At 73.7% G+C, this 55,633-nt stretch carries 50 protein-coding genes and 1 pseudogene (2 of these 51 only partly in view); 25 read left to right on the top strand and 26 right to left on the bottom strand.

Annotated elements, in window-relative coordinates:
- Both AB0D48_RS20285 and AB0D48_RS20290 read left to right on the top strand, forming a co-directional pair.
- Positions 1–631 carry the 3' portion of a S1 family peptidase gene (locus tag AB0D48_RS20285; RefSeq protein WP_362398378.1) on the top strand. It extends 254 nt beyond the left edge of the window, so only the last 631 of its 885 coding nucleotides appear in the window; its start codon lies beyond the left edge, outside the window; the stop codon is at positions 629–631.
- A gap of 349 nt (positions 632–980) precedes the next feature.
- On the top strand, positions 981–1,388 hold the full coding sequence (locus tag AB0D48_RS20290) for a hypothetical protein (RefSeq protein ID WP_362398380.1): 408 nt from the start codon (positions 981–983) through the stop codon (positions 1,386–1,388).
- Positions 1,389–1,435: 47 nt separating this feature from the next.
- On the opposite strand, the gene AB0D48_RS20295 is transcribed toward AB0D48_RS20290, so the two are convergent.
- The gene (locus tag AB0D48_RS20295) at positions 1,436–2,554 is read right to left on the bottom strand and encodes a DUF3533 domain-containing protein (protein WP_362398383.1); all 1,119 of its coding nucleotides are present in this window, start codon (positions 2,552–2,554) and stop codon (positions 1,436–1,438) included.
- Between the two features lie 229 nt (positions 2,555–2,783).
- Here AB0D48_RS20295 and AB0D48_RS20300 point away from each other — a divergent pair, with 229 nt between their 5' ends.
- The 3 genes from AB0D48_RS20300 to AB0D48_RS20310 all read left to right on the top strand — a co-directional run bounded on the left by AB0D48_RS20300 (position 2,784) and on the right by AB0D48_RS20310 (position 8,352).
- On the top strand, positions 2,784–6,308 hold the full coding sequence (locus tag AB0D48_RS20300; protein WP_362398386.1) for a DNA polymerase III subunit alpha: 3,525 nt from the start codon (positions 2,784–2,786) through the stop codon (positions 6,306–6,308).
- Positions 6,305–7,312 carry a hypothetical protein gene (locus AB0D48_RS20305; RefSeq protein WP_362398389.1) on the top strand — a complete coding sequence of 336 codons (1,008 nt, stop codon included), beginning with the start codon at positions 6,305–6,307 and terminating at the stop codon, positions 7,310–7,312. Before AB0D48_RS20300 ends, AB0D48_RS20305 begins: the two co-directional genes overlap by 4 nt.
- A 179-nt stretch (positions 7,313–7,491) precedes the next feature.
- Positions 7,492–8,352 (top strand): alpha/beta fold hydrolase, encoded by an 861-nt coding sequence (locus AB0D48_RS20310; RefSeq protein ID WP_362398392.1) that lies wholly within the window; start codon positions 7,492–7,494, stop codon positions 8,350–8,352.
- Between the two features lie 127 nt (positions 8,353–8,479).
- Here AB0D48_RS20310 and AB0D48_RS20315 read toward each other — a convergent pair whose 3' ends face one another.
- The 4 genes from AB0D48_RS20315 to AB0D48_RS20330 all read right to left on the bottom strand — a co-directional run bounded on the left by AB0D48_RS20315 (position 8,480) and on the right by AB0D48_RS20330 (position 12,378).
- Positions 8,480–9,535, bottom strand: a complete 1,056-nt coding sequence (locus AB0D48_RS20315) for a lytic polysaccharide monooxygenase (RefSeq protein ID WP_362398395.1) — start codon at positions 9,533–9,535, stop codon at positions 8,480–8,482.
- 240 nt (positions 9,536–9,775) lie between these two features.
- Positions 9,776–10,747: a hypothetical protein gene (locus tag AB0D48_RS20320; RefSeq protein WP_362398398.1), complete on the bottom strand. Its 972-nt coding sequence runs from the start codon at positions 10,745–10,747 to the stop codon at positions 9,776–9,778.
- Between the two features lie 201 nt (positions 10,748–10,948).
- Positions 10,949–11,431 (bottom strand): DUF402 domain-containing protein, encoded by a 483-nt coding sequence (locus tag AB0D48_RS20325; protein ID WP_362398401.1) that lies wholly within the window; start codon positions 11,429–11,431, stop codon positions 10,949–10,951.
- The gene (locus AB0D48_RS20330; RefSeq protein ID WP_362398404.1) at positions 11,428–12,378 is read right to left on the bottom strand and encodes a GNAT family N-acetyltransferase; all 951 of its coding nucleotides are present in this window, start codon (positions 12,376–12,378) and stop codon (positions 11,428–11,430) included. Before AB0D48_RS20330 ends, AB0D48_RS20325 begins: the two co-directional genes overlap by 4 nt.
- A gap of 71 nt (positions 12,379–12,449) precedes the next feature.
- Between AB0D48_RS20330 and AB0D48_RS20335 the strand changes: the two genes are divergently transcribed.
- Positions 12,450–12,836, top strand: coding sequence for a GntR family transcriptional regulator (locus tag AB0D48_RS20335; RefSeq protein WP_362398407.1), 387 nt, complete (start codon positions 12,450–12,452; stop codon positions 12,834–12,836).
- 280 nt (positions 12,837–13,116) lie between these two features.
- On the opposite strand, the gene AB0D48_RS20340 is transcribed toward AB0D48_RS20335, so the two are convergent.
- Entirely contained in the window at positions 13,117–14,214 is a 1,098-nt protein-coding gene (locus AB0D48_RS20340; RefSeq protein WP_362398410.1) for a DUF5925 domain-containing protein, read from the bottom strand.
- Between the two features lie 206 nt (positions 14,215–14,420).
- Here AB0D48_RS20340 and AB0D48_RS20345 point away from each other — a divergent pair, with 206 nt between their 5' ends.
- A complete protein-coding gene (locus AB0D48_RS20345) occupies positions 14,421–15,227 on the top strand; it encodes an SGNH/GDSL hydrolase family protein (protein ID WP_362398591.1) in 807 nt (268 codons plus the stop codon).
- A gap of 4 nt (positions 15,228–15,231) precedes the next feature.
- Here the strand turns inward: AB0D48_RS20345 and AB0D48_RS20350 are convergent, their stop codons facing one another.
- The gene (locus AB0D48_RS20350) at positions 15,232–16,875 is read right to left on the bottom strand and encodes a protein kinase (protein WP_362398413.1); all 1,644 of its coding nucleotides are present in this window, start codon (positions 16,873–16,875) and stop codon (positions 15,232–15,234) included.
- 280 nt (positions 16,876–17,155) lie between these two features.
- On the opposite strand from AB0D48_RS20350, the gene AB0D48_RS20355 reads away from it, so the two are divergent.
- On the top strand, positions 17,156–17,425 hold the full coding sequence (locus AB0D48_RS20355) for a hypothetical protein (RefSeq protein WP_362398416.1): 270 nt from the start codon (positions 17,156–17,158) through the stop codon (positions 17,423–17,425).
- Between the two features lie 49 nt (positions 17,426–17,474).
- On the opposite strand, the gene AB0D48_RS20360 is transcribed toward AB0D48_RS20355, so the two are convergent.
- Genes AB0D48_RS20360 through AB0D48_RS20370 form a run of 3 tightly spaced genes read right to left on the bottom strand, consistent with a single transcriptional unit; the run spans position 17,475 to position 20,518 of the window.
- Positions 17,475–18,686 carry a CaiB/BaiF CoA-transferase family protein gene (locus tag AB0D48_RS20360; protein ID WP_362398418.1) on the bottom strand — a complete coding sequence of 404 codons (1,212 nt, stop codon included), beginning with the start codon at positions 18,684–18,686 and terminating at the stop codon, positions 17,475–17,477.
- A 60-nt stretch (positions 18,687–18,746) separates the two neighbouring features.
- Positions 18,747–19,547, bottom strand: a complete 801-nt coding sequence (locus tag AB0D48_RS20365) for an ABC transporter permease (protein ID WP_362398421.1) — start codon at positions 19,545–19,547, stop codon at positions 18,747–18,749.
- Positions 19,544–20,518: an ATP-binding cassette domain-containing protein gene (locus AB0D48_RS20370; protein WP_362398424.1), complete on the bottom strand. Its 975-nt coding sequence runs from the start codon at positions 20,516–20,518 to the stop codon at positions 19,544–19,546. The genes AB0D48_RS20365 and AB0D48_RS20370 overlap by 4 nt, the downstream gene beginning before the upstream one ends.
- 73 nt (positions 20,519–20,591) lie before the next feature.
- On the opposite strand from AB0D48_RS20370, the gene AB0D48_RS20375 reads away from it, so the two are divergent.
- A complete protein-coding gene (locus tag AB0D48_RS20375) occupies positions 20,592–21,320 on the top strand; it encodes a TetR/AcrR family transcriptional regulator C-terminal domain-containing protein (RefSeq protein WP_362398427.1) in 729 nt (242 codons plus the stop codon).
- 230 nt (positions 21,321–21,550) lie between these two features.
- On the opposite strand, the gene AB0D48_RS20380 is transcribed toward AB0D48_RS20375, so the two are convergent.
- A complete protein-coding gene (locus AB0D48_RS20380) occupies positions 21,551–22,672 on the bottom strand; it encodes a type ISP restriction/modification enzyme (protein WP_362398594.1) in 1,122 nt (373 codons plus the stop codon).
- Positions 22,673–22,817: 145 nt separating this feature from the next.
- Here AB0D48_RS20380 and AB0D48_RS20385 point away from each other — a divergent pair, with 145 nt between their 5' ends.
- Positions 22,818–22,982, top strand: a complete 165-nt coding sequence (locus AB0D48_RS20385) for a hypothetical protein (RefSeq protein ID WP_362398430.1) — start codon at positions 22,818–22,820, stop codon at positions 22,980–22,982.
- A gap of 32 nt (positions 22,983–23,014) precedes the next feature.
- On the opposite strand, the gene AB0D48_RS20390 is transcribed toward AB0D48_RS20385, so the two are convergent.
- Both AB0D48_RS20390 and hmgA read right to left on the bottom strand, forming a co-directional pair.
- Positions 23,015–23,764, bottom strand: coding sequence for a GntR family transcriptional regulator (locus AB0D48_RS20390; RefSeq protein ID WP_362398433.1), 750 nt, complete (start codon positions 23,762–23,764; stop codon positions 23,015–23,017).
- Positions 23,765–23,831: 67 nt separating this feature from the next.
- Positions 23,832–25,166: a homogentisate 1,2-dioxygenase gene (hmgA, locus tag AB0D48_RS20395; protein ID WP_362398436.1), complete on the bottom strand. Its 1,335-nt coding sequence runs from the start codon at positions 25,164–25,166 to the stop codon at positions 23,832–23,834.
- Positions 25,167–25,385: 219 nt separating this feature from the next.
- Between hmgA and AB0D48_RS20400 the strand changes: the two genes are divergently transcribed.
- The 8 genes from AB0D48_RS20400 (at position 25,386) to AB0D48_RS20435 (ending at position 39,043) form a co-directional block, all read left to right on the top strand.
- Positions 25,386–27,890, top strand: a complete 2,505-nt coding sequence (locus tag AB0D48_RS20400; protein ID WP_362398438.1) for a right-handed parallel beta-helix repeat-containing protein — start codon at positions 25,386–25,388, stop codon at positions 27,888–27,890.
- Between the two features lie 270 nt (positions 27,891–28,160).
- Positions 28,161–28,961 carry a hypothetical protein gene (locus AB0D48_RS20405; protein ID WP_362398597.1) on the top strand — a complete coding sequence of 267 codons (801 nt, stop codon included), beginning with the start codon at positions 28,161–28,163 and terminating at the stop codon, positions 28,959–28,961.
- 1,153 nt (positions 28,962–30,114) lie between these two features.
- Entirely contained in the window at positions 30,115–31,416 is a 1,302-nt protein-coding gene (locus AB0D48_RS20410) for a hypothetical protein (protein WP_362398441.1), read from the top strand.
- 35 nt (positions 31,417–31,451) lie between these two features.
- The gene (locus AB0D48_RS20415; RefSeq protein WP_362398599.1) at positions 31,452–32,072 is read left to right on the top strand and encodes a TetR/AcrR family transcriptional regulator; all 621 of its coding nucleotides are present in this window, start codon (positions 31,452–31,454) and stop codon (positions 32,070–32,072) included.
- A 416-nt stretch (positions 32,073–32,488) separates the two neighbouring features.
- Positions 32,489–34,816, top strand: a complete 2,328-nt coding sequence (locus tag AB0D48_RS20420; protein WP_362398444.1) for a molybdopterin oxidoreductase family protein — start codon at positions 32,489–32,491, stop codon at positions 34,814–34,816.
- A gap of 73 nt (positions 34,817–34,889) precedes the next feature.
- Positions 34,890–36,398 (top strand): citrate:proton symporter, encoded by a 1,509-nt coding sequence (locus AB0D48_RS20425; RefSeq protein WP_362398447.1) that lies wholly within the window; start codon positions 34,890–34,892, stop codon positions 36,396–36,398.
- A 98-nt stretch (positions 36,399–36,496) separates the two neighbouring features.
- Positions 36,497–37,909 (top strand): aldehyde dehydrogenase family protein, encoded by a 1,413-nt coding sequence (locus tag AB0D48_RS20430; RefSeq protein ID WP_362398449.1) that lies wholly within the window; start codon positions 36,497–36,499, stop codon positions 37,907–37,909.
- A 54-nt stretch (positions 37,910–37,963) separates the two neighbouring features.
- The gene (locus tag AB0D48_RS20435) at positions 37,964–39,043 is read left to right on the top strand and encodes a Zn-dependent alcohol dehydrogenase (RefSeq protein ID WP_362398451.1); all 1,080 of its coding nucleotides are present in this window, start codon (positions 37,964–37,966) and stop codon (positions 39,041–39,043) included.
- 321 nt (positions 39,044–39,364) lie between these two features.
- On the opposite strand, the gene AB0D48_RS20440 is transcribed toward AB0D48_RS20435, so the two are convergent.
- Positions 39,365–40,015, bottom strand: a complete 651-nt coding sequence (locus AB0D48_RS20440; RefSeq protein ID WP_362398454.1) for a TetR/AcrR family transcriptional regulator — start codon at positions 40,013–40,015, stop codon at positions 39,365–39,367.
- Positions 40,016–40,092: 77 nt separating this feature from the next.
- Here AB0D48_RS20440 and AB0D48_RS20445 point away from each other — a divergent pair, with 77 nt between their 5' ends.
- The 3 genes from AB0D48_RS20445 to AB0D48_RS20455 all read left to right on the top strand — a co-directional run bounded on the left by AB0D48_RS20445 (position 40,093) and on the right by AB0D48_RS20455 (position 42,321).
- The gene (locus tag AB0D48_RS20445) at positions 40,093–41,244 is read left to right on the top strand and encodes an acyl-CoA dehydrogenase family protein (protein ID WP_362398457.1); all 1,152 of its coding nucleotides are present in this window, start codon (positions 40,093–40,095) and stop codon (positions 41,242–41,244) included.
- 60 nt (positions 41,245–41,304) lie between these two features.
- A complete protein-coding gene (locus tag AB0D48_RS20450) occupies positions 41,305–41,595 on the top strand; it encodes a YiaA/YiaB family inner membrane protein (RefSeq protein ID WP_362398460.1) in 291 nt (96 codons plus the stop codon).
- Positions 41,596–41,667: 72 nt separating this feature from the next.
- The gene (locus tag AB0D48_RS20455; protein WP_362398463.1) at positions 41,668–42,321 is read left to right on the top strand and encodes a TetR/AcrR family transcriptional regulator; all 654 of its coding nucleotides are present in this window, start codon (positions 41,668–41,670) and stop codon (positions 42,319–42,321) included.
- Position 42,322: 1 nt separating this feature from the next.
- On the opposite strand, the gene AB0D48_RS20460 is transcribed toward AB0D48_RS20455, so the two are convergent.
- Positions 42,323–42,784, bottom strand: a complete 462-nt coding sequence (locus AB0D48_RS20460; RefSeq protein WP_362398466.1) for a MaoC family dehydratase — start codon at positions 42,782–42,784, stop codon at positions 42,323–42,325.
- A gap of 117 nt (positions 42,785–42,901) precedes the next feature.
- Between AB0D48_RS20460 and soxR the strand changes: the two genes are divergently transcribed.
- On the top strand, positions 42,902–43,345 hold the full coding sequence (gene soxR / locus AB0D48_RS20465) for a redox-sensitive transcriptional activator SoxR (RefSeq protein WP_362398469.1): 444 nt from the start codon (positions 42,902–42,904) through the stop codon (positions 43,343–43,345).
- On the opposite strand, the gene AB0D48_RS20470 is transcribed toward soxR, so the two are convergent.
- From AB0D48_RS20470 to AB0D48_RS20485, 4 genes are all read right to left on the bottom strand, one after another.
- Positions 43,326–44,075, bottom strand: coding sequence for a 3-keto-5-aminohexanoate cleavage protein (locus AB0D48_RS20470; protein ID WP_362398472.1), 750 nt, complete (start codon positions 44,073–44,075; stop codon positions 43,326–43,328). The two genes, soxR and AB0D48_RS20470, sit on opposite strands and share 20 nt — an antisense overlap.
- Positions 44,072–44,653, bottom strand: a complete 582-nt coding sequence (locus tag AB0D48_RS20475; protein WP_362398474.1) for a hypothetical protein — start codon at positions 44,651–44,653, stop codon at positions 44,072–44,074. The genes AB0D48_RS20470 and AB0D48_RS20475 overlap by 4 nt, the downstream gene beginning before the upstream one ends.
- Positions 44,654–44,748: 95 nt before the next feature.
- Positions 44,749–46,050, bottom strand: coding sequence for a serine-threonine protein kinase (locus AB0D48_RS20480; RefSeq protein ID WP_362398602.1), 1,302 nt, complete (start codon positions 46,048–46,050; stop codon positions 44,749–44,751).
- A gap of 98 nt (positions 46,051–46,148) precedes the next feature.
- On the bottom strand, positions 46,149–47,399 hold the full coding sequence (locus tag AB0D48_RS20485; RefSeq protein ID WP_362398477.1) for a DUF1343 domain-containing protein: 1,251 nt from the start codon (positions 47,397–47,399) through the stop codon (positions 46,149–46,151).
- Positions 47,400–47,498: 99 nt separating this feature from the next.
- Between AB0D48_RS20485 and AB0D48_RS20490 the strand changes: the two genes are divergently transcribed.
- The 3 genes from AB0D48_RS20490 to AB0D48_RS20500 are packed head-to-tail and all read left to right on the top strand — an operon-like array spanning position 47,499 to position 50,624.
- Positions 47,499–48,272, top strand: a complete 774-nt coding sequence (locus AB0D48_RS20490) for an SDR family oxidoreductase (RefSeq protein WP_362398480.1) — start codon at positions 47,499–47,501, stop codon at positions 48,270–48,272.
- A complete protein-coding gene (locus tag AB0D48_RS20495) occupies positions 48,269–49,969 on the top strand; it encodes an AMP-binding protein (protein WP_362398483.1) in 1,701 nt (566 codons plus the stop codon). The genes AB0D48_RS20490 and AB0D48_RS20495 overlap by 4 nt, the downstream gene beginning before the upstream one ends.
- Before the next feature lie 49 nt (positions 49,970–50,018).
- Positions 50,019–50,624 carry a TetR/AcrR family transcriptional regulator gene (locus AB0D48_RS20500; RefSeq protein ID WP_362398486.1) on the top strand — a complete coding sequence of 202 codons (606 nt, stop codon included), beginning with the start codon at positions 50,019–50,021 and terminating at the stop codon, positions 50,622–50,624.
- Here the strand turns inward: AB0D48_RS20500 and AB0D48_RS20505 are convergent.
- The 7 genes and pseudogenes from AB0D48_RS20505 to AB0D48_RS20535 all read right to left on the bottom strand — a co-directional run.
- Positions 50,602–51,138 (bottom strand): annotated as a pseudogene (locus tag AB0D48_RS20505) (alkene reductase); the annotation flags it as partial. The gene AB0D48_RS20500 and the pseudogene AB0D48_RS20505 overlap by 23 nt on opposite strands.
- Positions 51,139–51,264: 126 nt before the next feature.
- Complete coding sequence (locus AB0D48_RS20510; RefSeq protein WP_362398489.1) at positions 51,265–52,479, bottom strand: acyl-CoA dehydrogenase family protein; 1,215 nt, start codon at positions 52,477–52,479, stop codon at positions 51,265–51,267.
- Between the two features lie 12 nt (positions 52,480–52,491).
- Positions 52,492–53,532, bottom strand: coding sequence for a phosphotransferase family protein (locus tag AB0D48_RS20515; protein WP_362398492.1), 1,041 nt, complete (start codon positions 53,530–53,532; stop codon positions 52,492–52,494).
- Positions 53,533–53,687: 155 nt separating this feature from the next.
- On the bottom strand, positions 53,688–54,599 hold the full coding sequence (locus AB0D48_RS20520) for an MBL fold metallo-hydrolase (protein WP_362398495.1): 912 nt from the start codon (positions 54,597–54,599) through the stop codon (positions 53,688–53,690).
- A gap of 113 nt (positions 54,600–54,712) precedes the next feature.
- Positions 54,713–55,009: a hypothetical protein gene (locus AB0D48_RS20525; protein WP_362398498.1), complete on the bottom strand. Its 297-nt coding sequence runs from the start codon at positions 55,007–55,009 to the stop codon at positions 54,713–54,715.
- 82 nt (positions 55,010–55,091) lie between these two features.
- Entirely contained in the window at positions 55,092–55,409 is a 318-nt protein-coding gene (locus tag AB0D48_RS20530) for a DUF202 domain-containing protein (protein ID WP_362398501.1), read from the bottom strand.
- Positions 55,406–55,633 carry the 3' portion of a DUF202 domain-containing protein gene (locus AB0D48_RS20535; RefSeq protein ID WP_362398504.1) on the bottom strand. It continues 171 nt past the right edge of the window, so only the last 228 of its 399 coding nucleotides appear in the window; the start codon falls outside the window, past its right edge; its stop codon occupies positions 55,406–55,408. Before AB0D48_RS20535 ends, AB0D48_RS20530 begins: the two co-directional genes overlap by 4 nt.

A 55,633-nucleotide genomic window follows, 5' to 3' on the forward strand; every position in this document is an offset into this window, starting at 1 on the left:
AATCAAGCGCGAGGCCGGAGCCGACGCCGGGGCCCTGCGCATCGAGCGCACCCCGGGCAAGCTGACCAAGCTGATCTCCGGCGGCGACGCGATCTACGCGTCGAGCTGGCGCTGCTCGCTCGGCTTCAACGTGCGCAGCGGTAGCACCTATTACATCCTCACCGCCGGGCACTGCACCGACGGCGCGGGCACCTGGTGGACCAACTCCTCCCACACCACCACGATCGGCGCGACCGTGGGCTCCAGCTTCCCCACCAACGACTACGGCCTCATCCGCTACGACAACACCTCGCTCGCCCACCCCGGCACCGTCGGCAGCCAGGACATCACCAGCGCCGTCAACGCCACGAACGGCATGTCCGTGACCCGGCGAGGCTCCACCACCGGCACCCACAGCGGCTCGGTGACCGGACTCAACGCCACCGTCAACTACGGCGGGGGCGACGTCGTCTACGGCATGATCAAGACCAACGTCTGCGCCGAACCCGGCGACAGCGGCGGCCCCCTCTACTCGGGCACCCGTGCGGTCGGCCTCACCTCCGGCGGCAGCGGCAACTGCTCCTCGGGCGGGACCACCTACTTCCAGCCGGTGGTCGAGGCCCTCAACGCGTACGGGGTCAGCGTGTACTGATCCCGAGGCCGGTGGGGAGACCCGTCCGGTTTGTTTTCGGCACGATCGTGAGCCCCTGCCCGACTCGTGGGCGGGGGCTCGCCCTCGGGGGAACGGGGCGGCGCACGCGGCAAGCGCGGCTTCCAAACGGGAAGCCCCCGTGCGAGGCGGCGGCCGCGCCGGTCGAAGAGGCGCCGCAGGTGACAAAAGCCGGGCCGGCAGGCCGGTTGCGGAAGCGGGGACCGCCCGGTGCGGCGAGCGCCGGGCGGGCCCTCGCGCTACGTGCGGGGGACGAGCAGGGCCGCCGCCGAGCGGGCCCGCTCCAGGGCGCGGGCGCGGTCCGCGCCACCGGGCACTGCGCGAACTGGGCGTGCCGTGGGCCTCGCCGGACCGGCAGTACGGACGGCTCGCGAAGAGCCTCGACGACGCGATCGGCTTCGGCATCACCACGGTGGTGGAGCCGCAGAACTCCCTCGACGACCTGGAGCTCTACGAACGGGCCCGGACGGAGGGGCGGCTGCGCTCGCGGATCGTCGCGGCGCTGTTCCACCCGCGCGGCACGGGCGGGGCCGACCTGGACGCGTTCGCCGAAACCGCCCGCAGGTACGCGGGGGACCGGCTGCGGGTGGGCCCCCTCAAGTGGCGGTGGGGGGCGAGGTCGTCCACCGCGCCTGATCGCTGTGGGGAGCCTCCCCGGGCGCAACCCTGCCCCGGCCTCAACGCCGGCGGCTCAAGACCTGGGGCTTCCCCCCGGCCCCCGCGCCCCGATCGCGGCTGAAAGATGCCGACGCGCCTCGAAGGGGTGGACTCGGAAGCCCGGGGTCTTCACCGGGCGTCAGTGGCCCCGTCCGCGAAGCGGGGTACGGAGGGCGCGTCGTCCGGGAGTCCGCTGCCCACGGCGGCGCCCGGGCGGCCCCTGCGGAAAACGGCGCAGGCCAGTGTGACCGCCGAGCCGGCCACCGCCCAGCCGGCCAGCACCAGCATCGGGCCGCCCGCGCCGTTGCCCCTGAAGTACGCGACGGAGCGCGCGGCGTACGTACCGGCGCCCGGCGGCAGGGCCGGGCCGATGGTCCTCCAGAACGGCGGCAGCAGCGGGTACGGGTAGGCGCCGCCCGCGCTCGGGTTGCCGAGCACCACGACCAGCAGGATCGCGAGACCGATGCCGATCACGCCCGCCAGCCCCTGGAAGGCCAGCGTGATCGCGCCGACCGCGAAGACGACCAGGGTCCCCAGCCCCCACAGGCCCATGAGGGAGCCGGGCAGCGCGTCCAGGACCGGGCCGGCGATGACCGCGCCGAGCAGTCCGGCGGTGATCGCGTACACGAGCAGCGCGCCGAGCCGGATGACGGCGCGGGCGGAGTTCGCGGGCCTGGCGCCCGCGCTGATCGCGAGGATCGCGGCGCACAGGTAGCCGCCCACGCACCAGCCGACGACCAGGTAGAAGGCGCTCAGGCCGCGGCTGTCGCCCTGGTAGGCCGGGGCCACGTCGGTGACCTGGACGGTCCGCCCCTGGGCCTTCTCGGCCGCGCCGACCACCGCTTCGAGGGCCTGGGAGAGGGCGGCTCCGCCACCGGAGGCCACCAGCAGTCTGTCGGTCCGGCCGGCCGGGTCGATGATCAGCGCGCCGTCCACGTCCCGGTTCCTGATCAGACGGACCGCGGCGGCCTCGTCCTCGGCCGTACGGGGGTCGAGCGGCTTGCCGGGCAGGGCGGCGAGCTGCTCCGCGGACCGTTCGGCGACCTGCGCGAGGGGGGCGGTCACGGCGATCGGGATCTCGCTGGGCTTCGGGTGGTGGAAGGCGCCGATGTACGAGGTGATGAAGGCGAGCTGGAGCGCCAGCACCCCCAGGACCAGCAACGCTGCCCGGGTGGTCACGGCGTCCTTGAACTCGGCGAGGAAACCGCCGGACGGACCTGGGCCGGTGCTCTGGGTGGGCTGGGTCATGTCTCACACGCTCGGCGTGCCGGGGGCGGGACGCAGCAGGGGTGGGCCGAACGGATGACCGGCGGCGGATGGACGGCGATGGCCACGGGGCCCGGTGGCGTATGACCAGGACGGACGCGACCGGCCAGACGCCGTTTCGGCTGATCGAACAAGCGTTTCGCACGGATATTCGAATTGCTCTATGGTGGAAGACGGGGGGAGGTTCATCGAGCGAAGCAGGAGGCCGCGGGTGCCTGGTTTTACGCATCTGCACACCGTTTCGGGGTTCTCCATGCGCTACGGAGGCTCGCACCCGGAACGACTGGCGGAGCGTGCCGCCGAGCGGGGCATGGACGCCCTCGCCCTGACCGACCGCGACACCCTGGCGGGTGCGGTCCGGTTCGCGAAGGCGTCCGCGAAGGCCGGCATCCGGCCGCTGTTCGGGGTGGACCTGGCCGTTTCTCCTGCCGTGTCGCTCGCCGGGCCGCCCGCCGCGGGCTCGGCCGGGTCGGGGGGCCCGGCCGGGTCCCGGGCGGCGGGGCCGACGGGCTCGACGGGGCCCACCGAGGCCTCGTACCGGCGGCGCAACCCCGTCAAGGGCGGGGCCTTCATCGACGAGTCCGCTCCCCGCGCGGTGTTCCTCGCTCGCGACGGGGCCGCCGGATGGGCCGAACTGTGCCGGATGGTCACCGCCGCCCATGCGAGGGACGGGGACGCGGGACGGCAGCCGGTGCTGCCCTGGAGCGCCCTGCGCGGCGAGGGCGTCTTCGTGCTGCTCGGGCCCGGCTCCGAGACGGGGCGGGCGCTCGCCGCGGGCCGCCCCGACCGGGCCGCCCGGCTGCTCGCGCCCTGGCGGGAGGTCTTCGGCGACTCCCTGCGCCTGGAGGCCGTCCACCACGGCCGCACCGGCACCGGACCCGGCTCGCTCCGGCTGGCCGCCCGTACCGTCGGCTTCGCCGCCGAGCAGGGCGTCCCGGCCGTGCTGACCAACGCCGTCCGCTACGCCGACCCCGGCCAGGGCCCGGTCGCCGACATCCTCGACGCGGCCCGCCGCCTGGTCCCCATCGACCCCCGCGCCTCCCTCGACGGCGGCGAACGCTGGCTCAAGGACCCCGGTGCCATGGCCGAGGCCGCCGACCGGATCGCCCAGGCCGCCGGCCTGCGCCCCGCCGACGCGCGGCGCCTCCTCGCCGAGACCCGGCGTACCGCCGAGGCCTGCGCGGTGGACCCCGAGGACGACCTCGGCATGGGATCCGTGCACTTCCCCGAGGCCCGCCTCGTCGGCGCGGCCCACCGCAGCGCCCAGCGGGTCCTCGCCTCCCGCGCCTCGGCGGGCATGGTGCTGCGCGGCTACGCGGACGACCCCGCGTACTGGGAGCGGATGCACCACGAGCTCGACATCATCGCCTACCACGGCTACGCCTCGTACTTCCTGACGGTCGCTCAAGTGGTGGACGACGTACGGGCGATGGGTATCCGCGTGGCCGCACGCGGCTCCGGCGCCGGCTCCCTCGTCAACCACCTGCTCGGCATCGCGCACGCCGACCCCGTCGCGCACGGCCTGCTGATGGAGCGCTTCCTGTCCAAGCGCCGGCGCGTCCTGCCCGACATCGACATCGACGTGGAGTCCGCCCGACGGCTGGAGGTCTACCGGCGGATCATCGGCCGGTTCGGCGCCGAACGCGTCGCCACCGTCTCCATGCCCGAGACCTACCGGGTCCGGCACGCCATCCGCGACGTCGGCGCCGCCCTGTCCATGGCCCCGGCCGTCACCGACCGGCTCGCCAAGGCCTTCCCGCACATCCGGGCCCGCGACGCACGCGCCGCGCTGGAGGAACTCCCGGAACTGCGCGGCGTACGGGGGGAGTCGTACGGCAGGCTGTGGGAGCTCGTCGAATCTCTCGACGCGCTGCCGCGCGGGATCGCCATGCACCCGTGCGGGGTGCTGCTCTCCGACGCCTCGCTGCTCGCCCGCACCCCCGTGGTGCCCACCAGCGGCGAGGGCTTCCCGATGTCCCAGTTCGACAAGGACGACGTGGAGGATCTCGGGCTGCTCAAACTCGACGTGCTGGGCGTACGGATGCAGTCCGCGATGGCGCACGCCGTCGCGGAGATCCGGCGCGGCACGGGGGAGGAGCTCGACCTGGACGACCCGGCGCAGGTGCCGCCGGGCGACCGGGCCACGTACGAGCTGATCCGCTCGGCGGAGACGCTGGGCTGCTTCCAGATCGAGTCCCCGGGCCAGCGCGACCTGGTGGGGCGGCTCCAGCCGGCCACCTTCCACGACCTGGTCGTCGACATCTCCCTCTTCCGGCCGGGGCCGGTGGCCGCCGACATGGTGCGGCCGTTCATCGAGGCCCGGCACGGGCGGGCCCCGGTGCGCTTCCCGCACCCGGACCTGGCCGACGCGCTGCGCGAGACGTACGGGGTGGTGGTCTTCCACGAGCAGATCATCGAGATCGTGAACGTCATGACCGGCTGCGGGCGGGACGAGGCGGACCGGGTGCGGCGCGGGCTGTCCGACCCGCAGTCGCAGGGGCGGATCAAGGTCTGGTTCGCGGCGAAGGCGGGCGAGCGGGGCTATCCGGTGGAGGTGATCGGCCGGACCTGGGAGATCGTGGAGGCCTTCGGCAGTTACGGCTTCTGCAAGGCGCACGCCGTGGCCTTCGCGGTGCCCACCTACCAGTCCGCGTGGCTGAAGGCGCACCACCCGGCAGCCTTCTACGCCGGGCTGCTGACCCACGATCCGGGGATGTACCCGAAGCGGCTGCTGCTGGCGGACGCGCGGCGTCGGGGCGTGCCGGTGCTGCCGCTGGACGTGAACCGGTCGGCGGCCGCCCACCGTATCGAACTGGTGTCCGGTACGTCCGGGGTGTGGGGGCTGCGGCTCGGGCTGTCCGACGTCCACGGCATCAGCGAGGCCGAAGCGGGCCGGATCGAGGCCGGACAGCCGTACGCCTCCCTGCGCGACTTCTGGGACCGGGCGCATCCGGGCCGCCCGGTGGCCGAACGCCTCGCGCAGGTCGGGGCGTTGGACGCCTTCGGCGCCAACCGGCGCGACCTCTTGCTGCACTTGACCGAACTGCACGGCGCGCAGCGGGCAGCAGGCGTACGCGGTCCTCAACTCCCCCTGGAAGGCGGCATGTTCACCGCCTCTGTCGGGCTGCCCGACCTGACCGACGCGGAACGGCTCAGCGCCGAGCTGGGCGTCCTCGGTATGGACGCCTCGCGGCACCTGATGGCGGACCACCACGCCTTCCTGGCCGAGCTCGGGGTGATCGCGGCGCGGCGGCTGCGGGACGCCGGACACGGGCAGACGGTCCTGGTCGCCGGGGCCAAGGCGGCCACCCAGACCCCGCCGATCCGGTCCGGGAGGCGGGTCATCTTCACCACGCTGGACGACGGGACGGGCCTGGTCGACCTGGCCTTCTTCGACGACAGCCACGAGGCCTGCGCGCACACCGTCTTCCACTCCTTCCTGCTGCTGGTGCGGGGCGTCGTGCAGCGACGGGGCCCGCGGAGCCTGAGCGTGGTCGGGACGGCGGCCTGGAACCTGGCCGAGCTGGTGGAACTGCGGGCGGCCGGAGGGCTGGACGCGGTCGCCGCCCGGCTGGCGGAGCCGCTGCCCACCACGCCCGGCCCCCCGGACTCCGGCCGTCGCATCCAGCTGTCCACGGGGTACGAGATGAACCCCTGGGCCGACCTCCAGCCGCCGGGCACCGGCGCCGCGACCGGACGCAAGCTGTGGCACTCCAGCCCGGGGAGCGCGGGATGAGCACCGTGATGTGCCTGCGGCTGCACCCCGCCGACGGCGGTCCGCTCGGGGCGGACGCGTACGCCGGGGTGCTCGCGCTGCTCGGCGGGATCACCCCGGCCGTGCAGGCCCTGCCGCCCGACGCGGCCCTCGCCGACGTCCGGGCCGCGCTGCGGTACTTCGGCTGCGACGCCGCCGGGCTGGCCGCCGTGATCCGGGTCCGGTCCCTCGCCCTGCACGGCGTGGACGCCGCCGTCGGCGTGGCCGGCAACCCCATGCTGGCCCGCGCGGCGGCCCGCGAGGCCCGGCCCGGGGCGACCCTGGTGATCCCCGACGAGCCCGTAGCCGTACGGGAATTCCTGGCCGGCAAGCCCGTCACCGCCCTCGACGGGGTCGGCCCCAAGGCCGCCCGCACCCTGTGCTCCTACGGCCTCGACTCCGTCGGCCGGGTCGCCGCCGCACCGCCCGCCGCCCTGCGGCGGATCCTCGGCGCCCGGCTCGGCCGCGAGGTGCAGGAGCGCGCCCTCGGGATCGACCGGACCCCCGTCCGGCCGGGCGCGGCCGCCCGCGCCATCGCCGCCGAGCGGACCTTCGAACGGGACGAGCTGGATCCCGTACGGCACCGGCGGGCTCTGCTCTCGCTGACGGAGGAGCTCGGCGCGAAGCTCCGTACCCTTCGTACACAAGAACAGGGCGCGGGGCAGGTCTGCCGCACGCTCTCGCTCACCGTCCGCTGCGCCGACCGCACCACGCTCACCCGGACCCGCACCCTGGCCGAACCCACCGCGCACTCCGCCACCTTGACCGCCACGGCCTACGCCTTGTACGCCGGGCTGGGCCTGCAGCGGGCCCGGGTCCGCACGCTGTCCCTGCGTGCCGAGGACCTGACCCCGGCCGAACGGGCCACGCGGCAGCTCAGTCTGGACCCCGAGGACGACAAGGCCCGCCGCCTGGAAGCCGTCACGGACCGCGTCCGTGCCCGCTTCGGGCCGCACGCCATCGCCCGCGGCACGCTCGCGGCGTGACGGGGTTCCGGCGGCATACCGGCTGAGGACCGGACGACACGCGAGTTTTTACCGACGCGTAACTTCCCTGTGTTGCTACTCACCCGTAATTTAGCGGCAGCAGCTCCCCTTGTGATCCGGATCACGGGACGAACCCCCACGCTCCATCCCCTTGAGTCGAGCCGCAAGGAGATCACACGATGCTGCCCTGGAGACGCCTGCTCCGCCCGCTGGCCGTCCTCACCCTCACCGCCGCCGCGCTCGTCGCCCCCACCGGCGCAGCGCAGGCCGCGTCCGCACCCAGCAGCGGATGGAACAACTGGTCCTGCAAGCCGTCCGCCGCGCACCCGCGCCCCGTCGTGCTCGTGCACGGCACCTTCGGAAACTCCGTCGACAACTGGCTCGGCCTCGCGCCGTACCTCGTGCACCGCGGGTACTGCGTCTACTCGCTCGACTACGGGCAACTGCCCGGCGTGCCCTTCTTCAACGGGCTCGGACCCATCGACAAGTCCGCCAGCCAGCTCGACGTCTTCGTCGACAAGGTGCTCGCCGCCACCGGCTCCGCCAAGACGGACATCGTCGGACACTCACAGGGCGGCATGATGCCGCGCTACTACCTGAAGTTCCTCGGCGGCGCCGCCAAGGTCAACGCGCTCGTCGGGCTCGCCCCCGACAACCACGGCACCACACTGCTCGGCCTCACCCAACTGCTCCCGTACTTCCCCGGGGCCGAGGACCTGATCAGCGGCACGACCCCGGGCCTCGCCGACCAGATCGCCGGATCCGCCTTCCAGAACAAGCTGAACGAGGGCGGGGACACCGTGCCCGGGGTGAAGTACACGGTGATCGCGACCAAGTACGACGAGGTGGTGACCCCGTACCGGAGCGCGTTCCTGGACGGGCCGAACGTGAAGAACGTCGTGCTCCAGGACCTGTGCCTCCTGGACCTCTCGGAGCACGTAGCCATCGGTCTCACGGACCGGATCGCCTGGCACGAGGCGCTGAACGCCCTCGACCCGGCACACGCCGAACGGACCACGTGCGCGTCGGTCTTCGACTGACGCGCACGGGGCCGCGCAGGTGTGAACCAGGGAGTGTCGTCGAAGTAGCGTCGGCCGCCCGCCAGCCGGACGGGCTTTGACGACACGACCCAGCTGTGTCGTCCGGGCGGCCCGACGTCTCCCCCGGCTACCGCTGGGAGGTGCCCCCGGTCGCACGACGGCGGGCCAGCCCGAACAGCACGGCCGCACCGACGGCCAGGACGCCGGCCCCGGCGATCGCGAGCGTCGGGGTGGCGCTGCTGCCGCCCGTCTCCGCGAGGTGGGGATCCGGCGCGGACGGCGTCGAGGAGACCGGGGCGGCGGCCGCGTTCCCGTTCGTCTTCGGGTCGTTGTCGCCGTGGCCGTTGTGCTCCACGGTGGACTTGTCGGCGCCGGCGGCGATCTGCTGGTCCGTCGGGGCCGAGGGCGCGTCGGACGGCTTTGCGTCGCCGGGTTCGGCACTCGGCTCGGCACTCGGCTCGGCACTCGGCTCGGCACTCGGCTTGGTGCTGGGCTTGGTGCTCGGCTTGGTGCTCGGCTTCGGGTCCGAACCGCCGCTGCCGCCGTTGTCCTTCCCGAAGACGACGTCCGAGCAGGTGTAGAAGGCCTCCGGGCTGTCCGAGCGCTGCCAGATGCTGTAGATCAGGTGGCGGCCGGACTTGTTCGGAACCGTGCCGGAGAACACGTAGTCCCCGTTCTGCATCCCCGGGTCGGTGGCCTTGGCGAACGGCGCGGGCTCCAGGTCGGACCACTTCAGCGGCTTCGCCGGGTCGTACCCGTCCTTCGTCACGTACAGCTCGAAGGAACCCTTGTGGGGTGCGGTCCCCTTGTAGCGGAAGGTGTGCGCGCCCGCCGTCATCGGGCTCGCGGGCCAGTCGGCGCGCGCCAGGTCCAGGCCCTGGTACTTGTCGTTGCCGGCCGAGCACAGCTGGCCGTTCGGGATCAACGCCCGGTGGTTCCCGGCCGCGTTGGCGATGTTCACCGCGTTCCAGTCGTAGAACGCCTGCGCCCCGCCGGCCGCGACCGCGGCCTTGCACGCCGCGGACCGTGGGGACTCAGGCCCCTCCGCGTAGCAGGCCGCCACCCGGCTGACCGGGTCCGTCATCGAGCCGTGGGCGGCCGCGGGAGCGGCGGCGTACGCGGCCACCGCGAGCGGGGCGAATCCGACAGCGGCGATACGGACGGCGGTGCGGCGTGCGGGCATGGGTGGATCTCCTTCGGGCGCAAGGCAGGGGTGCGCCAGCGGAATCGGAATCGGCCCGTGGCGTGGCGCCGCCCCCCGGCGGCGCCACATCGGGCCCTTCCTGTCCTGGCTCAGCCAAGCTAGCCCCCCGAACCGCGGGTTCCGCCGGGTTCGGGCCCCGGCAGCGGATCCTTAGGGTCCGCTTAAGGCAGGGGTAAGAAGCCGCTCAGGAAACGGGGAAGTGCGCGAAGGTACGGCAGGTCAGCCCGTGCATCCGGTGACGCTGCCGGGCGGGGCGCAGTTGTCCGGGTGGTTGTCGCGCACCGTGGAGCTGTCCAGCGTCACGGTGCCGCCGTTGTTGCGGATGCCGCCGCCGCTGCCGGTGCCGCCGTTCGCGGTGTTGCGGCGCACCTCGGACTCGGTCAGGTTCACGGTGCCGCCGTCGGTGCGGATGCCGCCGCCCTGTTCGGAGGCCGTGTTGCGGGTCACCGTGGCGTGGTTCAGCGTCAGCGCGTCGGCGTTGCTGATGCCGGCGCCGTTGTCAGCCCAGTTGTCGCGCACCTTGGAGCGGGACAGCGTCGCGGAGCCGAAGTTGGCGAGGCCACCGCCGTTGGCAGCGCTGTTGTCGTTCAGCGTGGATTCGGAGAGCGACAACGTGCCCTGGTTGAGGATGCCGCCGCCGCTGTCCGTCGCGGTGTTGTGGGCCACCACCGAGCGGATCAGGTTCAACGTGGCGCCGGCCTCGTTGAGGATGCCGCCGCCGTTGTTGGCCTGGTTGCCGGCCACCGTGGACTTGGTCAGCGTCAGCGTGCCCCGGTTGAGGATGCCGCCGCCGAGGGGTCCGGGGATGGCGGCGGCGGGCTCGGTGACGGTACCGGTGCCGTTGACGACGGTCAGGTGGGACAGCTGCAACCGGACGCCCGGCTCGACGGTGACGGTCGAGCCGGCCCGGTTGCCGTTCAGGGTCGCGTACTTCTGACCGGTCACGGTCAGGTTCTTGTCGACGGAGAAGGTGAAGGGGCCGACACAGGTCCCGTTCACCAGCAGCGTATCCCCGGTGGCGGCGCCGTCGATCGCGGGCTGCAGGGCCAGCGGGTTCTGGAAGCAGTTCACTGGGGTGGGATGGTCGTCGCCGGTGTCCGTGCCGGCGGCCGTGGCCGGGATCGCCCCGACCAGGCCGACCGCCCCCGCCACCGTCGCCGCCGTCGCCCACCGACGTGCTTGCTCGAGCATCCGTCTTCTCCTGTCTCAGTGCAGCGCGGAACGCCCGACGGCCTTTCCCGCTGTTGTCTCCGGCGGAGGCCACCTGAGCGCCCGCGCCGGAACAACGGATCCCCCTTCGGGCGGGGACAGCCCCGAAGACGGCCCCACGTCCCCCGAACGGCCCGGGACGATGACCGGTGTGGCCCACAAAGCGGGTTGCGCGGGGCCGGCCTACGCCAGGAGTGCGGGCAGGCCCGCCGTGGTCCGGGCCTGGTCGTCCAGGGTGTCGAGGGCCCGTACGGCCTGGGCGGCCGCCTCGGGGTCGCTCGTGGTGAGCCCGCTCTCCGCGAACTCGTCCTCGTCCAGGCGCAGCACCGAGGACCCGTCAGCCGAGACCCACAGGTCGAGGTCCAGGTCCTCCACGTGGATCTCCCCGCTGCGCACCACGGCCGGGCGGGTGACGTCGCAGTACCAGCCCTTGAGGACCCCGTCGCCGGTCCACACCTCCTTGACCGCGTACCAGCGGGTCCGCCAGAAGTGCTCGACGAACACGTCGCCCGGCTCGAAGCGGACGAAGCCGAAGTCCCGTACGCCCTCGGCCGCCCACGGGGCGCGTACGGAGATGCGGTCGCCGTCGTCGGCGACCCGCGCCGCCGGGTAGCGGATCTTGACGCGCCCCGCCTTGGTCAGGACGACGGTAAGCTGCTCGGTCACTCGGTCTCCAGCCTCTTCGTGTAGCGCGTCTCGGTCGCGCAGATCTCGTATCCGAACCAGGTGTTGATGGCGAGCATCGGGCCGTTGCCGGCGTCGTTGCCCGTGAAGGCCTCCGTGTACCCGGCCGCGCGGGCCCGGTGCAGGGACGCCGTCTTGGCGAGCTTGGCCAGGCCGCGGCCGCGGAAGGCGCGCAGGGTGCCGGTCATCGCCGAGCCGTAGCGGGTGGCGCCGTCGGTCCGAGCGGCGCTGAAGGCGGCCACCGCGCCGTCGAGGAGGACGACGGTGGTCAGCTCCTTGTCCAGGGACGGGTCGTTCCAGGTGTGGCTCAGCCAGTCCTCGTAGTCGTCCAACTCGATGCCCACGTCGCCCGGTTCGTCTGCGGTCGTCTCCGCGTCGGCCTCGAAGAGCGGACGCGGGTCGGCGGCGAAGGCGGAGCCGGGACGCAGCTCGACCCCGGCCGGGAGGGTGTCCGGGAGCGGGGGCAGCGTGGCCGCCGCCAGGTCCAGGCGCAGGAAGTGCGCGGACCGGCTGGGCCGGTAGCCGCGCCGCTCGGCGAAGGCGCGGTGGGCGGGCTCGTCGAGGACCCAGGCGTACGTGTCCACCGCGCCGTGGGCGGCGAGGTGCTCCTCGGCCGCGGCGAGCAGCAGGCGGCCGGCGCCGAGGCCGCGGTGCGCGGGGTCGACGTACGCGTTGACGTACGAGTGACCGGGCTCGGGGCTGTCGTAGGCGATGCCGACCTGGGCGGTGCCGATGACGCGTCCCTCCTCGGTCTGGGCGACGAGGAGGCGGTAGTGCGCGTCCGGGTGGGCGCAGGACAGCTCGAAGGCCACGCCCTCGGTCGTGGTGATGAGGAAGGGCAGGGCCGAGCGGCGCACCCGGACGACGGACTCCGCGTCATCTGCTCGGCCGGGCCCGCTCGATCGGAGATCACGGATGAGGACGGTCATGCGGCCGACGGTACGGGCGGACTCCGGTCGGGCGCCTCCCAATTATCCGACGATGGGGGACAATCGGCCGCGTGACCTCGACAAACCTGAAGATCACCATCGACGGCTCGACGGGCTCGCCCGCCCCGTACGAACAGCTGCGCGCGCAGATCGCCGACCGGGCCCGGTCGGGGAAGCTGCCGGCGGGCTTCAAGCTGCCGACGGTGCGCGGGCTGGCGGAGGAGCTGGGGCTCGCCGCCAATACCGTCGCGAAGGCGTACCGGGCGCTGGAGGCGGACGGGGTGATCGAGACGCGGGGCCGGAACGGTACGTTCGTCGCGGCGGCGGAGGGTGCCTCCCGCGAGGCCGCGGCCGCCGCGCAGGCGTTCGCCGACCGGGCCCGTCGCCTGGGCCTGACCGAAGCCGAAGCTCTGTCGGCCGCCGCCGAAGCCCTCCGGGCCCGGTACGCCGCCCCCTAGCCGCCCGCAGCCCGTCTGCTGGGGCTCTGCCCCGGAACCCGCGCCTCGAGCGCCGGCGTGGCTGGGGGACCGGGGATCCGCCTAGCGCCCCGCGCCTCAAGCGCCGGCGAGGCTGAAAGGTCGCCTCAAGCGCCGGCGCGCTGGAATGGGCTGATGCCGTCTGCCGGTGTGACGGTGCCCGCAGGGCGATGCCGGGCCGGCGGGACACCACCCGGCTCGTCGGCGCTTGAGGTGCGGGTCTGGGGCGGAGCGCCGGGAGGCCCGGCCGCAGGCGACGCCGTTACAGGTAGAGCCCGGCCTCGGACGAGTGCGGCTGCGGCGGGAGCACGGCCGCCGGCCCCGTGCCCCGGCGGAGGGCGAAGAGTTCGGCCAGGCTGGCTCCCTCGCGGGAGACGCCCTCGTCCGTGCCCAGCCAGTCCACCGCCTCCCGGTGGGTCAGCCGGCCCACCTCGATGCGGGCCAGGCACCGTCCGGGGCGGACCACGGCGGGGTGGAGGCGTTCGAGGTCCTCGTTGGTCGTGACACCGACCAGGACGTTGCGGCCCTGGCCCAGCAGACCGTCCGTCAGGTTGAGGAGCCGGGACAGCGCCTGCCCGGCGGTGTGCCGGGCCTCGCCGCGGATCAGCTCGTCGCAGTCCTCCAGCAGCAGCAGCCGCCACCGGCCCTTCGCCGTGCCCTCCTCCTCGCCGATCGCGATGTCCATCAGGTAACCCACGTCGTTGAACAGCCGCTCCGGGTCCAGGACGCAGTCCACCTGGCACCAGTCCCGCCACGACCGGGCCAGCGTGCGCAGCGCCGAGGTCTTGCCCGTCCCCGGCGGGCCGTGCAGCAGGAGCAGCCGGCCCGCGATGTCGTCGGGGGTCACCTTCATCAGCCGGTCCATCGCTGCGGCCACCGGAGCCGTGTAATTGGGCCGCACTTCGGCCCAGGTGCCGGCCGCGATCTGGCGGGTCGTCCGGTACGGGCCGCGGCGCGGGGAGACGTACCAGAAGCCCATCGTGACGTTCTCCGGCTGCGGCTCGGGGTCGTCCTGCGCCCCCTCCGTGGCCCTGCCCAGCACACCGGCGGCGAGTTCGTCGCTGACCGCCGTCACGGTGACGTCCGCGCCCCGGCTCCAGCGGGAGATGAGCATGGTCCAGCCCTCGCCCTCGGCGAGCATGGCGCTGCGGTCGCTGTCCCGCGCCGAGCGCAACACACTGGCCCCGGGCGGCAGCAGGGTGACCCCCTGCCTGACCCGGTCGATCGACACGCTGTGCGAGAACGGCTGCTCGCCGGACGCGAACCGGCCGAGGAACAGCGCGTCGACGACATCCGACGGCGAGTCGCTGTCGTCGACGTTGAGCCGGATCGGCAGCGCGTCATGCGGGTTGGCTGGCATGGCGCCCATGATCCGGCACGAGTTGCCCTCATGCACCCGTGTTTCGCCGGATCGGGTGGCCGGGTTCCCTCTTCAAACGCATCGGGAGTGAAGATTCGGGCCGCAACTCCGCTCCGAATATTCTTGGCATGAACACTTCCAGCCAGGCCCGGCTCCTTGTACCACGGACTCAGGAGTAACCCCCACAAGGAGCCGCACACATGAGCATGAGACTCCCGCGCCTCGGCGCCCTCGCCTCGTCCCTCTTACTCGCCGCGGGCGCCGCCCTGTTCGGCGCGGGCCAGGCAGCCGCCGCCGCCCAGGCCGACTTCGGCTACGTCGCCCTCGGCGACTCGTACTCCTCCGGCGTCGGCGCCGGAAACTACGACGGCGCCAGCGGCGCCTGCAAGCGCACCACCCGCGCCTATCCGGCCCTGTGGGCCGCCGCCCACTCCCCGCAGACCTTCTCCTTCGCCGCCTGCTCGGGCGCCCGTACGGGTGATGTCCTCTCCGGCCAGCTCGGCCCGCTGAACTCCGGCACCGACCTGGTCAGCATCACCATCGGCGGCAACGACGCCGGATTCTCGGACGTCATGACGACCTGTGTGCTCCAGTCCGAGTCCACCTGCGTCAGCCGCGTCAACCAGGCCAAGGCCTACGTGGACTCCACCCTCCCCGGCCAGCTCGACCAGGTCTACAACGCCATCGACAGCCGTTCGCCGAACGCCCACGTCGTCGTGGTCGGCTACCCCCGCTTCTACAAGCTGAACGGCACCTGCGCCACCGGCCTGACCGAGGGCGAACGTTCCGCCATCAACGGCGCGGCCGATCACCTCAACGCCGCCATCGCCAAACGCGCCGCCGACCACGGCTTCACCTTCGCCTCGGTCGCCGGCGCCTTCACGGGCCACGAGATCTGCTCCGGCGACGCGTGGCTGCACAGTGTCAACTGGCTGAACATCGGCGAGTCGTACCACCCGACCGCGGCCGGACAGTCCGGCGGCTACCTGCCGGTCTTCACCAACGCCGCCTGAGGGACTAGGAACTGACCGAGGGCTCCGCCGTCGGCGGAGTCGGTGACGTACTGGCGCCAGGGGAGGGGGCCCCGCTCGTCGGGGACTCCTCCTCGCAGGTCACGGAGGTGGCCACCCACTGGGTCGCCACCTCCGCGGGCCCCCGTACCTCCAGTCGGACCGCGTCCTGGAACGTCGCGTCCGGCACGTGCGAGAGTTCGGTGTGCTCCAGCCGCCGGCTCCTCGGCCCGCCCTCCTCGTACGTGACGGCCTGCCAGCCCGGGCCGGAGGTCTTCCCGCTCCGCGTGGCCCAGCGGTATTCCAGCCGAGCCGGAGTGCGCTCCACCTCGACGGTGGCGGTGAAGGCGGGCGCGCGCTCCGGCGGCGGCGGGCAACTGCCGCTGTACGAGGCGCGCACGGTGTCGACGTACACGGACACGTGCTGCCCGGGGGCCGGCGATGCCGACGCCGATGCGGACGGGCCCGCCGATGCGGGAGTGGTGACCGCCTGGGCGCTCGTCGGAGGGCCGGTCGGGCCGACGCCTCCGCTGTCGCCGTCCCCGCCCTCCCGCTCCTTCAGCAGCAACCACCCCAGCGCGGCCAGCGCCAGCAGCAGCACGACGATCCCGGCCGTGAGCAGCACCCCGGCCCGGCCGTCGCGCGGCGCCGCCGCGGGAGCCGGCACCGTCGTGGGAGCCGGCACCGTCGGCGCGGGTTCGCCGTACGGCGACCGCCGCGGCTCCTGCCGGTGGTCGTGGTGCCGCACGGCGGCCGTCGGCGAATCAGGCCCCGACACCGGCCCGCCGGATGCCCGTACGGCCCCGCCCGTGCCCACCACCCGCAGCATCCGGGCCGCCTCCGACGCGGGCAGCCTCTCTGCCGGGTCCTTGCGCAGCAGCCCCTCCAGTACGGGCTCCAGCGGCCCGGCCCGGCGCGGCGGCGGCATCTCCTCGTCGACCACGGCCCGCAGCGTGCCCAGCGGAGTCTCCCGCCGGAACGGCGAAACCCCCTCGACGGCCGCGTACAGCATGACCCCGAGCGACCACAGGTCCGACTCGGGACCCGGTTCGCGCCCCAGCGCCCGCTCCGGCGCCAAGTATTCGGGAGAGCCGATCACCTCGCCGGGCATGGTGATGGCCGAGGACCCCTCCAGGCTCGCGATCCCGAAATCGCTCAGCACCACCCGGCCGTCATTGGCGATCAGTACGTTCCCGGGCTTCACGTCCCGGTGCAGCACCCCCGCCTCGTGCGCGGAGCGCAGCGCCGTGAGCACCTGTTCCCCGAGGTGCGCGGCGCGCTGCGGGGTCAGCGGGCCCTCCGCCTCCAGTACGTCGGCCAGCGTGAGCCCGTGCACCAGCTCCATCACGATCCACGGCCGGCCGTCCTCGGAGGCCACGTCGTAGACCGTGACGACCCCGCGGTGCGAGACCCGGGCCGCCGCCCAGGCTTCCCGCTCCAGCCGCCGGTACATCCGCTGCAGTTCGGCGGGCTCGATTCCGGCGGGCGCCCGTACCTCCTTGACGGCGACCTCGCGCGCCAGTACCTCGTCCCGGGCCCGCCACACGATGCCCATCCCGCCGCGGCCGAGGGGCTCCAGGAGCCGGTACCGGCCCGCGATGACACGATCGGGGCTCGATTCCCCGTCCACGCCGGCCACATTCCCACTCACGCGAGCCCCTCATGTGTGTTCGTGCGCGCCCATGTGCCACGAGGTGATCACTCCAAGTTAGCGCAGTGCGCACGATGTGGCCCCTGTCACGGCGCGACTCGCGCGAGGCTCCGCCCGCCCGGCGCGCCTGTGCGGAGAGTGACGGCCGACTCCGCTGAGTAATCGTCAACTCCCCGTAGGAGTAGGGGTAATTCACACCACCGGGATACCCGAGCGCGACGCGGGGACGATAGGGTTAACCTGCCCGGGCCGGGTGCCCTCGTACGGGTGGGGAGAGAACATGGAACAGATAGCAATGCGCAGCAGGCCGCCTCGCGTGCCTGCCATCACCTGCGGCAGCAACGCGACCAGTTCGCGCCTCGACCGCCATCTCGCCGTGCTGGGCGGACCCGCCGTCCCGCACGGGGAGACCGCCGAGGCGACGCTGCTGATGCGCGAGCTCACCTCCCGCGACCACACGCACCGCCTGCGGAGCCGGAGCGCGCGCGTCTCGCTCTTCGCGCCGCTGCGCCGTCTGCGTCGCACGCTCTTCGGCAGCCGCCGCTCGTAACTGTCCTCCCGCACCACAGTCGTTCCGTCCCCGGCCCCGGCCCCCGGTCCTACGCGACCACACCGTCCCGGCGCAGTTCCGAGACCTGCGCGCCCGTCATCCCCAGGGCGCGCAGCAGGGCCTCGGTGTGTTCGCCCAGCGCGGGCACCGCACCCATGTGCGGTCCCGCGCCGCCCGGCAGCCCGATCGGCGGAAGCAGGGCCCGCAGCGGACCGGCCGGTGATCCCACCTCGCGCCAGCGGTCCCGGGCCGCCAGCTGCGGATGCGCGGCCAGCTGGGCCACCGAGTTCAGCCGTGCGCACGCGATGCCCGCCGCCTCCAGCCGGCCGATCGCCTCGTCCGCGCGCAGGCGGCCCAGTGCCTCCGCCACCACCGCGTCGGTCTTCTCCCGGTTGGCGGTGCGTGCCGCGTTCGTCGCGTACGCCGGGTCCTCGGCCAACTCCGGTCGCTCCAGCACCTGTTGCGCGAGCCGCCGCCATTCCCGGTCGTTCTGCACGGACAGCAGCACCCGGTCGCCGTCGGCCGTCGCGTAGGCGTCGTAGGGTGCGATCACGGCGTGCGCGAGGCCGGTGCGCACGGGCTGCTCCCCGCCGTGCATCGTGTGGTGCAGCGGATGCCCCATCCACTCGGCGAGCGCGTCCAGCATGGACACCTCCACCCTGCCCCCGCGCCCGGTGACCCCGCGGCGCAGCAGGGCGGCGAGGACCCCCGAGAAGGCGTACATGGCCGCCGCGATGTCCGCCGCCGGGATCCCCGCCTTCACGGGCTGCTCCGGCGTGCCGGTCACCGAGACCAGGCCCGCCTCGCACTGCACGAGCATGTCGTAGGCCCGCTTGTGGGAGTACGGCCCCTCGGCGCCGTAGCCGGACACGTCCACGGCGACCAGCCGCGGGTAACGCGCGCACAGTGCTGCCGAGTCGAGCCCGAGCCGGGCGGCGGCGCCCTGCGCGAGGTTCTGCACGAACACGTCGGCGCCGGTGAGCAGGCCGTGCAGGACCTCCCGGCCGCGCGGGTCCTTCAGGTCGAGCGCGATCGACTCCTTGCCGCGGTTGGCCCACACGAAATGCGAGGCGAGTCCGTGCGCGGCGGTGTCGTAGGCGCGCGCGAAGTCGCCGCCGTCGGGGCGCTCTACCTTGATCACCCGGGCGCCGAGGTCGGCGAGCTGGCGGGTGGCGAAGGGGGCCGAGACCGCCTGTTCGACGGCGACGACGGTGATGCCGGTCAGGGGGAGCGGTTCGGGTGCGGCGCTTTCGGTGTCCATGGCACCGATGCCTATCCCGTCCGACCCCTGCCTGTCACCCCCCGGGGGCGCCGGCCGATGTCAGCCCGCCGTGCCGCGGGCGAACCGGCGGGTCGCCAGCGGCGCGAACACCAGCAGCAGCAGCGCCGACCAGAGCAGCGCCCCGGCCACCGGATGCGCGGCCGGCCAGGCGGCGCCCGCCGCGGCTCCGGCCGCCTCGCCGCCGACGTTTCCGCACATCTCGCGCACGGCGGTCGCGACGGCGCTGATCGGGTTCCACTCGGCGACCGTACGCAGCCACCCGGGGAGCCCGGCGGTCGGCAGGTACGCGCTGGACAGCATCGGCAGGACGAAGGTGGCGCTGCCGAGCTGGCCCGCCGCCTCCTCGCTCTTGCTCAGCAGGCCGAGGTAGGTCCCCACCCACGCGGTGGCGAAGCGGAACAGCAGCAGCAGGCCCAGGGCCCCGAGTGCGCCCGGCAGGCCGTTCTCGATGCGCCAGCCCATTGCCAGCCCCACCAGCATCAGCGGCACCATGGAGAGGCCGGTGGTGAGCAGGTCCGCGGCGGTCTGTCCGAGCGGGACGGCGCTGCGGCTCATCGGCAGGGTCCGGAAGCGGTCCATCACCCCGCGGTGGGCGTCCTGCGCGGCGGTGAACATGCCCGTCATCAGGCCGTTCGCGGCGGTCGCGGCGAGCAGTCCGGGGACCAGGAACTCGCGGTACTCCGCGCCCGGCATGGCGAGCGCGCTGCCGAAGACGTAGCCGAAGAACAGCAGCATGGTGATCGGCATGGTCTGGGTGAGGATCAGCAGCGCCGGGGCGTGCCGGGCCTTCTGGAGCTGGCGGGTGAGGACGGCTCCGCCGTCGGACAGCAGGGTGCTCATGCCGCGTTCTCCTTCTCGGCCATCGGGGCGGGCGCGGGGGTGCGGGTGAGGCGCAGGAACACCTCGTCGAGGGTGGGCGGGCGCAGGCTCGCGTCGGTGACCGGGACCCCTGCCGTGTCGAGTTCGCGGATGATCCGGGGCAGGGTGAGCGCGGAGTCGAGCACGGTGACGCCGACCGTGAGCCGTTCCTCGTCGAGCGCCGGCCGGCCGCCGGTGAGCTGGTCCAGTACGACGGCGGCGCCGGTGAGGGCCTCGCGCGCGGCGACGGCCACCTCGGCGTAGGCGCCGATCCGGGCCTTCAGTTCCGCCGGGGTGCCGGTGGCGACGGCCCGGCCCCGGTCGACGACCACGATGTCGTCTGCGAGCCGGTCGGCCTCCTCCAGGTACTGGGTGGTCAGCAGCACCGTGGTGCCCCCCGCGGCGAGGTCCCCCACCGCGGTCCAGATCTGCTCGCGGGCCGCCGGATCCAGACCGGTGGTCGGCTCGTCCAGGAAGAGCACGCGGGGGCGGGTGATCAGGCCGGCGGCCAGGTCCAGGCGTCGCTTCATCCCGCCCGACCAGGTGCCCGCCACCCGGTCGGCGGCCTCGCCGAGCCCGAAGCGCTCCAGCAGCCCGTCGGCGCGCTCCCGGCCCGCGGAGCCGCGCAGTCCGGCGAGGCGGGCGAAGAGCCGCAGGTTCTCGCGGCCCGTCAGTTCCCCGTCGACGGAGGCGTACTGGCCGGTGACCCCGATGGCACGGCGGACCGCCCCGGGGTCGCGGGTGACGTCGTGGCCGGCGATGAGGGCGCGGCCGCCGGTGGGTGCGGTGAGGGTGGTGAAGATCCGGACGGCGGTGGTCTTGCCCGCCCCGTTGGGGCCGAGCAGACCGCAGACCGTGCCCTCCGGCACGGCGAGATCGAGGCCGCGCAGGGCACGGACCTCCCCGTAGTTCTTCTCCAGACCTTCACTAAGTACAGCGTACGTAGTTGTCATGGGCGGCACCCTACCGCACTACGTACGGTGTACGTAACTAAGATGATGGCGAGACGACGAGGTGATCTGAGCGATGACTGCCGGCGGGCGACCCGCTGAACCCGAAGTGATCTGGGCCCGCCCACAGCGGGCCGGCCGCGGACCCCGGCCCGCGCACAGCCGCGATTCCATCGCCGCCGAGGCGGTCCGGATCGCCGACGAGGAGGGGATCGACTCCGTCTCCATGCGGCGCGTGGCGGCCGGGATCGGCGCCGGGACGATGTCCCTGTACAACTACGTGCCGCGCAAGGAGGACCTGTACGAGCTGATGGTCGACGCGGTCAGCGGGGAGTACGAGTTCACCGCGCCGACCGGCGACTGGCGGGCCGACCTGCTCGCGCTGGCCCGCCAGACGCGGGCGTTGATGCACCGCCACCCGTGGCTGCCGCGGCTGCTGAGCCCCGTGCACGGCTTCAGCCCCAACGCCCTGCGGTACCTGGAGCACAGCCTGGAGTGCATGGCGCCGCTGGAGGCGGCGGACGGCGAGAAGCTGGAGCTGATCGCCGCCGTCAACGGCATGGTGGCCGCCTATGTGGCGGGCGAGCTGGCACTGGCCGAGCGGGCCCGGGCACTGCCCTGGAGCGAGGCCGAGGAGCAGGGCGCACGGGCGGCGTGGCTCGGCTCGCGGCTGGCCACGGGGCAGTACCCGAGGCTGGCGGCGGCCCTCACGGGCGGCGCGGCGCCGATCACCGAAGCGGGGCCGGAACTGGTCGCGGCCTTCGACCGCTCGATGTCGCGGCTGCTGGGGGCGTGGGGTCCGTAGGGCTGCCGCCCGGTGCGGGTGCCTGCCGCCTGGTACGGATTGCCGGGTGCCGGGTGCCGGGTGCCGGGTTCTGGGCCGGGGTTACGGACCCCGGCTCGGTTCCGGGGTTCTGCCGGTCGGGGTTCCGGTTCCGCTTCCGGGGTTCGGATTCGTTCGGATTCGGGTTCCGGGGTCCGGGTTCCGGTTCCGGTTCCGGGGTTCGAGTTCCGGGGTCGGTTCCGGGGTCCGGGTCAGAGCAGGGCGAACTGGCCGCCCGGGCCCTCCTCCTGGTGGTCCAGGACCGAGGCCGGGCGCCTTGTCCAGCGCGGCGGCGGCAGCACCCCGGCCGCGCGCAGCTCCTCGGCGGACAGCCCGGGACCCGGCTCGAACGCGGCCCGCTCCGTGGCCAGATCGGCCAGCAGCGCCAGGGTCGTGATCAGGGTCAGTAGCTCCGAGGTCCAGGCCTGCGGCCACTCGGCCGGGCCGAGCGCCTCCAGCCCGTCGGCGGCCGGGTCGCGGTGCGCACCGCGGGCGGCGAGCCACGCCTCCAGCACCCGCACGCCCTGCGCCTCGTACTCCCACGCCCCGGCCGGTACGGGGGACACGGTCCCGCCGCCGAGGCTCAGCGTCTCGCTCCCGGGGTCGTACGCGAGCTCGTGCGGCCACGCCGTCAGCGCCGAGCGGACGTACGGACGGCGCCCGCCGGGCAGCCGGGGCGGCTCCCCGCCCCGTGCTCCGCGCAGCTGGACGGTGAGCAGCCGGTGGCCCAGCTCCAGCCCCGCCCGCCAGCGCTCGGGGTCGGCCGCGAGCGGGACCTCGTACCCCCGCGGCCCGGGGCGTCCCGCCGCGAGGATCCAGCACAGCACGTCCTCGGGAGCGGCCCAGCCGCCGTACCGCTCACCCAGCAGCGGCAGGAGGCCGGGCGCGAGATTCGGCTCGGCGCCGCCGGGGCGCCGGTGCAGCGGGCGGATCCGGCCGAGCCGGCCGGCCGGAAGGTGCGCGGTGACCAGCAGGTCCGGGGTCTCCACGGTGAACAGCTGATGCTCGTCCATGACCCGCCAGAGCTCCGGGCGGGCCATGTCGATGAGCCGCTGGTCGGGCAGCAGCCACTGCTCGTCGAAGGGGTCGCGGAGGACCCGTACGGGCTCGGGGCACGGGCCGGGCGCGTCGGCGAAACGGGCGGTCGCCGAGCGCTGGCCGGGCAGCGCGGCGGCCCCGGCCTCGGGCGTACGGCTGCGGCTCGGGCGGAACAGCCGCTCCCGCTCGGCGGCTTCGGCGCCGGTCAGGGCCGCCCAGCGGGCGCGCAGGGCCGCCGGACCGGGCGCGGCCACCCAGTCCCGGCCCAGGCGCAGGCTGCCCACGGCCCAGGGCATCAGGTCGTCCAGCAGCGGAAGGTCGTCGCTCACGCCGCCGATGGTAGCGACGGGATCCGGCGGCCGGGCTGCGTCCAGGCCGAAGCGTTACGCTCCTTATGTAGGCATACGTCGCATGCGTACCGTATCGACCGAGGAGACGGTCATGAGTCAGTACGACGAATACTCGACTCCTTCGCAGGCCGAGGGTGAGCGGCTCGACGAGGACATGGACGAGGCCCAGCGCAAGCAGCGGCACCCCCAGACGATGCGGACGACGCCGTCCCAGGCGGAGGGTGAGCGCACGAAGGACGACGAGGAGAAGAAGTAGCCCGGCCCGGTCGCCGGGTCACCCGTCGACCCTCAGTGGGCGTCGACCGTCACCGTGAAGGAGAACCGGTCGCCGCGGTAGCGGATCCGCGCCACGTCCACGACACGGCCGTCCTCGTCGTAGGTCACGCCCGTGTAGTGCAGGATCGGGCTGAGCAGCGGGACCTGGAGCAGTTCGGCCGTCTCCGGGTCGGCGAGCCGCGCCTCCACCGTGTCCGTGATCCGGCTGATGCGCACCCCGACGACGTCCCGCAGGACCTTCGTCATCGGCCACCGCTCGAGATCGGCCAGATCCACCGCCTCGGCGAACTCTGGAAGGACCGCGTTCTCCACCCAGTTCGTCGGCTCGCCGCTCGCGCGGTCGTGCCGCAGCCGGCGGTAGGTGACCACCTCGGGCGTGTCCGGGAAGTGCGCCAGCAGCTCCCCGGACACGGCGGTGCGGCCGTGGCCGAGAATCGTCGTACGGTCGCCCGACTGCTGCGCCACGATCGCGTCGACCGAGCCCAGCAGCCGCACCGGGGCGCCGCGCAGCGCACCCGCCTCGATGAAGGTGCCGCGCCGCCGGTGCCGGCTGATCAGGCCCTCGCCCTCCAGTTCCTTGAGCGCTTGCCGCATGGTCAGCACGCTCACCCCGTAGTGCTCGGCGAGCTGCTCCTCCGTGGGCAGGCGCAGCGAGGCGTCCGGGGTGCGCCCGAGTATCGAGGCGCGCAGCGACTGCGACACCTGGTACCAGAGAGGCAGTTTCCGGTTCAGCACCAGGGAGTCGGGGGCGAAGGCGGTCACGGGTGGATCTCCGTACGGCTGGACGGTGGCGGCGTGCGGCGGCGCAGGCGAGCGTACGCAGCGGGGGTCAGGCGCGGAAGTGGCGCTGCAGACCCTGCCACACGTCGTCGTAACCGCGCTGGAGGTGATCCGCGCCGGCCGCCTGGGCGGTGGCGGTGATCGGCCAGCGGGTCTCGAACATGAAGGCCAGGCCGTCGTCGATCTTCTGCGGCTTCAGGTCGGCGGCGCTGGCCCGGTCGAAGGTCTCCCGGTCCGGGCCGTGCGCGGACATCATGTTGTGCAGCGAGCCGCCGCCCGGCACGAAGCCCTCGGCCTTGGCGTCGTACGCGCCCTCGATCAGGCCCATGTACTCGCTCATCACGTTGCGGTGGAAGTACGGCGGGCGGAAGGTGTCCTCGCCGACCAGCCAGCGCGGGGCGAAGACCACGAAGTCCACGCCCGCCAGGCCCGGGGTGTCGGAGGGAGAGGTCAGGACCGTGAAGATGGACGGGTCGGGGTGGTCGTAGCTGATCGAGCCCAGGACGTTGAAGCGGCGCAGGTCGTAGACGTACGGGACGTGGGTGCCGTGCCACGCGACGACGTCGAGCGGTGAGTGGTCGTAGGTGGCGGACCAGAGGTTGCCGCAGAACTTGTTGACCACCTCCGTCGGGCGCTCGCTGTCCTCGTACGCGGCGACCGGGGCCCGGAAGTCCCGTGCGGCGGCGAGACCGTTGGCGCCGATGGGGCCCAGGTGCGGCAGCTCGAAGGGCTGGCCGTAGTTCTCGCAGACGTAGCCGCGCGCGTCCGCGTCGAGGAGCTCGACACGGAAGCGGACGCCGCGGGGGATCAGGGCCATCTCGCCCGGCCGGGCGGAGAGCAGGCCGAGTTCGGTGCGCAGGAGCAGACCGCCGCGCTCGGGCACGATCAGCAGCTCGCCGTCGGAGTCGCTGAACACCCGGTCGGTCATGGAGGCGTTGGCGGCGTAGAGGTGGATGGCCATGCCGGCGCGCTGGGCGGCGTCGCCGTTGCCGCCGAGGGTCCACAGGCCGGCCAGGAAGTCGGTGCCGGGGGCCGGGTCGGGCAGCGGGTTCCAGCGGAGCCGGTTGGGGTCCGTCGCGGCCTCGGTGAAGGGCGCGGTGCGCAGGGACCCGTTGTCGATCCGGGTGAAGGGCGGGTGCGCGGCCGAGGGGCGGATCCGGTAGAGCCAGGAGCGACGGTTGTGGGTGCGCGGCTCGGTGAAGGCGGAGCCGCTGAGCTGCTCGGCGTAGAGGCCGAGCGGTGCGCGCTGGGGCGAGTTCCGGCCGAGCGGCAGCGCGCCGGGGACGGCCTCCGAGCTGTGCTCGTTGCCGAAGCCGGTGAGGTACTCCAGCGCCTCCGCCGTCTTCCTGGCCTGCTCGCTGCCGTTGCCGGCCTGCTCGCTCATGTGCTGCTCCCGCTCCGTCGAAGGAATCCTATGGGTGACAGTAGGATTCCGCGGCCCGCCCGTCAACGGTGCCCTTCCTCGTGACGGCCGCCGTCACGCTCCCGGTGACGGCCTCGTGACGGCCCCCGTGACGGGTCCCTCGCCTCAGCGGTCGTCCCTCGTAACGGATTCGCGCAGAGGGGGATCCCAAAAGATGAACATTGCTCTACTCTCACGCGCATGTCGTGGACCCGCAGGTTCCCTGCCGTGCCGGCGGCGCTCCTCGCCGCCCTCCTCGCCTTCCTGTCACTCCTCGCCGCCGCGCCCGCCGCCCGCGCGCACGAGGAGCGCCCCGTCGCCCTCCCCGACGGCTCTGGATCCGTGCCCGAGTACCGCAGGGCCGAGCCCGACCTGGTGGTCTGCAAGACGGGCCGGCCCGAGTTCGAACGCCGGATATCCGCCTTCCCCGAAGAGCTCAGACAGCGGAACCTCGCCCTGTACGAGCGGTGCGAGAAGAGCGGCTTCCGGCACCTCCAGGAGGCCGTCGACGCCGTCGACCGGCCGGGGATGAACATCGCGATCCTCCCCGGCCTGTACGAGGAGGAGCCCTCGCTCGGGGCGCCGGCGGGGGAGTGCGCAGAGCTGAAGGCCCCGAACTCCTCGCTCGGCTACCAGATCCTGACCTACGAGCAGCAGGTGGCCTGCCGCCACAACCAGAACCTCGTCGCCATCCTCGGCAAGACGAACCTGCAGATCGAGGGCACGGGCGCGTCCCGGCTGGACGTGATCGTCGACGCCAAGTACCAGAAGCTGAACGCGATCCGCGCCGACAAGTCCAATGGCGTCTACTTCCGCAACTTCACCGCCCAGCGCACCACCTTCAACTCGCTGTACGTGCTGGCGGGCGACGGGTTCGTCATCGACGACGTGCTGACCCGGTGGAACGATGAGTACGGCTTCCTCACCTTCGCCAGCGACCACGGGGTCTACAAGAACTGCGAGTCGTACGGCAACGGAGACTCCGGCATCTACCCCGGCAGCGCCTCGAACATCAACGACGGCCGGGGCTACGAAGTGCCCCGCTACTCGATCGAGATCACCGGCTGCCACAGCCACCACAACATGGTCGGCTACTCCGGCACCGCCGGTGACTCGGTGTGGGTGCACGACAACGAGTTCGACCAGAACATGGGCGGCGCCTCGATGGACAGCGCCTTCCCCGGCCACCCCGGACTGCCGCAGAACCACGCCAAGTTCGAGCGGAACCTCATCCACGACAACAACCAGGACTACTACGGGTACGTCGCCGACGGCACCTGCGCCAAGCCGCCGGTCGAGCGCGGCTACGAGCGCGGCGTCGTCTGCCCGCAGATATCCATGCCGCCGGGGACCGGCATCATCACCGCGGGCGGCAACTGGAACATCTACGAGAACAACTGGGTGTACGGGCACCAGCGCGCGGGCTTCTTCCTCAGCGCCGTTCCCGCCTTCATCCGGGGCGAGGAGAAGTGGTCGAAGCAGGCCGACACCTCCCACCACAACCGGTACGCGGGCAACACCCTGGGCAAGGACAAGTCCGGAGCGGCCCGACCCAACGGCATGGACGTCTGGTGGGACGGCCAGGGGCGCGCGAACTGCTGGCAGGACGGCCCCGACGGCTCCACCCCCGGCACCGTGCCGCGGTGCGGGGCCGCGCGCGGTGACGTCTCCGGGGCGTCGGGCCGCCTGGTCGGCGAACCGGTGAAGCTGGTCCAGCTGCTCGTCTGCGCGGACTACAGCGTCCAGGCGCGCAGACTCCCGGCCGGCTGCGACTGGTACGGCGCCCGCGGACTGGAACGGGTGGAGACCCAGATCGCGCTCGCCGTGGCGGCGGTCCTGCTCCTGGTAGGCGGGGTGCTGTGGTGGCGCCGCCTGCGCGGCTCCCGCCTGGGCACCGTGGCCTCGCTGCTGGGCCTGGCGGGCCTGGCCCTGGACGTGGCCGGCTCCACGACCGGGCTGGTCGCCACTTTCGTACCGGCACTGGCACTCCTCCTTCTCGGCTCGTGGTGGACGGGCGTGGGCCTGGCCCTGCGGCCCACCCGCCCGTGGCTGGCCCGCCTGACCCTGCTGCTGGCCGGGCTCACCCTGCTGGACGCCTTCGACAAGGCGGTCCTGATGATCCCCTGGACCCCCCTGAGCCCCGCCTGGGTGCGGGCCCTGCTCGCCGTCGTCTGGATCCTGTGGGCAGTCGTCGCCTCGGCCCGCCCCGGCACCCCGGCCCGCCCCTCCGGCCCCGGCGAAGCCCCGGCGGCCGACCTGGCCCCGGCCCCGGCCGCCCCGGCCCCGGCCCCGGCCGCCCCGGCCCCGGCCCCGGCCCCGGCCGCCCCGGCCCCGGCCGCGTCCGATCCGGCCCCGGCCGCCCCGGCCCCGGCCGCCCCGGCTCCGTCCGATCCGGCCCCGGCCCCGTCCGATCCGGTCCCGGCGCCGGCCGCGTCCGATCCGGTCTCGGCCCTGGCCGCGTCCGATCCGGTCTCGGCCCTGGCCGCGTCCGATCCGGTCCCGGCCCCTGCCCCGGCCGCGTCCGATCCGGCCCCGGCCCCGGCCGCGTCCGATCCGGTCCCGGCCCTGGCCCTGGCCGATCCGGTCCCGGCCCCGGCCGAGCCCGCCGCAGCCCGGGCCGAGCCCGCCCCGGCCCTCAGCACGGCCCCCGAACCGCCACCCGCCACGGACCCCACCCCCACGCGCGCCCCGGACCCCAACCCGTGACCGCCCGTCACCCCGTGACCGCCCACGGGTTCGCCCCGCCCCCAGCCCGCCGCCCCGCGTCTCGGCCCGCCCCGTGACCGCCGACCAGGCGCCCCCGACCCCGGGGGGTGGGTCCGTGCCTCGGCCTCGCTCCGTGACCACTCACCCAGCCGTCCCGGCCGCAGGAGGCCAGCCGTGACCGACCGGCCCGACGACCGCATCGGGCGCGACGCCCGCGTTACGCCGTCCGTTCCGACCCGCGGGGCGGGCCGGAACGCCCGCACCGCGGCCCTGCTCGCCCTCTCGCTGCTGCTCGCGTCCGGAGCGGTGACGGGCTGCGGCGGGCGGGCCACCACCCACCACAAGCCCGGAACCACCCACGAACAGGCCTCCGGGAACACGGGCACCCTGCTCACCGCCGACGACGGCTCCGGCCACCGGCTCCGCGAGGTCCCGGCCGAGGGCGCGCCGGAGGTGCGGCTCACCGCCCGCCCGGACTCCGAGGACGGCTGGAACCTCCAACTGGCGGTGGAGAACTTCCGCTTCACCCCCGACAGCACCGGCGGCGCCGCCCTCCCGGGCGCCGGTCATGCCCACCTTGAGCTCGACGGCCGCAAACTGGCCCGGCTGTACGGCCCCTGGTTCCACCTGCCCGCCGCGCAGGTCCCCGAGGGCGCGCACACCCTGACCGTCCGCCTGTACGCGGACGACCACACCGCCTGGGCGGTGTCCGGCAAGCCGGTCGAGGGCATGATGCAGCTCACCGCCGCCGCCTCGGGCAGCCATCCCGGCGGACACAGCCACGGCGCCACCCCGCCGCCGGAGCAGGCCGACCGGACGGTCACCATCACCGTCCGGGACGGCAGGGTCAGCCCCGCCCCCGCCCGCACCGAGTTGCGGCGCGGCGAGCGGGTCGCCCTGCGCGTCACCAGCGATCGCGCGGACACCCTGCACGTGCACGGCTACGACAAGGAACTCGCCCTGCCCGCACGCCAGGAGGCCACCCTGATCCTGACGGCCGACCGAACCGGCCTCTTCGAGGTCGAGACCCACGAGTCCGCCCTGATCCTGACCCAACTCCTCGTCCGATGACCCCGACACCACCCGAGACGACCTCGCCAAAACCGCACCCACTGCCGCCACCATCCGCGCAGCCGCAGCCGCAGCCGCAGCCGCAGCCGCTGCCGCTGACTCCGGCCGTGGCCGACGCCCCGGCCTCGTGGCCGAGGCCCCCCGCGGCCGCCACCCGGCCATCCGGGAGCGGCCCCACCCCCGGACAGCCCGCAGCCGCCGTCAGCCGGACCACCCCCGCCGGGGCAGCGGCCCAAGGTCCCGCACCCTGCGTCGGCTTCGCCCCGCCCGCCGGGGGCAAGCGCGCCCCTGGACAGCCCGCAGCCGCCATCGCCCGGACCGCCCCTGTCGGGGGAGCGGCCCAAGGCGCAGCGCCCGGCGCCGGCTTCGCCCGGCCGTCCGGGGGCGGCCCCACCCCCGGACAGCCCGCAGCCGCCATTGCCCGGACCACCCCCGCCGGGGCAGCGGCCCAAGGCGCAGCGCCCCGTGCCGGCTTCGCCCGGGCCGCTGGGGGCAAGCCCGCGCCAGAATCGTGCGCGGCCGCCGTCCCGCAGACCACCCCTGTTGCCCAAGCTGACGTGCCCGGCGTCGGCGCCGGCTTCGCCCGGCCTGCCGGGGCCGGCCGCACCCCCGGACAGCCCGCGGCCGCCGTCGCGCAGGCCACCCGCGCCGGGGCAGCGGCCCAAGGTGCCGCGTCCCGTGTCGGCTTCGCCCGGCCTGCCGGGGCCGGCCGCACCCCCGGACAGCCTGCGGCCGCCGCAGCGCAGACCACCCCCGCCGGGGCAGCGGCCCAAGGTGCCGCGTCCCGTGTCGGCGTCGCCCGGCCCACCGGGGGCAAGCCCGCCCCAAGACCGTCCGCAGCCGCCATCGCTCTGGCCATCCCGGACCGGGGAGTGGCCCGAGGTGCCGAGGACGGCGCCGGCTTCGCCCGGCCGTCCGGGGGCGGCCCCACCCCCGGACAGCCCGCGGCCGCCATCGCCCGGACCACCCCCGTCGGGGGAGCGGCCCAAGGTGTCGCGCCCCGTGTCGGCTTCGCCCGGATCTCCGGACGCGGGCCCGCGTCCGGGATGCCGGGCCGTGGCCTGTGCGGGACACCGGCCTGGGCCGGTCGGTGGTGACCCCCGTCGGGCCGGGCGTCGCTCCAGGCGCCGGCGGTGGTGGCGATGGCCAGGGCGTGGTCCCACACCTGGCCGAGCCGCTCACCGCGCTAGCGCACGGGATCGGTTCCCAGCACGATCTGCCGATCTCTCCCTTCTACGCCTTCGCCGGTGCCTTCGCCGCGCTCTTCGTCTCCTTTCTGGCCCTCGGCCTGCTCTGGTCCACCTCCCGCTTCCACGGCGACCGCTCGGGTCGCGCCCTGCCCGTCGCCCTCCAGCGGGCCGCCGACGCGCCCACCACCCGCACCGCCCTGCGCGGACTCGGTCTCGCCGCCGCCCTGGCCGTCCTCCTCCACCTCCTCCTCGGTCCCGACGACCCCGCACGCAACCCAGCTCCCGGAGCCGTCTACGTCCTGTTCTGGGTCGGCCTCGTCCCCGCCTCCCTCCTCCTCGGCCCCGTCTGGCGCCTGCTCAACCCGCTCCGGACCCTGCACCGCCTCCTCCGCCGAGCCCGGCGCCGCACCGACCCCGACCGGCCCCTCCCCACGGGTCTCGGCCAATGGCCCGCCGCCGCCGGGCTGTTCGCCTTCACCTGGCTCGAACTCGCCGCTCCCGATCCCGCATCCACCAGCACCCTCCTCATGGCCCTCGCCGTCTACGCCACCACCCAGCTCGTGCTCGCCGCCCGCTTCGGCGAGCGCTGGTTCGACGACGGAGACGCCTTCGACGCCTACTCCGCCCTCCTGGCCCGCCTCTCCCTCCTCGGACGTCGTAGCGACGGCCGCCTGGTTCTCCGTAACCCCTTCCACGGACTCGACGCGACACCCGAGCGGCCCGGACTCGTCGCCACCGTCTGCGTCCTGCTCGGCTCCACCGCCTACGACGGCTTCTCCGATCAGCCCTCGTGGATCAACACGCTGCAGACCTCCCCCCTCGGCCGCACCCCCACGGCCACTCTCGGACTTCTCGCCTCCGTCACCCTCGTCGCCACCCTGTACTGCCTGTGCGCCGCGGCCACCCGCCTCGTCAGCGGCCCGCACCCCGGCCCGCTGACCGCCTTCGCGCACTCACTCGTGCCGATCGCGCTCGGCTATCTCGTCGCCCACTACTTCTCCCTTCTGGTAACCGAAGGACCACGCACAGTCAGCATGGCAGTCGGCACTGACAATGGCCCCGAACCCGCCTCGCCACTGGGTCCCGGCGGCCTCGCAGCCCTCCAGGTCGTCGCCGTCGTCACCGGCCACGTGCTCGGTGTCGTAGCCGCCCACGACCGCTCCGTGCGCCTCTTTCCGCCCGCGAAGGCGGTGGCCGGCCAATTGCCGCTGCTCGCGCTGATGATCACGTACACCATCGGCGGGCTGAGCCTCCTGTTGAACTGAGGCCACCGCTCGACAGAGAAGCGAGGAACGGCATGATGGACCCCGTGCCTCCCGCCCACTCCCTGCGCCGCGCCCCGATCCAGCAGCGCAGCGCCGACCGGCTCGCCCGGATCCTCGACGCCTGCGCCGAGCTGCTCGACGAGACCGGGTACGAGAACCTCAGCACCCGAGCCGTCGCCCTGCGTGCCGGCGTGCCGATCGGCTCGGTCTACCGCTTCTTCGGCAACAAGCGGGCCATGGCCATCGCCCTCGCCCACCGCAATCTGGACCACTACGCCGACGGCATCGCGGACCGCCTCGCCGACCTCCCCGCCACCGACTGGCGGCCCGTCGTCGACGCCGTACTGGACGAGTACCTCGCCATGAAGCGAAGCGTCCCCGGCTTCGCGCTCGTCGACTTCGGCGTGCCCGCGCCGCCGCCCGACGGCCCGGAGGCCGACCCCAACCACCTGGTCGCGGCCCGCCTCACCGAACTGCTCTGCGCCCACCTCGGCCTGACCCCCGACGCCACCCTGGAGCGGGCCGTACTGGTCGCCGTCGAGGCCACCGACGCACTGATCCAACTGGCCTTCCGTGCCGACCCGGCGGGGGATCCCGGCATCGTCGCCGAGACCCGGGCGATGATGCAGGCCTACCTGTCCCGCGTGCTGGACTGAAACCCCCGCTCTGCCTGGTTCGCGGCCCCACCTGGCCGCGTACGACCGGGCCGCGTCCCCCACCCGGGCCGCGTACGACCGGGTCGCGTCCCCAACCTGGCGGCGTCCGGCCGCGTCCCCGACCTGGCCCGTCCCCGACCTGGCCCGTCCCTGACTGGGCCCCTCGCTGACTGGGCCCGCGCCCGAGCGGCCCGCGCTCCCCGACCGGCCCGCGCCCGACCGGCTTGTGCCCGACCGGCCCGCGCCCGACCGACCCGCGCCCCGGCCCGACGCAGCCGCACCAGGCCCGCTCCGCCGAAGCCGCTCGGCACCGGTCGCAAGACTGCTCCGCAGACCCCTCCCCTCCCTCCCTACCGGTCGGTATGCTCGGTGCCCCCGCGTGCCCGTGCCGCAGCCTGCCGCCCCTGGAGCGCCCCATGTCCCGCACCGCCCTGCGCATCTGCCCCCTGTGCGAAGCCACCTGCGGCCTCACCCTCACCATCGAGGACGCCACCGTCACCGGCGCCCGCGGCGACCGCGAGGACGTCTTCAGTCACGGCTTCATCTGCCCCAAGGGCGCGGCCTTCGGACCGATCGATTCCGACCCCGACCGGCTGCGCGCGCCCCTCGTCCGCCGCGACGGCAGGCTCCAGGAAGCGACCTGGGAGGAGGCCTTCGACGCCATCGCCGCCGCCGTCCCCGCCCTCGTCGGGGAGTACGGGGCGCAGGCGGTCGGGGTCGTCCTCGGCAACCCGAACGTCCACACCATGGCCGGCGCCCTCTACCCGCCGCTGCTCCTCAAGGCACTCGGCACCCGCAACCTCTTCACCGCCAGCACGCTCGACCAGATGCCCAAGCACGTCTCCAGCGGGCTGCTCTTCGGCGATCCCTTCGCCATCCCGGTCCCCGACCTCGACCACACCGACTTCCTGCTCCTCCTCGGCGCCAACCCGCTCGAGTCCAACGGCTCCCTGTGCACCGCCCCCGACTTCCCCGGCAAGCTGAAGGCCCTGCGCGCCCGCGGCGGCACCCTGGTGGTCGTCGACCCGCGCCGCACCCGCACCGCCCGGCTCGCCGACCGGCACCTCGCGCCGCGCCCCGGGAGCGACGCACTGCTGCTCGCCGCGCTCGCGCACACCCTCCTCGCCGAGAAGCTCGCCGCACCGGGCACGCTGGAGGAACACACCCAGGGCCTCGGGGAACTCGCCACCGCGCTCGGGAGTTTCACTCCTGAGGCCGTAGCCCCCGCCTGCGACCTCACGGCCGCCGAGATCCGCACCCTGGCCCGCGAGCTCGCGGCCGCACCCACCGCCGCCGTCTACGGACGGATCGGCAGCTGCACCGTCGAGTACGGCACCCTCGCCAGCTGGCTCGTCGACGTCCTGAACATCCTCACCGGCAACCTGGACCGGCCGGGCGGAGCCCTCTTCCCGCTCTCCGCGACCGGCCCCGCGCCCCGGCCGGGCCGCCCTGGCAAAGGGTTCGCCCTCGGCCGCTGGTCCAGCCGGGTCAGCGGCCACCCCGAAGCCAAGGGTGAACTGCCCATAGCCGCTCTCGCCGAGGAAATCGAAATCCCTGGCGACGGGCGGGTACGGGTCCTGCTCGCCATCGCCGCGAACCCCGTCCTGTCCGCACCCGACGGCGACCGGCTCGACCGGGCGCTGGCCGGCCTCGACTTCATGGTCTCCGTGGACCCGTATCTGAACGAGACCTCACGCCACGCCCATGTCGTGCTGCCCCCGCCGCCGCCCTCCCAGAGCGCACACTTCGACTTCGCGTTCAACGGGTTCGCCGTACGCAACCAGGCGCGCTACTCGCCGGCCGTCGTTCCGCTGGAGGACGGGCGGATGGACGAGTGCGAGATCCAGGCCCGTCTCGTGCTCGCAGTCTCCGGCATGCACGGATCCGCCGCCCCGGACGCCATCGACGAGCTGGCCATCCGGACCACCCTCGCCAAGGAGACCGCGGACCCCCGCTCGCGGCTGCACGGGCAGGACCCGGCGGTCCTCACCGGCCTGCTCACCGGGCGGAGCGGCCCCGAGCGGCGGCTCGACCTGATGCTCCGACTCGGGCCGTACGGAGACCAGTTCGCCGCGGCAGACGGGGCCGCGGCAGACGGGGCCGCGGCAGACGAGGCCCAGGCCGGAGGCGCCGACGCCGATGCCGGGGCCGGGGTGCGCGTCGAGGGGGAGGCGGCCACGCTCGGGCTCAGCCTGGAGCGGCTGCTCGCGCACCCGCACGGCATCGACCTGGGCCCGCTGCGGCCCCGGCTCCCGGGCGTGCTGAAGACCCGCAGCGGCAGGATCGAGCTGCTCCCGGACCCGATCGCGGCCGAGCTGCCCAGGATGCGCGCGGCGCTCGCCGACCGCCCCGCCGCCCTGGTGCTCGTGGGCCGCCGCCACCTGCGGTCCAACAACAGCTGGTTGCACAACGTCCCTGCCCTCACCGGAGGTTCCAACCGCTGCACCCTTCAGATCCACCCGGAGGACGCGGACCGCCTGGGCCTGGCCGACGGCGGCCGGGCCAGGATCACCGCCGACGGCGGCAGCCTGGAGGTTCCCGTCGAGGTCACGGACACCGTCCGCACGGGAGTGGTGAGCCTCCCGCACGGCTGGGGTCACGACCGCGGCGGGGCACGGCTCTCGGTCGCTTCCGCCACACCCGGCGTCAACGTCAACCAGCTGCTCGACGGCACCCGGCTCGACCCGCTGTCGGGCACGGCCGTGCTCAACGGCTTCCCCGTCGAGCTAGCACCCCTCCCCTGAGCTGGGGTTTTGCTCGTATTGCTCACACGCAGACGTCTTGTTGGCGTAAGGAGGCGGCACCTACCTTCCCCACATGCTGACCTTCCTCGGCTTCGCCATGATCGCGACCTTCCTGGTCCTGATCATGATGAAGAAAATGTCGCCCATCGCGGCGCTCGTCCTCATTCCCGCGCTCTTCTGCGTGTTCGCAGGCAAGGGCGCACACCTCGGCGACTACGTCATCGACGGCGTCGGCAAGCTCGCGCCGACCGCCGCCATGCTGATGTTCGCCATCGTCTACTTCGGCGTGATGATCGACGTCGGCCTCTTCGACCCGGTCGTGCGCGGCATCCTGCGCTTCTGCAAGGCCGACCCGATGCGCGTGGTGGTCGGTACCGCCGTCCTCGCCGCCATCGTCTCGCTCGACGGCGACGGATCGACCACCTTCATGATCACCGTCTCGGCCATGTATCCGCTGTACAAGCGGCTCGGCCTCAGCCTGGTGGTCATGACGGGTGTCGCGGCCACCGCCAACGGTGTCATGAACACCCTGCCCTGGGGCGGCCCCACGGCCCGCGCCGCCACCGCCCTCAAGCTCGACGCCGCCGACATCTTCGTCCCGATGATCCCGGCCCTCGCGATGGGCCTCCTCTTCGTGTTCGTCCTGGCGTACGTGCTCGGCGTGAAGGAGCGCCGCCGGGTCGGCCTCCTGGTCCTTCCCCCGGAAACGGACGCGGACGCGGACACGGCCATGGCCACGGACACGGACGCCGAGGAGGAGCGCGCGCCGGGGGCCACCTCCGCGCTGGTCGCCGCCGGTACCGGGACCCTCGCCGGTAGCGGGGCCTCCGCCGGCCCGGCCGCCGGGGCGCCGAGGTGCGCGGCCGGCGGCTCCGCCGCCACGGGCGACCGCCACGCCGCGGGCGGCTCCGAGCCCGCCACCGTTGTCCCCGGGGACGGTTTCCAGGGCCTCGACCCGCATCGGGCCACCCTGCGCCCGCGCCTGTACTGGTTCAACGCCGGCCTCACCATCGCCCTCCTGGCCGCGATGATCATGGAGCTGCTGCCCATCCCCGTGCTGTTCCTGCTCGGCGCGGCCCTCGCCCTCACCGTCAACTTCCCGCACATGCCCGACCAGAAAGCCCGGATCGCCGCCCACGCCGACAACGTCCTCAACGTCGCCGGCATGGTCTTCGCCGCAGCCGTCTTCACGGGCGTCCTCACCGGCACCGGCATGGTCAAGCACATGGCCAACTGGCTCGTCGGGGCCATCCCCGAGGGCATGGGCCCGCACATGGCTCTGGTCACCGGTCTGCTCAGCCTGCCGCTCACGTACTTCATGTCCAACGACGGGTTCTACTTCGGCGTGCTCCCCGTCCTGGCCGAGGCCGGAGCCGCCCACGGAGTCTCCCCGCTGGAGATCGCCCGCGCCTCCCTGGTCGGCCAGGCCCTGCACATGTCCAGCCCGCTGGTTCCGGCCGTGTACGTCCTCGTCGGCATGGCCAAGGTCGAGTTCGGCGACCACACCCGCTTCACCGTGAAATGGGCGGCCCTGACCTCGCTGGTCGTCCTGGCGGCAGGGATGCTTTTCGGCATCATCTGATTCCGGGGCGCCCTGGTGGCCGGAAAACTACCGACGCTAGTTTGTAGGGTGTTGGCGAGGTCAGGTCTACGCGCTCGTGCGTGCTCGGGAGGAATGCCATGAAGGCCCACGACGGGATGTACATCGGCGGCGAATGGCGGCCCTCCGCCGGACGCGACCGGATCGAGGTCGTCAACCCGGCCGACGAGCTGGTCATCGGCTCGGTTCCGGCCGGCACCGCCGAGGACGTGGACGCAGCCGTACGCGCGGCCCGCGCGGCCTTCCCCGGCTGGGCGGCCACGGCTCCGGCCGAGCGGGCCACGCTGATCGGCGCGCTCCGCGACGTGCTGGTCGCCCGCAAGAGCGAGATCGCCGAGGTCATCACCGCCGAGCTCGGCTCCCCGCTCGGCTTCGCGGAGATGGTCCACGTCGGCGCCCCGATCGCCGTGGCCTCCTCCTACGCCGAGCTCGCGGCCTCGTACGCCTTCGAGGAGCGGATCGGGAACTCCACCGTGCTGCTGGAGCCGGTCGGTGTGGTGGGAGCCATCACGCCCTGGAACTACCCGCTGCACCAAGTCGTTGCAAAGGTGGCGCCCGCTCTCGCCGCCGGCTGCACCCTCGTACTCAAGCCGGCCGAGGACACCCCGCTGACCGCACAGCTCTTCGCCGAAGCCGTGCACGAGGCGGGCATCCCGGCCGGAGTCTTCAACCTGGTGACCGGCACCGGCCCGGTCGCCGGCCAGGCGCTGGCCGCGCACGAGGGAGTCGACCTCGTCTCCTTCACCGGCTCGACCGCTGTCGGCAAGCAGATCGGCGCCACGGCCGGTGCCGCCGTCAAGCGGGTCGCCCTCGAGCTGGGCGGAAAATCGGCCAATGTCATCCTGCCCGGGGCCGATCTGGCCAGGGCCGTCGCGACCGGCGTCGGCCATGTCATGAACAACTCCGGCCAGAGCTGCAACGCGCTCACCCGCATGCTCGTCCACCGGGACCAGTACGAGGAGGCCGTCGCGCTCGCGGCCGCCGCCGTCGCCACGTACCCCACCGGCGACCCCACCGACTCGGCCACCCGCCTCGGCCCGGTCATCAACGCCAAGCAGCACGAACGCGTGCGCGGCTACATCGCCAAGGGCGTCAAGGAAGGCGCGCGCCTCGTCGCCGGAGGCCCCGACGCGCCGCAGGCGCGCGGCTACTTCGTCGCCCCGACCGTGTTCGCCGATGTCACACCCGACATGACCATCGCCCAGGAGGAGATCTTCGGCCCGGTGCTGTCGATCCTCTCCTACGAGGACGAGGAGGACGCTCTGCGCATCGCCAACGGCACCGTCTACGGCCTGGGCGGCGCCGTCTGGGCCGCGGACGAGGACACCGCCGTGGCCTTCGCCCGCCGTATGGACACCGGACAGGTGGACATCAACGGCGGCCGCTTCAACGTGCTCGCTCCCTTCGGCGGCTACAAGCAGTCGGGCGTCGGCCGTGAGCTGGGTCCGCACGGCCTGGCGGAGTACCTCCAGACCAAGTCTCTGCAGTTCTAAGCTGTCCTGCCTGTCCTGCCTGTCCTGAGCCGCACCGAGACGGAGAAGACGACCATGGTCCGCGCCGCCATCCTGCCCGCAGTCGGAGCCCCGCTGGAGATACGGGAGATCGTGCTGCCCGATCCCGGCCCCGGGCAGGTCCGGGTCCGGCTCACCGCAGCCGGGGTCTGCCACTCCGACCTCTCGCTCACCAACGGCACCATGCGCGTTCCCGTCCCCGCCGCCCTCGGCCACGAGGGCGCGGGTACGGTCCTCGCCGTCGGGGAAGGCGTGACCCACGTCGCCCCCGGCGACGGGGTCGTGCTCAACTGGGCCCCGTCCTGCGGGGCGTGCCACCACTGCTCCATCGGCGAGGTCTGGCTCTGCGCCAACGCGCTCACGGGCGTCGGGGCCGTCTACGCGCACGACGCGCGGGGCGCCGAGCTGCACCCGGGGCTGAACGTGGCCGCGTTCGCCGAGGAGACCGTCGTCGCGGCCAACTGCGTGCTGCCCGCGCCCGCCGGAATCCCGCTCGCCGAGGCCGCCCTGCTCGGCTGCGCGGTCCTCACCGGCTACGGGGCCGTCCACCACAGCGCCCAGGTCCGCCCCGGCGAATCCGTCGCCGTCTTCGGCGTCGGCGGGGTCGGCCTGGCCGCCCTGCAGTCCGCCCGGATCGCACAGGCGGGCCCGGTCATCGCCGTCGACGTGTCCCCGGCCAAGGAGGAATTGGCCCGAGCGGCCGGAGCCACCGAGTTCGTGCTCGCCTCCGACACCACCGCCAAGCAGATCCGGGCGCTCACCGGGGGCCAGGGCGCGGATGTCGCCGTCGAATGCGTCGGCAGGGCGCAGACCATCCGCGGAGCCTGGGAGTCCACCCGCCGTGGCGGCCGCACCACGGTCGTGGGCATCGGCGGCAAGGAGCAGCAGGTCACCTTCCACGCGCTGGAGATCTTCCACTTCGCACGCACCCTCACCGGCTGCGTCTACGGCAACAGCGACCCCGCCCGCGACCTCCCGGTGATCGCCGAACACGTCCGCGCGGGCCGCCTCGACCTCGGAGCCATGGTCACCGACCGCATCACGCTCGACGGCATCCCGGCCGCCTTCGAGGCCATGCTGGCGGGCAAGGGCGGCCGCTCCCTGGTCGTCTTCTAGCCGGGCCGATTCCGCAGGCTTCCGGCGCGGGGGCGGCGCGGGTCGCCGCCGCGGCCTGGGCCGAACCGGCGTGGCCCGGACCGGAGTGGCGGCCTGGGCCGAACCGGCCAGGCCTGGCCTGGCCCGGCCCGGCCCGGCCCGGCCCGCCAGGCCTAGCCCTGCCCGAAACGGCCCGCCTTGTCCGAACCGGCCCGCGTGCCCCGGCCCGCCCCGGCCCCGTCCCACGCTGGGCCGGCCCCGCGCTGCCCCGGCCCCGCCCCGCCCTGGCCCGAACCGGCCCGGGTCGCCCCCGCCCGCGCTGCGCCGCCCTCCGCCCGGGACTCAGGCCGTCTCCTTCGTCTCCTTCAATGCCTCGTACTGCAGGGCCAGCCCGTCCAGCAGTGCCGCCAGGCCGGTCTCGAAGGCGCCCTCGTCCACCTCGCGTTGGCGCTCGGCCAGCAGGTGGGCCTGGCCCAGGTGGGGGTAGTCCGCCGGGTCGTATGCCGTCTCGTCGTCCACGAAGCCCCGGGCGAAGGAGGCCACCGCCGAGCCGAGGATGAAGTACCGCATCAACGCGCCGATCCGGGTCGCCTGCGCCGGCGGCCAGCCGGCCGCCGTCATCGCGCCGAACACCGCGTCCGCCAGCCGCAGGCCCGCCGGGCGGCGGCCCGGCCCCCGTGCCAGCACCGGCACGATGTTCGGATGGTCGGACAAGGCGTCCCGGTACGAGTGGGCCCAGGCGTGCAGGGCCCCCCGCCAGTCCGGGTCACCCTCGAACATCGACAAGTCGACCCGCGCGCTCACCGCGTCCGCGACCGCCTCCAGGATCTCGTCCTTCGTGCGGAAGTGGTTGTACAGGGACGGCCCGCTGACCCCCAGCGCGGCCGCCAGCCGCCGCGTCGAGACTGCCTCCAGCCCCTCCGCGTCGACCAGTGCGGCCGCCGCCCCGATGATGCGGGCTCTGCTGAGGAGAGGCTTGCGCGGTCTGGCCATGCGCCACATAGTAGGGCCTGCCCGTCATAAACTACCGGTGCTAGTTAAAGGCCGGTCGAGCCGCCCGGAGGTGCCCGGTGGACCTGGAGCTGAGCGAGGAGCAGGAGGCCGTACGCCGGCTCGCCCGCGAGTTCACCGAGCGCGAGGTCGCCCCGTACGCCGCCGAGTGGGACCGCGCCGAGAGCGTGGACCGGGCCATCGTGAAGAAGCTCGGCGCCCTCGGCTTCCTCGGCCTGACCGTCCCCGAGGAGTACGGCGGCTCCGGCGGCGACCACCTCTCCTACGTCCTGGTCACCGAGGAGCTCGGGCGCGGCGACTCCGCAGTGCGCGGCATCGTCTCCGTCTCGCTCGGCCTGGTCGCCAAGACCATCGCGGCCTGGGGCACCGAGGAGCAGAAGCACGCCTGGCTGCCCCGCCTGTGCTCCGGGGACGCACTCGGCTGCTTCGGCCTCACCGAGCCCGGCACCGGCTCCGACGCCGGCGGCCTCACCACCCGCGCCGTGCGCGAGGGGGACTCGTACCTCGTCAGCGGCAGCAAGATGTTCATCACCAACGGCACCTGGGCCGACGTCGTCCTGCTCTTCGCCCGCACGGGAGACGAACCCGGCCACCGCGGGGTCTCCGCCTTCCTCGTCCCCACCGACACCCCCGGCCTGACGCGCCGCGAGATCCACGGCAAGCTCGGCCTGCGCGGCCAGGCCACCGCCGAGCTCTCCCTCGACGGCGTCCGCGTCCCCGCCTCCGCAATGCTCGGCCCCGACGGCAAGGGCTTCTCGGTCGCCATGTCCGCGCTGGCCAAGGGCCGGATGTCGGTCGCCGCCGGCTGCGTCGGCATCGCCCAGGCGGCGCTCGACGCGGCCGTCTCGTACGCCGCCCAGCGCGAGCAGTTCGGCAAGCCGATCGCCCACCACCAGCTGGTCCAGGAGCTGATAGCCGACATCTCGGTCGACGTGGACGCCGCCCGCCTGCTCACCTGGCGCGTCGCGGACCTCATAGACCGGGGCCGGCCCTTCGCCACCGAGTCCTCCACCGCGAAGCTCTTCGCCTCCGAGGCCGCCGTCCGGGCCGCGAGCAACGCCCTCCAGGTGCACGGCGGTTACGGCTACATCGACGAGTACCCGGCCGGGAAGCTGCTGCGCGACGCCCGCGTCATGACCCTGTACGAGGGCACCAGTCAGATCCAGAAACTGCTCATCGGCCGCGCCCGCACCGGAGTCTCCGCCTTCTGAGTACGCGCATGAGTACCTGTGCGGATGTGGGCCCCGCCACATCCGCCGGATGCTGTGGCCATGAACGAGACACCGGTCAAGCAGCAGAACACGGGGGCGTACTACGGCCAGGCCGTTGCCTCCTTCGGCGTCGCGCTGAGCGCGGTGGCCGTCGGCATCTACAACCTCGACGCGGACGCGTGGGTGCGGGCCTTCCTCGGCATCGCCGTCCTGTACCTGACCACCTCGGCCTTCACGCTCGCCAAGGTGGTCCGGGACCGGCAGGAGGCGGGACAGATCGTCAGCAGAGTGGACCAGGCCAGAATGGAGAAGATCCTGGCCGAGTACGACCCCTTCCAGCCGAAGCCCTGAGCGCATGCTCTAAGCGCTTGCTCACCCTCCGGTAAGGTGTCACTTCCACACGGCGAAGAGGGTGAGTGAGCGATGGACAGCGCGGAGGAGACGGCCGGCGGCTACCAGCCGTGGTCGGAGGTCACCCCCGATGCCGCGCGGCGGCTGCTCGTCGCCGCCGTCGACGCGTTCGCCGAGCGCGGATACCACGCCACCACCACACGTGACATCGCGGGCCGTGCCGGTATGAGCCCGGCCGCCCTCTACATCCACTACAAGACCAAGGAAGAGCTGCTCCACCGCATCAGCCGGATCGGCCACGACAAGGCCCTGGAGATCCTCACCACCGCGGCCGACGGTCCCGGACGTGCCGCCGATCGGCTCGACGCCGCCGTACGGTCCTTCGTGCTGTGGCACGCGGCGCACCATCACACCGCGCGCGTGGTCCAGTACGAACTCGACGCCCTCGCTCCCGAGCACCGCTCCGAGATCGTGGCGCTGCGCCGGCAGAGCGACGCCGCCGTGCGCCGCATCCTCGCCGACGGGGTCGCGGCCGGGGAGTTCGACGTCCCCGACGTCCCGGGCACCACCCTCGCCGTCCTGTCGCTCTGCATCGACGTGGCCCGCTGGTTCAGCGTGGCCGGGCAGCGCACGCCCGATGAGGTCGGCGCGCTCTACGCCGACCTCGTCCTCCGCATGGTGGGCGCCCGCCCGCCGAAGGCGGAGCGGCGGGGGCTTCAGAAGTAGTTCAGAAGTAGTAGCGGGAGACCGACTCCGCCACGCACACCGGCTTGTCGCCGCCCTCGCGCTCGACCGTGACGGTCGCCGCGACCTGTACGCCGCCCCCGGCCTCCGTGACCTCCGTGATCACGGCGGTGGCCCGGAGCCGCGACCCGACCGGCACCGGAGCCGGGAAACGCACCTTGTTCGTCCCGTAGTTGATGCCCATCTTCATGCCCTCGACCCGCATGATCTGCGGCACCAGGCTCGGCAGCAGGGACAGGGTCAGATAGCCGTGCGCGATGGTGGAACCGAAGGGTCCGGACGCCGCCCGCTCGGGGTCCACATGGATCCACTGGTGGTCGCCGGTCGCGTCCGCGAAGAGGTCGATCCGCTTCTGGTCCACCTCCAGCCACCCGCTCGGTCCCAGCGGCTCGCCCGTCCCGGCGTGCAGCTCCTCGGCGGACGTGAAGATCCTCGGCTCGGCCATGCCCTGCTCCTGCCTCTCACTCACGGATAGCGCTGGGCGAACAAGCGCTTGCTCAGCCCGCTCAGCATGGTGGGACCGCATGTGTATGTCAACGGCCCTCCGGCTACCCTCGGCGGGGTGCCGCAGATTCCCGAGAAAATCCACGAACTCACCGTCGGCCAGCTGTCCGCCCGAAGCGGCGCCGCCGTCTCCGCGCTCCACTTCTACGAGTCCAAGGGCCTGATCAGCAGCCGCCGCACCTCCGGCAACCAGCGCCGCTACACCCGCGACGCGCTGCGCCGGGTGGCCTTCGTACGCGCCGCCCAGCGCGTGGGCATCCCGCTGGCCAGCATCCGCGAGGCACTGGCCCAGCTGCCCGAGGAGCGCACCCCCAACCGCGAGGACTGGGCCCGGCTGTCGGAGGCGTGGCGCGCCGAGCTCGACCAGCGGATCAGCCAACTCGGGCGCCTGCGCGACCACCTGACCGACTGCATCGGCTGCGGCTGCCTCTCGCTGGAGAACTGCGCGCTGTCCAACCCGGACGACGTCTTCGGTGAAAAGCTCACCGGCTCGCGCCTGTAGGACCTGTTCCGGTCTCCGCTGCCCACACCTCCCGGGCCGCCGCCACCAGTTCGGCATTCGACCGAGCCGGCCGCCCGTCCGGGAGGTGCAGTACGTCGCCCACGCCGGTCCGCCCACCCGTACCGCACCGCGCGGCCAGCCGCAGCACCGGCCAGGCGGCGGCCTCCCGCCCGTACAGCAGCACCGCCACCGGCGGCAGCCCGCGCAGCCCGGCCACCAGCGCCGGATCGGCCGCCGCGAGCTCCAGCGCGAGCCGGACCCGCCCGGGGGTACGCACCGGCCAGGCCAGGAACCGCGCCATCGGCTCCGGCCCGGCCTCCCCGCCCAGCGGCACCACCGCCTCCACCGGGACCCCCCGCGCCAGCAGCGCCTCGGCCAGCTCCCCGGCCCCCGGCTCCGCGAAGCTCACCGCCGCCCGGTCCGGCAGCACCGACCAGGACCGGATCCGCTCCAGCCGCGCCGCCGGGTCGGGCTCGGCCCCCATGCCCGCGTCCACGCACAGGGGTACGCCGACCCCCGCGCCCCGCAGCGCCTCCAGCACCGGCCCGACCACTCGCGGCGACAGGCTCTGCCGGCCGCACGGGGTCCGCGGGTGCACCAGTACCTCCCCGGCTCCCGCGGCGACCGAGGCCAGCGCCGCCTCCGCCAGGTCCGGCGGGGACATCGGCACGGCCGGGCCGTCGGCGGCGCTCCGGGCGCCGTTCAGCGACACCGCCGGCGAGGGCGTCACGCGGCCCCCGCCGTCGGAGTGTCCGCCAGCGCCGGTCTCGGCACCACGATCCCGCAGCCCCCGCACACCGGACCGTCCCAGGCCCAGGCCCCCTCCCACGCCCGGACCGCGGCCGCGGTCGGCCACCGCAGCTCTTCCTCCCCGCAGACCGGGCACGCCGTGCCCGGCGCCGACTCCAGGGCGGTCACCAGCCGCCGCAGCACCTCGCCCAGCGCCCCCTGCGGCCGTACCCCCGGGTCCGCGCACCGCACCACCGCGTCCCCGCTCCCGCCCCACGCCCACTCCGGCCGGCGCAGCCCGTGGTGCTTCTCCCGTCTGCGCCGCTCCGCGAACTGGCGCTCGTACGCCAGCCAGACCGCCCGCGCGTCCTCCAGCTCCTCCAGCGCGGCGACCAGCCGCAGCGGATCCGCCCCCCGGTCCTCGGGGGCGATCCCGTGCCGGTCGCACAGGTGCCACCACGTGGCGCGGTGCCCGTACGGGGCGAACCGCTCCAGGCAGCGGCGCAGGGAATGGCGCCGCAGGGCCCGGTCGTTGCGCGCGTCACGCACCTGGTATGCCAGACTCCGGAATCCCGCCATCGCACCTTCACCTCCGCCGATGTGCCCAACATGCCCGGCCGGGCCGGGGTGCATGCGGGGGCGGTCGAGGCGTGCGGGTGGCACTTGGCCGGAAGTCAGCGCCCCATGCGCCCCGCGGCAACCACCAGCCGGGCCAGTTCCTCGTGGCAGATGTCGCTGTGCGCCCCCGAGGGGGCTCCGCCGCGCCGTACCACTGAACCCGCGTCCACGCTGACGCAACCGGTCGCGGGCACCCCCTCGCGCAGGGCCGCGTCGAGGGCCATGCGGGGCGCACCGGGTACGGCCTGCACCCCGTCGTGCCCGAGGGCGCCCCAGCGTTCGTCGAAACCCAGCAGTCCGGCCGAATCCCCCGCCATCCGGGACGCCAGCGGGTAGAACACCCGGAGCGAGGTGTCGTGCGGGGAATGGCAGGCCACCACCGGACCGTCGACCTTCCGCTGCAGGCCGTCCAGGGCGCCGCCGCGGCCCCTGTCGTGCGGCAGCCGGCCGGAGAACGCGTAGTGCGAGAAAGCCCCCTGGAGCAAGGTCAGCGACTTCACGTACCGGGCGCCTTCCGGCACGGCGCGCAGCGAGAAGGAGACCAGGCGCGCCCCGAAGCTGTGCCCGATCAGATGGACCCGCAGCTCCGGACGCTGCCGCGCCAGCTCCGCCAGCACCGGGCCGAGACCGCGCTCGCCGACGACTCCCGCCCGCTTCTTCATCCTGTAGTACGTCGCCTGCCGCAGCAGCTCCTTGGCGCCGTTCCACAGGGTGCGCGATACGCCGCCCAGTGCCAGGTCCCGCTCACCGGCGCCCCCGGGCTGCGCGCCCGCCTCGACCAGGGCGAGAGCCAGGACCCGGCACACCTCCAGGACGTCCTCCGCGAAGAGCGCGGGAACCGCCGGCGCGGCCGCCGTCGCCACCGCGTCCACCCCGGCCAGCTCCCGTACGAGGGCCCCGAACTCGATGAAGGCGGCCTCCGACTCCGGCCGCTCCTCCAGCAGTTCGGCCACCCGGTCCAGCTCCGCCCGCCGCCCGGGCCAGAACTCCCCGAGCGCCTGCCGGGTGCCGGGATCCAGCGCCGGGCCGAAGCCGGGCTCCCCGAGCGCGCCCAGCGCCTCGAAGTCCGGTATCGGCTCGTCGGAGAAGCGGATCGAGGGCCATACGACCCCCACGTACCCGAGCCGTACGCCCGGCCCCACCAGCCCCGGGAAGGGGGCGAAGAACCGGTCGTAGAGCCGGGTCGCGGTGGACCGGTCGCTGTTCCAGCCGTGCGCGAAGAGGAGCAGGTCCGTGGCCTCCATCCGGGACACCGCGCCCTGTGAGGCCCGGTCCACGTCCCCCTCGGAGTCGAAGGTCAGCTCCGCGTACGGCCCGACCCCGATCCCGGCTGCGCTCCGTACCGCGATGTCCGCCATGACGTCCCCCTCCACGCCGCCCTCCGGTGGGTCCAGCATCCTGCTGCCGCCCCCGCCCGGCCAGACCCGTGACGCCACCGGCTCACCGGCCGTCCCGGTCACCCGTAGAGCAGGTATTCCCCGCGCACCGCCCCGAACCGGGCCAGCCCCGCCGCCCAGTCGCCGGCGATCTCCTCCACCCCCGCCCCCGCGTCCACCAGCTTCCGCACCCGGTCGGCACCCGTCAGCTTGTCGATCCAGTGGTCCGTGCGCCAGGCGAAGCCGCTCCACGACCGCCGGGCGGTGACCAGCAGCCCGATCCCGGCCCGGACCGGATCGAAGGCCTCCCGGTCGTGCACGATCAGCCGGACCCCGCCGCACACCTTCCCCGCGTGCTTGGAGAACGTGGGCGTGAAGTACGCCTCGCGGAACCACACCCCGGGCAGCTCCAGAGCGTTCGCCGCCTCCGCCCACCGCCGGTCGACGCCCTCCGCGCCCACCACCTCGAACGGCGTGGTCGTCCCGCGTCCCTCGGACAGGTTCGTCCCCTCGAACAGGCAGGTGCCGGCGTACGCGAGGGCCGTGTCCGGGGTCGGCATGTTCGGGCTCGGCGGTACCCAGGGCAGCCCGGTCTCGCCGAAGAACGAGCCCCGCCGCCATCCGCTCATCGCCACCGTCCGCAGCCTGACGGGCCCTTCGGGAAAGGACCCGCCGGTCAGGAACTCGCCGTTGAAGAGCCGGGCCAGTTCGGCCGCCGTCATCCCGTGCGCGAGCGCGATCGGCTCCCGCCCCACGAAGCTCGCGTACGGGCGCTCCAGCACCGGCCCCGCGGCCCGCCGGGCGCCCACCGGATTGGGACGGTCCAGCACCACCACCGCCTTGCCGGCGAGGGCGGCCGCGCGCATGCAGTCGTACAGCGTCCAGATGTAGGTGTAGAAGCGCGCCCCGACGTCCTGGATGTCGAAGACGACGGTGTCGATCCCGGCCGCCGTGAACACGTCCGCGAGCCGCTGCCCGCTCTTGTCGTACGTGTCGTACACGGGCAGCCCGGTCGCCGGATCCCTGGAGGCCCCCTCGGAGCCCCCCGCCTGAGCCGTGCCGCGGAACCCGTGCTCGGGTCCGAACACCGCGACCAGATCCACACGTTCGTCCGCGTGGAGCACGTCGACCAGGTGGCGGGCGTCGGCGGTGATGCCGGTGGGGTTGGTGACCACCCCGACCTTCTGACCGGCGAGTTCGGCGTACCCGTCCGCGGCGAGCCGCTCGAAACCGGTCCGCACCCGCCCCGCACGTGGGGCACCCGCCCCCACGGCCCCCGCCGCCCCCATGGCCCCCGCCAGTCCCAGCACCCCGCGTCGCGACAGCGTCATCCGGCCACGCTACGAGTCGCACCCCTTCCGTCCGGACATACCGACTGGTTAGTCTGCTCGCCATCCAGTATTGGGGGCCGGCGTCCGGCCGCACGAGAGGTGATCCCCGTGAGCGAGTACCAGGACCAGCGAGTCGTCGTCACCGGCGCGGGCGGCGGCATCGGCGCCGCCCTCGCACACCGCTTCGCGGCCGAGGGCGCCACGGTGGTGGTCAACGACCTCGACGCGGCCAAGGCCGCCGCGGTGGCCGGCGCGATCGGGCCCCGGGCGATCCCGGTGCCGGGGGACGCGTCGACGGTCGTGGCCGAGGCCCGCGACGCCCTCGGCGGCGGGATCGACATCTACTGCGCCAACGCCGGACTCGCCTCGGGCGGCGACGCGTTCGCCGACGAGGCCGTCTGGGAGGCGGCCTGGGACACCAACGTCATGGCCCACGTGCGCGCCGCCCGGCTGCTCCTGCCCGACTGGCTGGAGCGGGAGAGCGGCCGCTTCGTGTCCACCGTCTCCGCCGCAGGACTGCTGACCATGATCGGGGCGGCGCCGTACAGTGTCACCAAGCACGGTGCGCTCGCCTTCGCGGAATGGCTCTCGCTGACCTACCGCCACCGCGGTGTGCAGGTCCACGCCATCTGTCCGCAGGGGGTGCGCACCGACATGCTGACGGCTGCGGGATCGGCGGGCGACCTCGTCCTCGCGCCGACCGCGATCGAGCCGGAAGCGGTCGCTGACGCACTGTTCGACGGCATGGAGAAGGGCCGGTTCTTGATCCTCCCGCACCCCGAGGTCGCGGACTTCTACGCCGCCCGCGCCACCGAACCGGACCGCTGGCTCAGCGGCATGAACCAGCTCCAGCAGAAGTGGGAGACCCGGTGACCTCCCCGTATGCCGCCAAGCCCTGGCTCGGGCTGCTCAGCCCGGCCCAGCGCGCGCCCGTCACACCGCCGCCGACCGTGCTGCACCTCTTCCGCGAGGCCGTGGCACGGGCCCCCGAGCGCACCGCGCTCGCCTATTTCGACGGCCGCACCGACTACGCCGGGGCCGACGTGCTGTCCGACTCCCTCGCGGGCCACCTCGCGGCGCACGGCGTCGGCCGCGGGGACCGGGTCGCCGTCATGCTGCAGAACACCCCGCACTTCGTGCTCGCCGTGCTCGCGGCCTGGAAGGCCGGGGCCGTCGTGGTCCCGCTCAACCCGATGTACAAGGCCGGCGAGGTCGGGCACATCCTGCGCGACTCCGGGGCCGCCGCGCTGGTCTGTGACGGCCACGTGTGGACGGCGTACGTGCGCGAGGCCGCGCGCGGTACGGACGTGCGCGCCGTCCTGACCGCCCGCGACCAGGATTTCCAGACCCGCGACGACGCACGGCTCTTCGCCCCGGCGGCCGTACCGGATCCGCGCCCCGCACCGGACTCCGTCGCCGGGCCGTCGGGCGGACGGCCGGCCCCGCAGGCCGCCGACCTCACCACCGTGGCCGGCCAGGGCCACCCCGCGCCGGACGACCCGCACCTCACCGCCGCCGACACCGCCCTCATCAGCTACACCTCCGGCACCAGCGGCACCCCCAAGGGCGCCATGAACCCGCACGGCGCGCTCACGTACAACGCCGTCCGCCAGGTGACCGGCCACCCCGTCCCCGAGGGCGCCGCCTACTTCGCCCTCGCGCCCCTCTTCCACATCACCGGCATGGTCTGCGAGCTCGCCGCCTGCTTCGCCAACGCCGGCACCCTCGTCCTCGCGCACCGCTTCGACGCCGGGGTCGTGCTCGACGCCTTCCTGGAGCACCGCCCGGCCTACACCGTCGGCCCGGCCACCGCCTTCATGGCCCTGGCCGCGCACCCCGGCGTCACCCGCGACCACTTCGCCTCGTTCCAGGTGATCTCCTCCGGCGGAGCCCCGCTGCCGCCCGCCCTCGTGGAACGCCTCCGCGCCGCCTTCGGCTTCTACCTCCGCAACGGCTACGGCCTCACCGAGTGCACGGCGCCCTGCGCCTCGGTTCCCGCGCACCTCGAAGCCCCCGTCGACCCCGCCTCCGGCACCCTCTCGGTCGGACTGCCCGGCGCCGACACCGTCGTGCGCATCCTCGACGAGCGGGGCGCCGAGGCACCCGTCGGCGAGACCGGCGAGATAGCCGTCCGCGGCCCCCAGGTCGTGCCCGGCTACTGGGGCCTGCCCGCCGACACCGCCAAGGCGTTCCCCGACGGCGAACTGCGCACCGGGGACGTCGGGTTCATGGACGCCGACGGCTGGCTCTACGTCGTCGACCGCAAGAAGGACATGATCAACGCCTCCGGCTTCAAGGTCTGGCCGCGCGAGGTCGAGGACGTGCTCTACACCCACCCCGCGGTCCGCGAGGCGGCCGTGGTCGGCGTCCCGGATCCCTACCGCGGGGAGAGCGTGAAGGCGTACGTCAGCCTCCGCCCCGGCACCTCCGCGGAGCCGGGGGAGCTGTCCGCCTACTGCGCCGCGCGCATCGCCGCGTACAAATACCCGCGCCAGGTGGAGATCCTGCCTGTCCTTCCGAAGACCACCAGTGGCAAGATCCTGCGACGGGAATTGCGCGAGCGCGGCTGAAAACAGTCGGACGGTCGTACAGGAGCAATGGGAAGGGAAGGTCGGCGCCATGGCTGCCAGGACCACGGAACCCGAAGGCACGCACGAGGCCCCGGTACCGCAGCGGCTGCTGGCCGTCGCCACCAGGCTGTTCGCCGAGCGGGGCTACGACCGCACGTCCGTGCAGGAGATCGTCGAGGCGGCCGGGGTCACCAAGGGCGCGCTCTACCACTACTTCGGGTCCAAGGACGACCTGCTGCACGAGGTGTACGCACGGATGCTGCGCCTGCAACAGCAGCGGCTCGACGCGGTGGCGGGGTCCGACGCGCCCGTGGAGGAGCGGCTGCGGGCGGCCGCCGCCGACGTGGTGGTGACCACCATCGAGAACCTCGACGACGCGGCGATCTTCTTCCGGTCGATGCACCAGCTCAGCCCGGAGAAGTCCAAGCAGGTGCGGGCCGAGCGCCGGCGCTACCACGAGCGCTTCCGGGCGCTGGTCGAGGAGGGCCAGCGTACGGGGGTGTTCTCCAGCGCCACCCCCGCCGACCTGGTGGTGGACTACCACTTCGGGTCCGTGCACCACCTGTCCACCTGGTACCGCGCCGACGGCCCGCTCACGCCCCAGCAGGTCGCCGATCACCTCGCAGACCTGCTCATGCGCGCACTGCGCCCGTGAGGGCCTCCAGGGTGGGGTAGTCGGTGTAGCCCTCCGCCCCCTGCACGTGCATCAGGAACTCCGGGCGGACCTCGTTGAGCGGCGCGCCCGTGCGCAGCCGCTCCACGAGGTCGGGGTTGGCGAGGAAGCCCCGGCGCAGGGCGACCAGGTCGGCTCCTTCGGCCAGTAGCCGTTCGCCCCGCCGCTTGCCGCCGCCGGCCGCGACCTCCTCGCGGGGGAGGGCCGGGTTCGCGATCAGCGCGCCGGGCCAGGCCTTGCGGATCTCCGCGAAGCCGGGCCGGCCGGGGTCGGCGTGGACCTGGTGCAGGTAGACCGGCTCGATGTCCGCCAGGGCCTCGAGCAGCGCCGGGTAGATCCTCTCGGTGTCCCCCTCCTCGACGCCGTTGACGTTCACTCCGGGCGAGATCCGTACGCCGACCCGCTCCGGGCCGACGGCCTCGGCGACGGCCCGGACCACCTCGACGGTGAACCGGATCCGCTCTTCCGCCGACCCGCCCCACGCGTCGGTACGTCGGCCGCCCGGAGGGCGTGCCAGGCCCCGCCGGCCAGAGGAGACTTCGACGACACGACCTGGGCCAGGGCCTGTCGTCAGGGCCTGAGCGCTGTCCGGGGGCCCCGGACAGCGCTCAGGCCCAGGTCCCTACATGTAGCGCTTCAGCTCGCGCCTGGCCAGCGAGCGCTGGTGGACCTCGTCCGGTCCGTCGGCCAGCCGCAGCGTCCGCGCCGCCGCCCACAGTTCGGCCAGCGGGAAGTCCTGGCTCACCCCGCCCGCGCCGTGCAGCTGCACCGCCTGGTCGAGGATCCCCACCACCGCCCGCGGGGTCGCGATCTTGATGGCCTGGATCTCGGTGTGCGCGCCCCGGTTGCCGGCCGTGTCCATCAGCCAGGCCGTCTTCAGCACCAGCAGTCGCAGCTGCTCCACCGTGACCCGGGCGTCCGCGATCCAGTTCTGCACGACGCCCTGTGCGGCCAGCGGCTTGCCGAAGGCGGTACGGTCCACCGCGCGCCGGCACATCAGCTCGATGGCCCGCTCCGCCATGCCGATCAGCCGCATGCAGTGGTGGATGCGGCCGGGGCCGAGCCGCGCCTGGGCGATGGCGAAGCCGGTGCCCTCCTCGCCGATCAGGTTCGCGGCCGGGACCCGCGCCCCGTCGAAGACGACTTCGGCGTGGCCGCCGTGGTCGTGGTCCTCGTACCCGTACACCGTCATGGCCCGGCGCACCTCGACCCCGGGGGTGTCGCGCGGGACCAGGATCATCGACTGCTGGCGGCGCGGATCGGCGCCTTCCGGGTCGGTCTTGCCCATCACGATGAAGATCCTGCAATCCGGGTTCATCGCCCCGGAGATGAACCACTTGCGCCCGGTGACCACGTACTCGTCACCCACACGCTCGATCCGGGTCTCGACGTTGGTCGCGTCCGAGGACGCCACGTCCGGCTCGGTCATCGCGAAGGCGGACCGGATCTCCCCGGCCAGCAGCGGCTCCAGCCACTGCTTCTTGTGCTCCTCGCTGCCGAACTGCGCGAGCAGCTCCATGTTCCCGGTGTCCGGGGCCGCGCAGTTGGTGGCCGTCGGCGCCAGGTGCGGGCTGCGGCCGGTGATCTCGGCGAGCGGGGCGTACTGGAGATTGGTCAGTCCGGCGCCGTACTCCGCGTCCGGCAGGAAGAGGTTCCACAGGCCCTGGCGGCGCGCTTCGGCCTTCAGTTCACCGAAGACGGCCGGGGTGTCCCAGGGCGAGGCCAGCCGCGCGCGCTGCTCGGCGGCGACGGGTTCCGCCGGGTAGACGTACTCCTCCATGAACGCGAGCAGCCGCTCGCGGAGTTCCTCGGTCCGGGCGTCGAATGCGAAGTCCATGAGTGGGATGCCTCAGCCTTCCTGGAGTTCCTGGAGGGTGGTCAGCCCGTGTTCGATGAAGACCGGGACCAGCTCGCCGATCCGGTCGAAGCCCGCGCCGACCGTCTGCCCGAGCGTGTAGCGGTAGTGGATGCCTTCGAGGATCACCGCGAGCTTGAACCAGGCGAAGGCCGTGTACCAGGCGATCGCACGGGTGTCCCGGCCGGAGCGGGCGGCGTACCGTTCGATCAGCTCGGCGGGCGTCGGATGCCCCGGCGCCCCGCTCGTCGTACTGACCGGAGATTCGGTCAGGCCCAGGTCCGAGCTGTACATCACCAGCAGCCCGAGATCGGTCAGCGGATCGCCCAGCGTGGACATCTCCCAGTCCAGCACCGCCCGGATCGTGTCGTCCGGCCCGCCGATCAGTACGTTGTCCAGCCGGAAGTCCCCGTGCACCACGGTCGGAGCGGGGGAGTCGGGCAGCGCCCGGCCGAGCGCGGCGTGCAGCTCGTCGATCCCGGCGAGCTCACGCCCCCGCGAGGCAGCGAGCTGCTTGCCCCAGCGGCGCAGCTGCCGGTCGAGGAAGCCCTCGGGCCGGCCGAAGGCGCCCAGCCCCACGGCCTGCGGATCCACCGCGTGCAGCTCGACCAGGGTGTCCACGAGGCCCAGCACCGCCCGTCGGGTGCGCTCGGGGCCGATCGCGGCGAGCTCGCCCGCCGTGCGGTACGGCACCCCCTCCACGTACTCCATGACGTAGAACGGCGCTCCCAGGACGGAGTCGTCCTCGCACAGGAGCAGTGGCTCGGGCACCGGCACGGCCGTCCCGTGGAGGGCCGCGATCACCCGGTGCTCGCGCCGCATGTCGTGCGCGGTGGCCAGGACGTGGCCGAGCGGGGGACGGCGCACCACCCAGCGGGCGGAGCCGTCGGTGACCGCGTACGTCAGGTTCGACCGGCCCCCCTCGATCAGCCGGCCGCTCAGCGGCCCGGTCACGAGCCCGGGTCGCGCGGCGTCGAGATGGCCGCGCAGCCGCTCCAGATCGAGGCCTCGCGGATCGTCCGGGGCTGGGGTCATGCTGGGCACCTCCGTACGGGGTGGACGGTTGCTGACGGGTTGCTCAGAGGCCATCATGCCGACCAGTCGGTATGCCGTCCAGAGGCGGGCCGAAAGAACTCCTCCGGCCGCGCCCCGCCGGCGTTCGGGTCGGACAGGCCAGTCAGGCGTGCGAGTCAGGCGTGGCAGAGGATCGGCGTCCCGCCGTTCATCACCGTCATGTCCCGCAGCACCGCCAGGATGTCCAGCGGAGCACCCTCCGGCTCCCCGCCCAGTTCCGCGTAGGCCCGGTGCAGGTTCGCCACCAGCCGCTCGCTCTCCCGCCAGGCGGCGAACTCGCCGAGATCGGCCCGCCGGGCGGCCTCCAGCGGGGTCAGCCCCTTCCCGCGACCCTCCGCGGCCAGTTCGGCCACGTACCGCAGATAGCGCTCGGTGGCCTCGTAGGCCGACCCGTCGGTCAGGGGCCCGTGGCCCGGTACGACGGTGTCCGCGTCCAGCGAGCGCAGCAGCTCCAGCGCCCGCAGCGAGCCGGCCAGCGAGCCCATCGCCAGGAACGGTGTCCCCTCCGCGAAGACCAGGTCGCCCGTGAACACGACCCGCTGCCGGGGCAGCCACACGATCGAGTCGCCGGTGGTGTGCGCGACACCGGGGTGGATGACCCGCACCTCCGTCTCGCCGACGTGCAGGGTCATCCGCTCGCTGTAGGTGAGGTCGGGCGCCGTGATGTCTATCGCGCCGAAGTCCGTCGCGGGCCAGATCATCTCCAGCTGGTGCCCGGCGGTGAGCTGCTCGGTCCGCGCGTTGTCGTGACCGACGATCAGTGCCCCGGGGGCGAACACGCCGTTGCCGTAGGTGTGGTCGCCGTGGTGATGGGTGTTCACCACGGTGCGGGGGAGCGGCACCCCGGCCGTCACGACCGCCTCGCGCAGGGCGAGGGCCCGCCGCTCGGTGGCGGCGGTGTCGACGAGCAGCGTCCGGCCGCCGTCGCTGACGAAGCCGGCGTTGTTGAGGCACCAGCCGCCGTCCGGCTGGACGTAGGCGTACACCCCTGGTGCGGGCTGGACGACGTAAGGCTCATCGACGGGCATCTGCGCTCTCCCCGGGTCGCTTTGACGGGCGGTCGGCATCCTGCCAGCCGTCGCGGCGCCGGGGGAGGGCGGGTACCGCTCCTGACCGGACTTCCGGTCAGTTCCCGCGCAGGTCAGTGATCGTCGTAGTGGCCGTCGTGCGCGGCGTGCCGGTGTCCGTCGTGTACGTAGTCGACGTGGTCCCCGTGCCGCACCGACTCGTGCCCGCAGTCCGGGCCGTGGGCGTGCGTGTGGCCGTCGTGGGCGGTGTGTCCGGGGCTCTCGCACTCGTCCCAGTGCCCGGAGTGTTCCCGGTGGAGGTGGCCGTCGTGCGCGTAGTCGACGTGATCGCCGTGCGGAACGGCCTGGTGCCCGCAGTCGGCGCCGTGGACGTGCTGATGCGTGGGATGTTCCTGGTGCATGGTCGTCATGACGCCGAGGCTAGTGCGGATCGACCGGTATCGCCCGTTGTGTCCGAGTGGCGCGCAGAAGCCCGATCATCCGACCGGCAGTTCAGATGATCACGGCCATCGCGAAGGCCGCCAGTGCCACCGTGCACGCCACCACCGCCAGGGCCGACCGCGGCGCGAGCCCCCGCGACGGCCCGGCCGCGAGCTCCCGGATCCGCCGGTGCGCCACCCACAGGAACGCCAGCCAGACCAGCGCGGTCACCGCCGCCCCGGCCACCTCCACCGGCCTCCCGGACCCGCGGACCGCCTGCCGCAGCGCGAGGACCGCCACGACCGAGCAGGCCAGCGTCGTACGCCGCCACGCGAGCCGGGTCCGCTCGGGCTGCAGCCCGGCATCGCGGATCTCGCCGGAGGCACTCACCGCCCCGACGTCCAGCCCAGCAGCACGAGCACCACCATCGCCGCCGCGACCAGCCCGACCCCCAGGCTCAGGACCACCGGGAACCGCGACAGCGGCAGATCCTCGCCCCGCCGCATCGCCCGTTCGCACCGCACCCAATGGTTCACGGCCCGCAGCGCACAGGCCGCACCCACCGCGAGCAGCGACAGGGCCATCCCGACCCGCACCCCCCACCGCAGGTCCGG

Source organism: Streptomyces sp. NPDC048269, from assembly GCF_040652395.1.
Classification (GTDB): Bacteria; Actinomycetota; Actinomycetes; order Streptomycetales; family Streptomycetaceae; genus Streptomyces.

What these genes read in the sequence shown, in the direction of transcription:
- AB0D48_RS20340 (WP_362398410.1), bottom strand. Translation starts at nt 14,214, where the DNA reads ATGCCAGCCAACCCGCATGACGCGCTGCCGATCCGGCTCAACGTCGAC.
- AB0D48_RS20450 (WP_362398460.1), top strand. Translation starts at nt 41,305, where the DNA reads ATGAACGAGACACCGGTCAAGCAGCAGAACACGGGGGCGTACTACGGC.
- AB0D48_RS20435 (WP_362398451.1), top strand. Translation starts at nt 37,964, where the DNA reads ATGGTCCGCGCCGCCATCCTGCCCGCAGTCGGAGCCCCGCTGGAGATA.
- AB0D48_RS20500 (WP_362398486.1), top strand. Translation starts at nt 50,019, where the DNA reads ATGGCTGCCAGGACCACGGAACCCGAAGGCACGCACGAGGCCCCGGTA.
- AB0D48_RS20380 (WP_362398594.1), bottom strand. Translation starts at nt 22,672, where the DNA reads ATGCCCTGGGCCGTGGGCAGCCTGCGCCTGGGCCGGGACTGGGTGGCC.
- AB0D48_RS20515 (WP_362398492.1), bottom strand. Translation starts at nt 53,532, where the DNA reads ATGACCCCAGCCCCGGACGATCCGCGAGGCCTCGATCTGGAGCGGCTG.
- AB0D48_RS20415 (WP_362398599.1), top strand. Translation starts at nt 31,452, where the DNA reads ATGGACCCCGTGCCTCCCGCCCACTCCCTGCGCCGCGCCCCGATCCAG.
- AB0D48_RS20420 (WP_362398444.1), top strand. Translation starts at nt 32,489, where the DNA reads ATGTCCCGCACCGCCCTGCGCATCTGCCCCCTGTGCGAAGCCACCTGC.
- AB0D48_RS20375 (WP_362398427.1), top strand. Translation starts at nt 20,592, where the DNA reads ATGACTGCCGGCGGGCGACCCGCTGAACCCGAAGTGATCTGGGCCCGC.
- AB0D48_RS20510 (WP_362398489.1), bottom strand. Translation starts at nt 52,479, where the DNA reads ATGGACTTCGCATTCGACGCCCGGACCGAGGAACTCCGCGAGCGGCTG.
- AB0D48_RS20355 (WP_362398416.1), top strand. Translation starts at nt 17,156, where the DNA reads ATGGAACAGATAGCAATGCGCAGCAGGCCGCCTCGCGTGCCTGCCATC.
- AB0D48_RS20330 (WP_362398404.1), bottom strand. Translation starts at nt 12,378, where the DNA reads ATGACCGTCCTCATCCGTGATCTCCGATCGAGCGGGCCCGGCCGAGCA.
- AB0D48_RS20310 (WP_362398392.1), top strand. Translation starts at nt 7,492, where the DNA reads ATGCTGCCCTGGAGACGCCTGCTCCGCCCGCTGGCCGTCCTCACCCTC.
- AB0D48_RS20360 (WP_362398418.1), bottom strand. Translation starts at nt 18,686, where the DNA reads ATGGACACCGAAAGCGCCGCACCCGAACCGCTCCCCCTGACCGGCATC.
- AB0D48_RS20485 (WP_362398477.1), bottom strand. Translation starts at nt 47,399, where the DNA reads ATGACGCTGTCGCGACGCGGGGTGCTGGGACTGGCGGGGGCCATGGGG.
- AB0D48_RS20370 (WP_362398424.1), bottom strand. Translation starts at nt 20,518, where the DNA reads ATGACAACTACGTACGCTGTACTTAGTGAAGGTCTGGAGAAGAACTAC.
- AB0D48_RS20315 (WP_362398395.1), bottom strand. Translation starts at nt 9,535, where the DNA reads ATGCCCGCACGCCGCACCGCCGTCCGTATCGCCGCTGTCGGATTCGCC.
- AB0D48_RS20305 (WP_362398389.1), top strand. Translation starts at nt 6,305, where the DNA reads ATGAGCACCGTGATGTGCCTGCGGCTGCACCCCGCCGACGGCGGTCCG.
- AB0D48_RS20345 (WP_362398591.1), top strand. Translation starts at nt 14,421, where the DNA reads ATGAGACTCCCGCGCCTCGGCGCCCTCGCCTCGTCCCTCTTACTCGCC.
- hmgA (WP_362398436.1), bottom strand. Translation starts at nt 25,166, where the DNA reads ATGAGCGAGCAGGCCGGCAACGGCAGCGAGCAGGCCAGGAAGACGGCG.
- AB0D48_RS20460 (WP_362398466.1), bottom strand. Translation starts at nt 42,784, where the DNA reads ATGGCCGAGCCGAGGATCTTCACGTCCGCCGAGGAGCTGCACGCCGGG.
- AB0D48_RS20365 (WP_362398421.1), bottom strand. Translation starts at nt 19,547, where the DNA reads ATGAGCACCCTGCTGTCCGACGGCGGAGCCGTCCTCACCCGCCAGCTC.
- AB0D48_RS20520 (WP_362398495.1), bottom strand. Translation starts at nt 54,599, where the DNA reads ATGCCCGTCGATGAGCCTTACGTCGTCCAGCCCGCACCAGGGGTGTAC.
- AB0D48_RS20455 (WP_362398463.1), top strand. Translation starts at nt 41,668, where the DNA reads ATGGACAGCGCGGAGGAGACGGCCGGCGGCTACCAGCCGTGGTCGGAG.
- AB0D48_RS20400 (WP_362398438.1), top strand. Translation starts at nt 25,386, where the DNA reads ATGTCGTGGACCCGCAGGTTCCCTGCCGTGCCGGCGGCGCTCCTCGCC.
- AB0D48_RS20430 (WP_362398449.1), top strand. Translation starts at nt 36,497, where the DNA reads ATGAAGGCCCACGACGGGATGTACATCGGCGGCGAATGGCGGCCCTCC.
- AB0D48_RS20525 (WP_362398498.1), bottom strand. Translation starts at nt 55,009, where the DNA reads ATGACGACCATGCACCAGGAACATCCCACGCATCAGCACGTCCACGGC.
- AB0D48_RS20475 (WP_362398474.1), bottom strand. Translation starts at nt 44,653, where the DNA reads ATGGCGGGATTCCGGAGTCTGGCATACCAGGTGCGTGACGCGCGCAAC.
- AB0D48_RS20480 (WP_362398602.1), bottom strand. Translation starts at nt 46,050, where the DNA reads ATGGCGGACATCGCGGTACGGAGCGCAGCCGGGATCGGGGTCGGGCCG.
- AB0D48_RS20320 (WP_362398398.1), bottom strand. Translation starts at nt 10,747, where the DNA reads ATGCTCGAGCAAGCACGTCGGTGGGCGACGGCGGCGACGGTGGCGGGG.
- AB0D48_RS20385 (WP_362398430.1), top strand. Translation starts at nt 22,818, where the DNA reads ATGAGTCAGTACGACGAATACTCGACTCCTTCGCAGGCCGAGGGTGAG.
- AB0D48_RS20295 (WP_362398383.1), bottom strand. Translation starts at nt 2,554, where the DNA reads ATGACCCAGCCCACCCAGAGCACCGGCCCAGGTCCGTCCGGCGGTTTC.
- AB0D48_RS20425 (WP_362398447.1), top strand. Translation starts at nt 34,890, where the DNA reads ATGCTGACCTTCCTCGGCTTCGCCATGATCGCGACCTTCCTGGTCCTG.
- AB0D48_RS20440 (WP_362398454.1), bottom strand. Translation starts at nt 40,015, where the DNA reads ATGGCCAGACCGCGCAAGCCTCTCCTCAGCAGAGCCCGCATCATCGGG.